Genomic DNA, 57,093 nt, shown 5'->3' on the forward strand with positions numbered 1-57,093 from the left:
GACCGGGACGAACACCTGGGTGCTCGGCGGGTCGGTCGTCGTGGACCCGGGGCCGCCGGACGACGAGCACCTCGCACAGCTCACGTCCGCCGAGCTGATCATCGTCACCCACGGTCACCACGACCACGTCGAGGGCGCGCCCCGCCTGGCCGAGCTGACCGGGGCCCCGGTGCTGGCCGCCGACCGGGAGCACGGCCAGCCGCTGCCCGAGCTGATCGAGGCCGCCGGGCTGAGCATCCGCGTGCTGCGTACCCCTGGGCACACCTCCGACTCGGTCAGCCTCGTGGTGAACGACGAGGCGGTGCTGACCGGCGACACCATCCTCGGCCAGGGCAGCACGATCGTGGCCCACCCCGACGGCAACCTCGCCGCGTACCTGGGCAGCCTCGACCGGCTCGCGGCCCTCGGCGACATCCCGGCCCTGCCCGGCCACGGCCCGGCGCTCGCGAGCGTCCGGCAGGCCGCCAGCCACTACCGCGAGCACCGGCTCGCCCGGCTGGAGCAGGTCAGGTCGGCTGTGCTGGAGGGTGCTGCCAGCGCCGCCGACGTCGTCAAGGTGGTGTACCGGGACACCGATCCGGCGCTCTGGTGGGCTGCCGAACTGACGGTCCAGGCCCAGCTCGACTACCTGAACAGCGAGCGCTCGTGACCTGCCCGGTGTGCGGGACGATCACCGTCCCCGGGGCGCGGTTCTGCCACAACTGCGGTACGCGGCTGCCGTCGGCGGAGATCCTGCCGGCCACGGAGCGGCGGACCGTGACCGTCCTCTTCGGAGACCTCTCGGACTTCACCGCCTGGTCGGAGGACCTGGACCCGGAGCGGGTCGGCGCGGTCACCGACCGGGTGCTCGCCGCGCTGGCCGGCGCGGTGAAGACCTTCGGCGGGCATGTCGACAAGCTGACCGGTGACGGCATCATGGCTGTCTTCGGCGCGCCGGTCGCGCACGAGGACGACACCGAGCGGGCCGTGCGGGCCGCGCTGGCCATGCAGCGGGCCGTCCGGCGGGTGCTCGACGACGAGCAGGGCGGCGGCGTGCCGATGGGCCTGCGGCTCGGGCTGAACACCGGCGAGGTGGTGGCCGGGGTGCAGGCTGGCGTCGAGTACACAGTGATCGGTGACACGGTGAACACGGCAGCGCGACTGGCCGACGCCGCGGCGATCGGCACGGCCTATGCCGGCGAGCGGACCGCGACGGACAGCAGGCGCATCGCGGCGTGGCGGCAGCTGCGCCCGCTCAAGCTCAAGGGCAAGCGTGAACCGGTCGAGGCGTACGAGCTGCTCGGCCAGCTCGACACCCCGATGGAGCGCGACCGGCTCGGTTTCGGCGACGAGGCGCCGTTCCTCGGCCGGGAGACCGACCTGGGCCGCGTGACGAACCGTCTCGCCGAGGTCATCGACCGGGCCGAGCCCCGGTTCCTGGTGGTCACGGCCGAGGCCGGGCTGGGCAAGAGCCGGTTCGCGGCCGAGGCGGCCCGTAAGGCGGAGAAGCGCGGCGCCCGGACGCTGTCTGTGCGCTGCGTGGCCTACGGCGAACGGCGCAGGCTCGCCCCGCTCGCTGACCTGGTCCGCGTGGCGCTCGGCCTCAGCCCCGACGACGGCGCCGCGCACACCGCCGTCACCCGCGGCGTGATCGAGGAACGCCTGCGCAGGCTCTCGGACCGCCTGAGCCGGATCGGCCAGCCGAAGGTCCAGACGGACCTGCTGCTCGCGCTGCTCGGCTTCGGCGAGCTGCCCCACCCGCACGCCGAGCGGCTCGCGACGCAGACCGCCGAGGAGGAAGCCGTACCGGCGGCCGTCGCGGCCCTGCTGTCCGGCCTGGCCGCCGAGACGCCGCTGATGGTCGAGGTGGACGACGCGCAAGACGCGACGCCGCAGAGCCTTGACGCGCTGGGCGCGATGCTGTCCCGGCTGACCGGCCCGGTCCTCGTGCTGCTGCTCGGCAGGCCGGAGCTGGTCCGCACGGCCGGTGTGCTCAACCGGATCTCCGACGCAGAGGTGCACGCGCTGTCCCCGCTGCGCGGCTCTGACGCCTCCCGGCTGCTCTCCGCGTACCTGGGTGGCGGGCGGATCGGCCAGGCCGACGAGGACAAGCTGCTGATGACGGCCCAGGGCAACGCCTTCTACCTCGCGGAGCTGATCACGCTGCTCAAGGAGCGTGGCCTGCTCACCGACGGCGGCGGTGGCGGGCAGTGGAGCCTGAAGCCGGGCTCGCTGGCCGGCGGCCTGCTGAGCCGCGACCTCGCAGCCGTCCTCGCCGCGCGTATCGACGCGCTGCCGCCGGAGGCGCGGTCGGTGCTGCGGGACGCGGCGGTGGTCGGCGACTCCGTGCCGCTCGGCGCCCTGGAGATGCTCCAGGGCGGGCAGATCGACCAGTACGGCGAGGAGCTGCTGACGCGGCGGATGCTGCGCAGGCAGCGCTTCGGGTACCACTTCGCGACGCCGCTGATGCGCCAGGCCGCGTACTCGGGCGTCGGGCTCGCCGACCGGGCGGAGAAGCACGGCAAGCTGGCCCGCTGGGCGCTGAGCATGACGCCGGGCACCGACGCCGACCTGTTCGTGGCCGAGCACGCCGAGCAGGCCGTCCACTACGGCGAGGCGATGGCCCTGCGCGAGGACGACGACCAGATCAGCGTGATCGGGCTGGGCGTGGCCGCGCTGGGCCGCCTCGCCAGGCGCGCCGTGTCCGGTGGCGACCCGACGCAGGCCGCCAAGTACGCGGAGCGGGCAGCCCAGCTCGCCGGCGGAGAACTGTCCACTTCGGACCAGGTGACCTACGCCCGGGCACTGTTGCAGCTCGCCCGGCCGCACGACGCGCTCGCGCACGTCACCCCGGTACTGGCCGACCCCGACCCGCTGGTCAGGGTGCAGGCGCAGCTGCTGGCGGGGCGGGCGCACCGCGTACTCGGCGATCCCGACCAGGCCACGGCACTGTGGACGGCTGCGCTGGCCGGAGCGGAGGAAGCCGCGATCCCGACCCAGCGCGCCGAGGCGCTGCTCCGGCTGGGCATGGCCGACTACCTGGCCGGCCGGCTCACCGAGGCCGCCGGCCGGTTCGAGGCGGCGCACCGGGTCTCCGTGGACGCTGGCGACCGGCGTAACCAGGCGTGGGCGTTGCAGCACCTGGGCTGGGTCACGACGACGCGCGGCGACTTCGAGGCAGCTGACACCGTGCTGAACAAGGCCGCCCGGCTCTTCGCCGAGCTGGACGATCCGATCGGGCGGGCGTGGATTCGCGGTACGACGGCCTTCGCGCGGCTGCTGGAAGGCAAGCTGGCCGAGGCGCGGCGGCTCGCCACGGCGTTCCTGCCGTTCGGTGAGCGGGTCGGCGAGCACTGGGCCGTCGGCACGCTGCGCAGCGTCGAGGCCTTCGCGGCCGCCGAGCTGGGCGAGCTGGCGGAGGCCGACCGGGAGGCCCGCCGGGCGTACCGGGACTTCGCCACGACGGACGACGACTGGGGCCGGGCGCTCGCGCTGATCGTGCGGGGCGTGGTGGCCAGGGGGTTCGCCGAGCAGGCGCACGCCATCGACCTGCTGAACGACGCCGAGGGCTACGCCACCCGGGCCGGGCACCCGCTGCTGATCGGCATGGCCAGGACCATCCGGGGCTACGTCCGGCTGGAGCAGGGCGACGCGGGCAGCGCCGAGAAGGAAGCGATCGGGACGCTGGAGATCGTGTCCAGCTACGAGGCGCAGGACGCGGCCCGGGTCGGGCCGCTCGTGCTGCTCGCCGAAGCGCGGCGGGCCCAGGGCGACAGCGCACGCGCGCTGGAGCTGCTCGAAGAGGTGACGGCCTGCCCGGCCTGCCCGTCGCTGCTGCTGCCGAGGACACAGGCCGTCGCCTACTACTCGCAGGCCCTCCTGGAGTCCGGCCAGGCCGAGGAGGCGGTGTACCAGGCCAGGCTGGCCGTCGAGGCCCCGGCGGAGGAGCTGCGGACCCGGATCGTCGCGCACCGGGCACTGGCCAGCGCCCTGGCCGCGACCGGTGACCTGGCCGGAGCCCGCGAGGCTGCGGCAGCCGCCGTCGGCCTCGCGTACTCCACGCAGCAGCTCGCCGAGCGGGCAGCCTGCGACGAGCTGATGGCCCGGCTCGCCGGGTAGCGGAGACTACTTGCTGTTCGGGGCGAGGCACATGACGTCGCCCTTGTCGCCGGAGGTCTTGCGCCAGCCGAACGTCTCGGTCGCCGGGAAGGCCTGGCACACCTTGCCCTCGGTGGCGCCGGGCTTCTCGATGTCCTTGACGATGCCGGCCACCTTCCACTGGGCCTTGGCGTCGTCGCAGGCCACGACGGTGAGCGCGGTGCCCTTGCCTTCGGCGATGCAGTCACCGACGGTGGCGTCGTCGCCGCCACTGCTGCGCAGGTACATCTTGACGGCCACGGCCACGACGATGAACACGACGATGCCCGCGATGCTGCGCAGCTTCTTCGACATGCCCTTCCTGGCGGGAGCAGGAGCGGGCGTGGCTGCTGGAACCGGTGCGGCCGGCGGCGGGAACTCCGGCTGAGTGGCGGAGGCGGGGGCCGGCTGCTGGGCAGGGTTCGGCGCGGCGTGGGGATCGGACACGGAGGACTCCCGGCTGTGAGGGGTGAGCCGGATGACTCTAGCCCCTCACGGAGCCGGCCGCCTGCGGGGACTGGCGGCCGGCTCGGCGAGGGACACGCCGGGTACCGGACAGGTGCCGGAGGGCTACTTCTTGGCCAGGGTGAGGCAGTAGACGTCGCCCGTGCCGCTGGAGTCCGAGGTCCTGCTCCACTCCGTGCTCTCGATATCGGGGAAGGCCTCGCAGATGTCGGCCTGGTAGGCGGCGACGCGTGGCTTGTCCTTGACGATGCCGGCCACCCTCCACACCGCCGTGGCGTCGGCGCACGCCACGAGGGGGATCTGCCGGTAGCTCCGGTCCCCGGGCAGGCAGTCGCCGACGACGGGCGCCCTGCCGTCATCGCCCTGGAACATCCTGACCGCCACGACGGCGAGGACGACCACGATGCCGATCGCGAGAGCGCGCGTCTTCCACGTCTGGCTCTGCGGCTCGGGAGTCTTCGCTGGTGTGCTCGGTGCGGCCGGCGGCACGGTGGGCTCGGGCTGTCTGGTGAGGACCGCTACGGCCCCCGCGGCCGTAGCGATCGTCGTCGGGGAGGGCGGTGGTACCGGCTGCTGGGCTGCCCCAGGGGCGGACGGGCTGGGATCGGACATCGGGTGAGTCTCCTGGCTGAGTGGTTGAAGCCGGATGACTCTAGCCGGTGAGCCGGATGTTTGCTTGCCTCAGCCGATTGTCCAGTATGTCGCTCGTCCGGACGGGGGAGCGCCAGCCAGGAGGTGTGGTGGCCCGGCGGCTAGTAACAGGAAAAGGGGTTGGGCATGGCACAGGGGCCCGCCGGATCGGCAGGCCCCTGTGGTGAAACTGTGCGGTGATCAGACCCGGGCGCGGCGGGCCAGGCGCTCGGGGTCGAGGATGATCACGCTCTTGCCGTCGAGCCGGAGCCAGCCACGGGACGCGAAGTCCGCGAGGGCCTTGTTGACCGTCTCGCGGGAGGCGCCGACCAGCTGGGCCAGCTCCTCCTGCGTCAGGTCGTGGGTGACCCGCAGGACGCCGCCGTCGCGGGTGCCGAACCGGCTGGCCATCTGCAGCAGGTTCTTGGCGACCCGGCCGGGCACGTCCGTGAAGATCAGGTCGGCGAGCGCGTCGTTGGTCCGGCGCAGGCGGCGGGCCAGGACCCGCAGCAGCTGCTCGGCGATCTCCGGCCGGTTGTGCAGCCACGGCCGCAGGGCCTGCTTGCGCAGCCGGGCCATCCGGGTGTCCGTGACGGCCGTCGCGGTGGCCGTGCGCGGGCCGGGGTCGAACAGCGACAGCTCACCCATCATGTCGCTCGGGCCCATGATGGCGATCAGGTTCTGCCTGCCGTCCACCGCGCGCCGGCCGAGCTTCACCTTGCCGGACAGCACGATGTACAGGCTGTCCCCGGGCTCACCTTCGCTGAAGACGACGTCACCCTTGCGGACGTCGATGTAGTCCAGCTCTTTCGCGAGTGCCTCGGCGGCTTCCGGATCAACCCCCTGGAAGATCCCGCTGCGACCCAGTACCTCATCCATCGTCTGCAACCTCCACCCGCGCGTCTGCCCGCGCGAGTCGAGTCTAGGCGCATGGCTGCCGGAAACGAGCCAGCACCCACGATCAAGGTCGTTCGTGCCGTGCCGGACGATGGCGGACATGCAAGCACAGCTCGCCACGGGCCAAGAAATGCCCATTTTGTACTGGAATTTCCGGCGCCCTCTGCTCGGCATCTCCTCCGGCACCCTCGGCGGCGGCCTCGGCGAGCGGCACTGGGCCCTCAACGCGAGCGTCCCGATGTCCTACGACCGCGACGACCCCGGCACCCACCTCGCCGAACTGGGCGCGGCACTGGGGCTGGCCGGCCCCGGTACCGGGCTGATGACCGGCGTCGACGTCCGCGACGCGGTGACAGCCGAGGACGGCGGCGTCAGCGTGTCGGCGACGGTCGGCCTGGGAAGCCCGGCCTGGGCCGCAGCCCCGGACGGTCACCTCAGGCGGCTACGGCCGCGTACGGGCGAGGACGTGCAGCCGGGTGTTCCGGTGCTGGGGAACAACGTGGGGGACCCGGGCGGGGCGTACCGGCCCGGCACGGTCAACCTGGTCGGCTTCCTGCCCGTCCGGCTCGGCGATGCCGCACTCGTGAACGCCGTCGCGACCGTCGCCGAGGCCAAGGCACAGGCGATGTGGGAGCTGGGCATCGAGGCGACCGGTACGGCGAGCGACGCTGTGGCGCTGTTCTGCCCGCTCGACGGCCCGGCCGAGCCGTACGGCGGCCCGAGGTCGGCCTGGGGAGCCCGGCTGGCCCGCGCCGTGCACGCCGCGATCATGGCAGCCGGAAAGGACTGGCTGGCGAATCCGCGCGCCTGGCAACCGTGATCGTGGGACCCCTCAAGTCGCTATAGCGACTTGAGGGGTCCCACGATCTCTACCGCGTGACCGTCTCCACCGTCCCGTGTAGCCGGGCGTGCTCGGCGGCGAAGACGGCCAGGTGGGAGTTCAGGGACTCCTCGCCACCGCTGCGGATGACGGACGGGTCGCCCGTGCGGATCGCCTCCGTGAACGCGGCCATGATGCCGTCGTCCCCGCCGCCGTGGCCGCCGCCCGCGTGCGCGTCGCCGATCGCCCGCGAGTCGTACTCCTGCCACTCGCCGGTGAGGAAGTCGAAGACGCGGACGACGTGGCCGTCGCCTTCGAGCTCGCCCCGGGTACCGAAGATGCGGGTCTTGCGGTGCGCAGCCTCCGTGAAGGCCGTCATCGTGAACGTGCCCGAGATGCCGCCCTCGAACTCCAGCGTGACGACCTGGTGGTCGACCACGTCGTTGTCGCACGCGTAGACGCAGCGCCCGTACGGTCCCTCCGCCAGCGCCTCGTCGATCGTGGCCGGGGTCGGTGACGGCGTGAGGATGGTCAGCGGCCAGCCGCGCTTACCGGCCTCGTAGAAGCCGTGGTAGATCTTCCGCGCGTCGTAGGCGCAGTCGGTCAGCGCGCAGTCCGTGCACCGGTCTGCGGCCCCGGCCGGCTGGTGCTCACGCCGGAAGTGGGCGAGCCCGCCGAAGCTGGAGACACGGGTGATGGGCCGGCCGGCCACGTACTGCAGCCAGTCGATGTCGTGGCAGGACTTGGCCAGCAGCATGAACGCCGACTCGGCGGTGTTGCGCCAGTTGCCGCGCACGAACGAGTGGGCCTGGTGCCAGAAGCCGACCGGTTCGAGGTGCTGGATGCTGACGATGTCGCCGATCCGCCGCACGGCCTCCTTCACCAGCGTCGTGTACGGCGTGTACCTCAGCACGTGGCACACGGCCAGCATCACGCCAGCCTTCTCCGTGGCGTCGACGATCCGGCGGCACTCGTCGGCGGTCGGTGCGATCGGCTTCTCCAGCAGGATGTGGTACCCGGCGGCGGCGAAGGCCAGCGCGGGCTCCAGGTGGTCGGCGTCCTGGGTACAGATGGCCACGGCATCGGCGATCTTCTTGCCGGACGCGAGCCCGGACTCCAGCATCTCCCGCCAGCCGGAGTACCCGGCAGCCCCGTGGGCGGCGACGATCGGCTCCCGGTACGCGGCGCGCGGCTCGGCCACCGCGACCACCCTGGCCTGGTCCGGATGCCGGAGCACCCAGTCGGCGTAGGAACCTCCACGGCTGCCAGCTCCGGCGATGGCGATCGTTATCTGCGACACCCGGCGAGTATTGCTGAACTTTTGCGGAAAGGCCAGGGGCTAGGCTGCTGCCATTCTCGGTGATCGATGGAAGGGGCAGATCATGGCAAAGCGCCCGGCACGCCAGAAATGGCTGCTGGCCGGCCTGGTCCTCGTCATGGTGGCCGGCGTCGGCGCGGTCACCTGGGGCCTGCTGCGCACCTCCGGCAGCGAGGCGAGCCCCGTCCCGGTCGCCGCCGACCAGAAGGGCGAGAGCCCAGCCCCCGGCCGGTCACCCGAGAAGGCCAGCGCTGACCAGGGGCAGGCCATCACGATCACCGGCACCGGCGACGTGATCATGGGTACCCTGCCGGGCTCGCTGCCAGCCAACGGCGGCAAGGACTTCTTCAAGCGCGTCGAGCTGACCGGCGACCTGATCATGGGGAACCTGGAGACGCCGTTCGCGGAGGACACCGGGTACAAGAAGTGCGGGCCGGGCGGTGGCTGCGGCCAGTTCTGGTTACCCCCGAGCTACGCCGGGCACCTCAAGGCGGCCGGCTTCCAGCTCATGAACGTCGCCAACAACCACACCCTCGACCAGGGCCCCTCCGGCCTGGCCAGCACCCGCAAGGCCCTCGACGCGCAGGGGATCAAGGCGACCGGCGGGATCGGCGAGATCACCGTCATGGAAGCCAAGGGCGTCAAGGTCGCCGTGCTGGGCTTCGCGCCCTACCCGCAGCACAACTCGCTGCTCGACATCCCGAAGGCAGCCCAGCTCGTCGCCAAGGCCAAGCAGCAGGCCCAGCTCGTCGTGGTCCAGATGCAGATCGGGGCAGAGGGGCCGCAGTACACGCACGTCAAGCCGGGAACCGAGATGTTCCTCGGCGAGAACCGCGGCGACCCGGTCGCCTTCGCCCGCGCGATGGTCGACGCCGGAGCCGACCTGATCATCGGGCACGGCCCGCACGTGCTGCGCGGGATGGAGTTCTACAAGGGCAGGCTCATCGCGTACTCGATGGGCAACTTCGCCGGCTACAAGGTCCTCGCGTCCTCCGGCCCGAACGGCGTCGGCGGGATCGTCTCCGCGACCCTGCGCCCCGACGGCAGCTGGGTCAGCGGGAAGCTCGTCCCGACCGTGATGGTCGACGGCGGATACCCGGCGGCCGACCCGAAGAAGCAGGCGATCAAGATGGTCCGCGACCTCTCGCAGGCCGACCTCAAGGCGAGCGCGCCGAAGATCGCTGAGGACGGGTCACTGAGCCCCCAGTAGTAGGCTTCCTTACCGTGGCATCTCGCGGACAACAGCAGCCTGAGTCGCCGCTCGCCCTCAAGCGGCGGGCGCGGAGGATCTCCCGGGAGCTGGCCGAGCTGCACCCGGACGCGCACTGCGAACTCGACTACACCAATCCGCTGGAGCTGACCGTCGCGGTGGTGCTGTCCGCGCAGTGCACGGATGTCCGGGTCAACCTGACCACTCCGGCCCTGTTCGCCAGGTACAGGACGGCCGCTGACTACGCGGCGGCCGACCGGTCGGAGCTGGAGGAACTGATCCGGCCGACCGGCTTCTTCCGGAACAAGGCCAACTCGCTGATCGGGCTCGGCCAGACGCTGACCGACCGGTTCGGCGGAGAGCTGCCCGGCACGATGGAAGAGCTGATCACCCTGCCGGGCGTCGGCCGCAAGACCGCCAACGTGGTGCTGGGCAATGCTTTCGGCGTACCGGGGCTCACGATCGACACCCACTTCCAGCGGCTGGCGAGCCGGTGGAAGTGGACTACGGCGACCGACCCAGTGAAGATCGAGTTCGAGGTCGGGAAGCTGATCGAGCGGCGGGAGTGGACGATGCTGTCCCACCGGATCATCTTCCACGGCCGCCGGGTCTGCCAGGCCCGCAAGCCGGCCTGCGGAGCGTGCTCCCTCGCGAGCATGTGCCCCTCGTACGGCACGGGCCCCACCGACCCGGCCATCGCCGTCAAGCTCCTCAAAGGCGACCGGGCCGCCGAACTCGCGGCGCGGGCCGGAGTCGAGCTGCCCGGAGCCGAGCTGTGAGGCCCGGCTTACAGCGGGCACTCGCTGTCCTCGCCGCGCTCGCCCTCGCCGGCTGCACCGGCACCTCAACGGACAAGGGAAAGCCCGCCGCGAACGAGGAAACCTGGTTCAAGACGTGTGACCCGAAGAGCGGATCGGGCACCGAGTTGCCCTGCTTCACCGGCGGGGCACAGTCGACCATCCAGGGCCCGGCCGTCGTGAACCTGTGGGCGTCCTGGTGCGCCCCGTGCCGTCAGGAACTCCCCGCGTTCCAGCGCCTCGCCGACCAGGGCAAGGTGAAGGTCATCGGAGTGGTCACACTGGACGATCGTTCCCGGGCGCTCAGCACGGCCAAGGACCTCGGCGTGACCTTCCCGGCGCTGTACGACCCGGAGGGCAAGGTCCATAAGAGCACCGGCAAGTCCTTCCTGCCGATCACGCTGTTCGTCGACAGGGACGGTAAGACCGTGCACACCTACACCGGCGCGGCGCTCGACGACGCGACGCTGGCCAAGCTGGTCGAGGAGAAGCTGTGACAGCGAGCGCGGGTACGCCGGTGGAGGGGCTGCCGGAGTGGCTGAGCCCCCTGGTCGAACGCGTGCAGAGCGCGAAGGCCTCGGACTTCGTCCGCTACGCCCGCCCCGAGCAGGGCGGCAGGCGCAGCGCCGTGCTGATCCTGCTCGCCGAGGGCCCGGAAGTCCTGCTCCTCGAACGAGCCGCGACCCTGCGCAGGCACGCGGGCCAGCCGGCCTTCCCGGGTGGCGTCGCGGACGAGGGCGAACACGACCCGGTCGTCACGGCGCTGCGCGAGGCCGAGGAGGAGGTCGGCCTGCACCGGGACAGCGTGCGGGTCACCTCCCAGCTCCCGCCGATCTGGATTCCCGTCACGGACTACGTGGTCACCCCGGTGCTCGCCTGGTGGCACAGCCCCCACCCGGTCGGCCCGGTGGACCCGGCGGAGGTCGCCAGGGTCGCCCGGGTACCGATCGCGGAACTCGCCGACCCGGCCAACCGCTTCCGGGTCAGGCACGCGAGCGGCTGGATGGGACCGGCGTTCGGCGTGGAGGGGATGGTGGTCTGGGGGTTCACGGCCACCGTGCTGTCCACGTTGCTCGACTTCGCCGGCTGGGCCCTGCCCTGGGACAAGGGCCAGATCCGGGATCTCTAACGGGGTTACCTCACCGTCGCGAGCCACTCGTCGAACGTCGTCGGCGCGATCTGCGCGCCCTCTCCGGGCAGCAGTACGTTGCCGGCCATCTCGACGCCGAAGATCCCGCCGTCCCAGGTGGGGACGAGCCGGACCGTCCGGCCCTGGGCCTGAAGCGTGCGGCGGGCCATGTCGACCATGTCCTGCCGCTCCGGCCCGGCCAGGTCGGCACGCCGGCCGGCGGGCTCACCGGTCACGACCCGGGCGAGGACCGCCGCCACATCGGCGGGTGCGACCGGCTGGAGCAGCAGCGGCGGCACCGTCGCGACCCCGTCCTGCTCGGTCCAGCCGGCGACCATGCCAGCGAAGTCGTGGAACTGGGTGGCCGGGAGAATCGTCCACGGCACCGCCCCGGCCTCGACCAGCCGCTCCTGCTCGCGCTTGCCGGCGTAGTGCGCGTTGCCCTCGATCCGGTCCATACCGGCGATCGACAGTAGGACGTGGTGCCGGACACCGGCCCGCTCGCCGGCGTCAAGGAGGTTGCCGGTCGCCGCGCCGAAATACGCGATCGTGCCGTCCCGGTCGGCGGGCGGGGCGTTGGTGACGTCGATGACCGCGTCGGCGCTGGCGAGTGCCTTGTCGAGCCCCGCGCCCGTCACGAGGTCGACGCCCGCCGACCGGCTGATCCGGACGACGTCATGGCCATCGTCTTCCAGGACGGCGGCGGTGAGCTTGCCGATGTTCCCCGTTGCCCCGGCGACTGCGATCCGCATGGCGTTCCCCCCAGATTGATCATCGATGCGACCAACCCTATCTCGGACTAAAAAGGTCCGCAATATCTGCGATAGAGTGTGAGCTGTGAAACTGCCCGTGAGTACCGAGTGGATGCTGCACTGCGCCACCACGCTCGCCCAGCTGGAGCCGGGCGCCACCGCCTCGGCAGCCCAGCTCGCCGAGTACTACGACCTGCCGCCCGCCTATCTCGCCAAGCAGCTCCAGGCCCTCGTCCGGGCAGGCCTGCTCATGGCGACGACCGGCCCGCGCGGCGGCTTCCGGCTGGCCAGGTCCCCGGCGGACATCACGCTGCTCGCGATCGTCGAGGCCGTCGACGGCACCTCGGCCCCGTACGAGTGCCGGGAGATCCGCCAGCGGGGCACGGGCGCGCTGCCCGCCGCCGACTGCCAGCAGACCTGCGTACTCGCCGTCAGGATGGCCGAGGCGCACGAGGCCTGGCGGGCCAGCCTCGCGGCCGTCACACTGGCCGGCGTCCTCGGTGACATCCCGGCCACGGCCCCAGCCCGTACCAGGTCACTGCTGGGGAGAGCGGGAGAGTAGGAAACCCGACAGGGTGTGGCGCCCGTGCGGGAGGAACAGCCTGGTCAGGCATGATCGCCACGGCTGCCGGGCTGCCGGGTCGTTGCGCCGCCGAGATAGCCTGGCAAGATGCCCGGCCTAGTGGACATCATCCTGGTCTTGCTCGCCCTGTTGTTCGCGATCAACGGGTACAGGCAAGGCTTCGTCATCGGCGTGTTGTCCTTCGTCGGGTTCTTCGGCGGCGCGATCCTCGGCCTCCAGGTCGCCCCGGCCCTCGCCGAGTACTTCGAGAGCCCGAGCCTGCGCGTCCTGACCTCGCTGGCCGTCATCTTCGTCATCGCCCTGCTCGGCCAGGCGCTGTTCGCCTGGATCGGCACGAAGCTCCGCTCCGGCATCCGCAGCGCCGGAGCCCAGGCTCTCGACGACATCGGCGGCGCGATGGTGTCCATTGTGGCCGTGCTGCTCGTCGCGTGGATGGTGACCGCGCCGCTGGCCTCGTCGTCCGTTCCGTGGCTGTCGCGCGCGATCCGGCACAGCGCGATCGTCGGCACGGTCGACGACGCGATGCCGTCGCCGGTCCGCGGTGTGTACGACAAGCTGCGCGCGACCGTGAACACCAACGGCTTCCCTGACGTGTTCGGTGACCTCGCGCCGACCCAGGTCCGCGACGTCCGCGCGCCGGACAGCGGGCTGGCGAAGTCCGAGGTGGTCCAGCGGGTGCAGCGCTCGGTCGTCAAGGTGCTGGGCGACGCCCCGAGCTGCTCCCGCCGCATCGAGGGCTCCGGCTTCGTCTACGCGCCGGAGCACGTGATGACGAACGCGCACGTCGTCGCGGGTACGAAGAAGATTTCCGTGGAGTCGCTGGGCAAGCGGCAGACCGGGACAGTCGTCGCGTACGACCCGGCCAAGGACCTCGCGGTGATCCACGTCCCGGGCCTGACGGCCCCGGCCCTGCCCTGGGCGGCGCAGCCGGGCCAGAACGACCAGGACGCGATCGTCCTCGGCTACCCCCTCGACGGGCCGTACACCGCCAAGGCGGCCAGGGTCCGCGACGTCCGCCAGATCAAGGGCCCGGACATCTACGGTGCCGGCCCGGTGGTCCGCGAGGTGTACACGATCCGGTCCGAGGTCCGCAGCGGCAACTCGGGCGGCCCGCTGATCTCCCCGAACGGCACCGTGTTCGGCGTGATCTTCGCGGCGGCCGCCGACGACGAGACCACCGGCTTCGCCGTCACAGCAGCCGAAGCCAACGACGTCGCCAACGCCGGCAAGGCCAAGACCACCCCGACCTCCACGGGCAGCTGCGCCTAGCCGTAGTCACCGAAAAGTAGTCGCCCGGCATGGTCCCGGCTGGCAGGATCGCCGCCGATGACCACGGATGCCTCTGACAAATGGCCGTTCACCTGGTCGGATCACGATCCGGCGCGATATCCGTTCGATCGAGGAAGTGTTCTGGAGGCGGTGCGCTCGGTCGCGCTGCCGGTCCCAGCAGCCTCCCCGCACCCCTCGGGAAGCTGCTGGCAGGCCGATCCGCAGGAGAGCCGGGAATGGTCCAGAGCCGTCAGCCGTGGCCTCGCGGAACGGTACGGCCGCTGGGCGGCGGGCTGGTCCTGGGGAATCGGCTCCGGTGACTACGGCGGCGAATCGTCGATGCTCTGGGGCACCGACATGTACTCGATCACCACGCCCGGCGAGACCATCGCCCGGGTCGCCAACTGCCTGATCAGGTGGCGGAACTGGCTGGAGGACGTGGCCTGGCACTTCGACCAGCTGCTGCCGATGCCGGGCCCCGAGGCGGCCCCTGCCGTGGCCTTCGCGGCCTGGGAGGCCGCCGGTGTCCGGCTCGCCCACGCGGCCGGGTCGAGCACGGACATCGACAACTGGGGCGGCTGGGTCTGGCGTGTCTACTTCTGGTTCGCCGAAGCCGCCGAGGCCGCGGGCTGTGCCGGCGAAGGCCCGCACGATGTCACGCAACCGGCTGCGTTCGTGAAGCACTTCTGGTTCGGTTCGGCGACGCTGGACATCGCCGAGGCCGCTCAGTGGTATGCCCGGAGGATGACCGGGCACCAGGACGCCCGCGACTGGCCCGACATCTGGCCGCACGACTGGCCGTCACGCCGGCAGAGGTAGCCGGCTGAGGTAGCCGGGTTGCGCGGGGTCGGTATACATCGGCAATGTTCTCTGTGGACACCGCGAACCTGCGCCAGGCCGCCGGGCAGCTCACGGCGGTCAGCGAGAAGATCAAGATCGATGTTGTACGGGCGGCGCCGCCCCCGGGCCCCGGCGGCTGGGCCAGTTCCACCGCGGCTTCGGCGCTCGCCGAGGCGTGGGCGGCCCGGGTCACGGAGCTGGCCGGCCAGGCGGCGGAGGCGGCAGGCAAGCTGCAGACGACCGCAGGCGCGTACGACGACGCGGACCGCCGCTCGACCGGCGTCTTCCGCCGATGGTGACGTTCGCGCAACTACGTGAGGTGGACCCGGCTGCCTTCTCGGGTACGGCGTGGCGGGCGCTGGCTGGCCGGCTCGCGTCCCGGGCCGAGGATCTGGCTGAGGTGCCCCGTCCGCTGCACGCGTGGCAGGGCAAGGCGGCGACGGCAGCCAGGGGGCATCTCGGCGGGCTGCCCAGGGCCGCCGAGTCGGCGTCCGGCCCGCTGCGCAAGGCTGCCGAGCTCCTCGACGCGCACCGCGAGCAGGTACTGAAGGCTCAGGCCCTGCTGCGCGACACGGTCGCCGAGGTGCGCGCGAAGGCTGGCACGGTGAGCGCGGATGGCGTGATCAGTGGCTTGCCGGAGGGTGAGGCCGACGGGTTCGCCGCCGAGTTCGACCGGGCGCTGCGGATGGCTCGCGAGTCGGATACCCGGACGGCGGCTGGGCTGGCGGCGCTGATGCCGGTCGCGGCTCCGGTGACGCAGAAGCGGCAGGCGATCCCGGGGCCGGGTACGGATCCCGTGCAGGTGCGCGCCTGGTGGGCCGGACTGTCCGAAGAGGAGCGAGGGCGGCTGATCCGCGAGGAGCCGGGCCGGATCGGCTGGCTCGACGGCGTACCGGCCGCAGCCCGCGACCAGGCCAACCGGCTCACGCTCACCGAGCCGTGGGCCGCGAAGTTCCGGGCCCGCCCCGACCTGCTCGTTCTCGGGTTCGACCCGGCCGGCGACGGGAAGGTGATCGTGGCGACCAGCGACCCGGACCAGGCGGCGAACGTGCTGACCTACGTGCCGGGTACCGGATCAGAACTGTCCAAGATGAACGGAGATCTCGCGCGAGCCGAAGTGATGGCCCGTGACGCCAACGCCCTCGACAACAGCAAGCGGACAGCGGCGGTCCTGTGGCTGGGGTATGACGCGCCGGACAAGCTCACCGACGCCGTCCACGGTTCGTACGCCTCGGGGGCTTCCGGTGACCTGGCCCGGTTCCAGCAGGGGCTGCGCGCGACGCACGAGGGCGCGCCCTCGCACAACACTGTCCTCGGGCACAGCTACGGCTCGACCACGGTCGGCTTCGCGGCCAGGGATCGTGGCCTGCCAGCCGACGAGCTGGTCTTCGTCGGCAGCCCGGGCGTCGGCGTGGACCGGGCGAGTGACCTGCGCATCGACCCGGAGCACGTGTGGTCGACGACGGCGAAGAACGACCCGATCCAGTACGCGATCAGCCCCAAGCTCGACATCGGCGACCCCTCGCCGGACCTGGTCTTCGGCCAGAACCCGAGCATGCCGGACTTCGGCGGCCAGACCTTCGCCAGCGACCCGGGCAATCCGCTGGTCAGGACCCGGCCGGTGGACCTGTTCGGCGTGCACGTCGACATCCCGGTCGGCGTCGACGGCTCGGCCCATTCCCAGTACTGGGACGAGAACACGCAGTCGCGCAAGCACATCGCCAAGATCGTGACGGGGTACGCACATGGATGAGAGCCGCTCGCACAACGAGAAGCTGGCCGTGGACCGGATCCAGCTCCACGTGGACGCCGTCGTCGCGTTCCTCGGCCCGGGCACGCGCGCCGACCAGGTGCTCGCGGCCCGGCTCCCGTGCGAGGGCATGGTCCGCAGCACCGGTGCCGTCAAACTGGAGCACTCGTACGACCTGCGCGCGGAACAGGCCGCCGAGTATGTCCTCGACATCCTGCACTCCTACTGGGCCGGCCTCGGGTACCTGATCGTCCGCGACGACCGCGACGACATCGCCCCCGACCTCGTGTTCCAGGCCCCGGACGGTTTCGTGCTCACGGCCGGGGCCGGCATCCACGGCAACCTTCACCTGTCGGCGGCATCACCGTGCTTCCCGGTACCGGAAGGCTGAGCGGCGCCGCCGGACGGCCAGCCACACGCCGGCGGCAAGTGTCACCACCACAACCCCGGCACCAAGCGCCCAGGGCCAAACCTGTTCCTGGCGTACCGGGACAGCCGGGCCAGATGAGGCGGCCGCCGGCGAAGTCGTGCCCGCCGGCGGTACCCAATTGAGCGCACCCAGCAGGTCCAGCACCCCGTGCCCGTACTGGTCGTCCACACCGGACGGACCCTTGTCTGTCGCGGTGGCCGTCAGGCGCTTCACGATCTCCGGGCCGGTGAGGTCCGGGTACCTGGCCCGGAGCACGGCGACCGCTCCGGCTGCGATGCCCGTGGCCAGGCTGGTGCCGGAGGTCTTCCGGTACCCGCCGCGTGCGCTGGCCACGTTCAGCTCCGCGCCCGGTACGGCGAGGACGACGCCCTGGCCGGTCACCGAGACCGGGTGGATCAGGCCGTCGGGGCCGGTGGCGGTGACAGCGAGGACGCCCGGGTACCTGGCTGGCCACTCGACCCCGCCGAGCCCCGGCTCCGTCGTGTTCCCGGTGCCGGCCACGACCACGACGCCGGCGGCCTGGGCGCGCTGGATGGCTCGTTCGAGAGCCGTGGACGCGACCCCGCCCATCGCGAGCGTGATGACCTTCGCCCCGCCCTGGATGGCCTGGTCGATCGCCGCCGGTACCTGCTCGCTGGCCATGCCACGGTCCAGAGTGGACGTGCTCCGGCCGATCGCGAGCACCTTCGCTTCCGGCGCGATGCCGAGCACGCCGTCCCCGGAACCCGGCCCGTGGCCGTGCCCGGCGACCAGCGAGGCCACGCCCGTGCCGTGGTCGCCGCCGTCCGGCCCGGCCCCGGGCAGCACGTTGCCCGCCAGGTCGGGATGGCTGGCGTGCACGCCAGAGTCGATGACAGCGACCGTGACCCCGGCGCCACGACTGATCTTGTGCACGTCGGCCAGCCGCAGCGCGCCTGTGTACCACTGTCCATCCCGGACGGTATCGGCCTGCGCTGGTACTGGCAGAGCCAGCAGAAGTACCCCAGCGGCCAGCCCGGCGAGGGCTCGCCTCACGAACGCCCGCCCTCGGTACCCGGAGCAGGCTCACCCGGGCCGGTGATCACAGCCGGGGCGGAGACGGGCCTGCCCCAGAACTCGTCCTCGTACACCTCGCTGTACCGGACGCCCGGTTCTTCCGCCTCCCCGCCGATCACGCCCGACCGGCCGGGCCGGGGACTCGGCCCCGTGGCCGGCTGCCGCGCGGGTGGCGGCGGGGTGACCTTCGGGGTCTCGCCGAGCACGGCGGGCACGACCCCGGCTGGCCGGCTGACCGCAGGCCGGGCACCCTGAATCGCGCCGGACCCGGACCCAGGCCCAGCGGTACCGCCCAACATCGCGGGAACCGTACGCCGGGCAGGCAGGTTGTCGAGCAGCCCGGTCTTACGCGGCCCCGCTGCCCGCTCCGTTCCCTGGCTGGTCAGCGGCACCGGACCAGTGATCGGCAACGCAGGCCCGGCCTGCGGTCCCGGCCCGGGGGCAGGCGCCACAGGAGCTGGCGCTGGTGGAGCGGGCGCGGGCGGCGGCTGAATCGGGGCTCCACTCTGGACAACAGGCCCGGTACTGGCCACAGGCCCGGCCCCAACAGGCGTACCAACAGGCCCAACAGGCGGGCTGTAAGCAGCAGCGACCGGAGCAGGCGCCGGCACCGCCGGAGGTACCGGGCTCGGGTTCACCACCGGGCTCAGCGGCTGCCAGCCACCCCCGCCGCCACCCCCGTCGAACGGCAGCGCGGCGTTGTCGGGGTCGCGGGGCCGGAGCCGGGGCGGCACGTACTCGTCCGGCACCTGCATCCGCACGTACGTGTCGAGGCTGGCCCGGTTGAACGCGTCCATGATCTGCCGGGCCCGCTCGTCGTCGGCCGGTACCCGGTTCTCGTGGAACGGGTTGAGCTTCGCCGTCAGGTCCTCGTTGTCGGCCGCGTGCCCGGCGCGGTCGGCGGCGACCCGCCCGAGCTGCTTCTGTGTACCGGAGATCTCGTCGGCGATCGCGAGCAGCGCCCCGCCGTTCACGGTCGCGTCGGCGGCGACGGCATCGAGCGCGCGAATGAGTTCGTACAGTTTGGACAGATATGCGGCCGCGGCGACGTTGTGCTCCGGCGGCCACCGCTCGGCGAGCTGGGCCGCGTGCCGCCGCAGGCTGTCGCGGTGCAGGTCGAGCAGCTCGCTGTACCAGCGCCAGGCCATGCCCTGGGCGATGTTCGGCGCGGCGTGCTCCCTGGCCATGATCGCGGCGAGCTGCGGGGCCGTCTTCCCCTCGAACGGGCCCACGTCAGGCTCGGCCGGGGGCAGGTCGCGGCGGCAGTACGAGATCGAGATCTGCTTTGATCTGGTCCTGGAGCCCGGCGGCGAACACGTCAGCGGCCTCGTACCTGGCGGCGATCAGCTCGGCGGCCTCGGCGAGGGCCAGCGTTCCGCTGTGGAAATTGGCTGCTGCCTGGGCCGCGCGCTGGATGCACTGCTGGTCGTGCTCGCGGAGCAGGCTCAGGTTCGGGATCTCCTGCGTGTTGCCCATGCGCGGCCCGCGCTCGAACTCCGGCCGCACGTGCGCGTCCCAGGCCCGCCGGAAGTTCTCCTCCAGCTCACGGCGCAGCGCGGTCGCGAAGTCGGTCAGCGAGGTGATCTCGACCTGGATGGTCTGGTACGCGGCGGAGCCGCCGTCGGGAGCACCAGGAGAACTGGAATTCACCGCGAACCCCCTCCCAGACCGCAGACGTTGCCCTTCGAGACTAGTGGATGCGTCAAGCATCGCCCCACCCTCAGTACAGGGGAATCACACCCAGCGTGGCAGGACGATCGCCTGCGCGTGCCGGAAGCCCAGCATGCCCAGCCGGCCGCCGAGGAAGTCCGACTCCGGCACCCGGAGGACCTCGCCCGACGGGTTGTAGAAGATCAGATCCGGCCGGTCGTGCCCGATGAGCAGCACGTAGTGCCGGGGGTACGCGTCGCCGATCAACACGGGCACGACCTCGCCCGCGTACAGCGCGCGGAGGCAGGCCAGCAGCGCGGAACTCACCGACAGCGGATCCGTGTCATCGACGATCTTCCACCGGCACGCGTAGCCGAGGGCCTTGCTGAGCCCCCACGGCGTGGTCCCGAGCGCCTGCGGCCACAGCGAGTTCGTCGCGCGGTGGATGCGGCGCTGCTCCAGGGCCAGCCGGGTCGCGAAGCCCACCTCGCCGGTCAGCCGCAGCGCGTACACCGGATCGTTGATCGTCCTGGTCAGCAGGACCACCATCGAGCCGCAGGTCGTGCCGTCACACTGCTGCACCGGAACGTCCTCGAACCGCACAGGCCCCGTGACCAGCGGATTCACCAGGCGCAGATGCCTGTCCAGCCAGGACTCCGGTTTGCCCCGGACGAGATCCGCGAAGGCTTCGACGGCGGCGATCGGATGGTCGCAGGCCAGGGCCTTTATCAGGTACGAGCGTTCCACCGGCCCAGAAGCGGCTGCGAGCATCTCCCCCGTCCGCAACGCTCCGGCCGCCCGCCACTGGCGCACGTTGACCCGGCCGGCGTAGAGGCGGGCGTCCTCCGGCGGGCAGCCTGCCTCGGTGAGCGCCTGCACCCGCGCCCGGCCCTGGTACTCGGCGAGCCGCCCCAGCAGCTCGTCCTGCGCCAGCCGCACAGCCCTGTACCTGGCCAGCGGCCCCCGGGCCCCCGCAGCCAGCTCCAGTGCCGCCGCGAAAGCGCTGATCGCCGTGCCCAGCCCGGACAGCTCCGGTGTGCCCTCGTAGATCCCGGCCAGCGCGCGCAGCCCGTCCGGGTCGCCGCGCGGGCTGCGCAGCGCCCTGGTCAGCGGCGGCGGGACGAACGCCCTGGCGAGCGTGCTGACCTGGATCACGGCAGCTCCCCGGGGCGCAGGTCGCCGGGGCTGTCCTGCCTCAGGGCCAGCTCGCGCAGCCAGGCCTCGGAAGCCCGCTCGTGGGCCGCAGCCAGCTCCGGATCGCCGAACACGTCGCCGAACCGATCCGTGACCGCCCTGACCGCCACCCTCAGCTCATCGAGCATCCTCAAATTCTAGGGGCCGGCGGGGTGCGCGTGGGTCAACTGAACGAGCTGACTCCCGTCCTTCCGGGTGACCAGCCAGCCCCGGCCGGGTGGCTGGGGTCCTGGCCGGACGGTGCCGAGCAGCGCGCCCTCCTCCCTGTTCCCCGAGAGCACGACGCCGGGGCTGCTCAGCTCGCGCAGCCGCTGGACGACCGGCTCGTACAGGCCCCGGCCAGCCCCGCCGGTACTCCGCGCGAGGATCAGGTGCAGGCCGGTGTCGCGGGCCTGTGGCAGGTAGTCCAGGAGCGGAGCCAGCGGGTTCGGCCCGGCTGTCACCAGGTCGTAGTCGTCGACCAGGACGAAGCACTCCGGGCCGGCCCACCAGCTGCGGTCGCGGTGCTGCTCGGGAGTCAGGTCGTGCGGCGGGAGCCGGTCCTTCATCCCGGCGGCCACCGACTGGATCAGGTGCAGCGTGCTCGCCGCGTTCGTCCCGTACCCGATCAGGTGTTCAGCCTCCACCGCGCCGAGCAGCGAGCGCCGGTAGTCGACCAGGATGATCCGGGCCTCCTGCGGCGAGTACCGGCTGGTGATCGCCTCGGCCATCGCCCGGAGAAACGTGGACTTGCCAGAACCGGAGTCCCCGAATAGCAGGAAGTGCGGCTCGGCGGCGAAGTCGGTGTACACCGGCTGGAGGTCCGACTCGCCCACCCCGAGCGGGATGCGCAGCCCGTCGGCCCGGCCGGTGATCGGCGGCACCGAATCCGGCAGCAGCCGGACGGCAGGCGCGTGCTGGCCGTGCCACGCCGACCTGGCCAGCTCCACGAGCTGCGCGCAGCCCTGGGCCAGGTCCTCGGTACCCTGCTTGCCGTCGATCCGGGGCAGCGCGGCCAGGAAGTGCAGCCCGCCCGGCAGGATGCCCCGGCCCGGGGCCTTGGCCGGTACCGCCGCTGCGGCCCGCCGGTCGACCAGCGAGTCGCCAGGCTCGCCGAGGCGCAGCTCGTAGCGGGCACCGAACAGGTCACGGCTGGCCGGCCGGAAGTCGGCCCAGCGGGCGGCGGTGGCGATCACGTGCACGCCGTACGACAGGCCACGGGCGGCGATGGCGGTGACCGTCGCCTCCAGCTCCTCGTACTCCGAGCGCAGCGCGCCCCACCCGTCGACGACCAGGAACACGTCGGCCCCGCCCTCGGCCCGGAACGCCGTCAGGTCGAGTCCCCGGTCGGCGAAGAGCCGCTCCCGCTCCTGGACCATGCCCAGCACCTCGGCGACCGTGCGGCGGACCGGCTCGGCGTCCCGCCGCCCGGCCACCCCGCCGACATGCGGCAGCCCGCGCACCGAGGCCAGCGAGCCACCACCGAGGTCGAGGCAGTAGAACTGGGCCCGCGCTGGAGTGCTGGTCAACGCCGTCGCGGCGATGAGCGCCCGCACCATAGTGGACTTACCAGACAGCGGGCCGCCGACGATCGCCACGTGCCCGGTCAGGTCAGCGCGGAGCAGGTCGCGGCGCTGCTCGCCCGGCTTGTCGATGATGCCGGCCGGTACGTGCAGCGAGTCGCGCAGCTCGGGGTTGGTGACGGTCAGGCCGCGTTCGCGCTCGGTCACCAGCGGTGCGAGCAGCTGGTCGAGGGTCGGCGGGTCCTCCAGCGGCGGCAGCCACACCTGGTGCGCCAGCGTGCCCCGGCCCTCCATTCTGGACACCAGGACGTCCAGCAGGCTCTCCGACCCGGTCTCCTCCTGCTCTGGCGCGGCCACCGGGGCCACGTACCGGCTGCCGTAGTCCAGTACCTGCGACGCGGCCCGCACAGCCCCCAGGCCGGCGTCGCGCCGGTGCGCCCCCGACACGTACGCCGCCTTGAACTGGGTCAGCGGTTCCGTGCCGTTCCGCAGGTACCCGTGGCCGGGGCTCCGGGGCAGCTCGAAGGCGTCCGGCACGCCGAGGACGATGCGGGACTCGACGGCGGAGAAGGTGCGCAGGCCGATCCGGTACGACAGATGGGTGTCGAGCCCGCGCAGCTTGCCTTCCTCCAGCCGTTGCGAGGCCAGCAGCAGGTGCACGCCGAGCGACCGCCCGACCCGTCCGATCTGGACGAACACGTCGATGAACGTGGGCCGCGCCGTCAGCAGCTCCGAGAACTCGTCACACACGATCAGCAGGCTCGGCAACGGTGCCAGCGGCGCGCCGCCAGCCCGGGCCTTCTCGTACTCCCGCGCGGACGCGAAGTTGCCGGCCGCGCGCAGCAACTCCTGCCTGCGTACCAGCTCGCCCTGCAACGCCTCCGTCATCCGGTCGACCAGGTGCAGCTCGTCGGCGAGGTTCGTGATGACGGCACTGGTGTGCGGGAGCTTGTCCATGCTCGCGAAGGTCGCGCCGCCCTTGAAATCCACGAGGACGAAGTTCAGCGTCTCCGGCGAGTGCCCGGCGGCCAGCCCCAGCACCAGCGTCCGCAGCAACTCCGACTTACCGGAACCCGTCGCGCCGATCAGCAGCCCGTGCGGTCCCATGCCGTCCTGCGCTGGTTCCTTCAGGTCCAGCTCGATCGGCTCCCCGTCGGGGCCCTCGCCGATCGGCACGCGCAGCCGGTCGCGCTCGCCGCGCACGGCCCACCCCGGCACCGGGTCGAACGCGTACGGGTCGCCCAGCTCCATCAGCTCAGCCAGCCCCAGCGCGGACTTCTGCCCGGACGTGGCTGCGGCGAGGCGCAACGGGGAGAGCTGACGGCACAGCGCCTCGTGCTCGGCGAGCCCCAGCGCGTCGGGCTGCCCGATCCACGAGCTGTCCGCCTGCGTCGTGCTGACCAGCTTCTCCGCCGTCACGTCGAACACGATCGTCGTCCGGTCAGGCGTTCGCGGCGGCCGGCTCGACAGGTCCACAATGGTCACCCCGGCGACTCCGCCGTCCGTCATCAGGTGCTGCGAACCGGCCAGGTCGCCGCCGTCCACGATCACGACGAGGTGGGGGCCGGTCGCAGTGCCCTGCCCGAAGCGCGGCCGGTTCGCCAGCACGTCGCCGAGCAGCGACTCCACGCCGGTCGCCGACGGGGCGATCAGCCGGACAGCCCCGAGCGCGTCGGCCCGGGACGGGTGCAGCGCGTGCGGAAGCCACTTCATGTGCTCCCACTCCTGCCGCCGGTTGTTCGCCGCGCAGACGGCGAAACGGACATCCTCCGGGGCCTGCAAAGTGGACAGCTGCGCGATCATCGCCCGGACCCAGTCGAGACTGGCGATCCGCTCGCCCCCCACGTACACCTTGGAAAAAGACCGCAGGGACAGCGCCACCGGAAGGTCGGGAATGACCTGGTACGTGGAGATGAACCGGCGCAGCGCGACCGCCGTCATCGGCTCCAGATCCTCGACAGCCTTGGTCTGCTCGGCGCGCAGCGGCGTGAGCAGTTCCTGCGGCCCGAGCCCCATCCGGACCGTCAGGTAGTCGGCGTCGCCCGGCCGCCGCTCCCACAGCCGGTGGCTGGCGGCCGTCGACCAGAGCGCGGCCGGATCGGGGTGCCGGTGGTGCATGGCGGCCCGCTGCGCGGCGATGCTCCGCCGGACCTTCTTCCGCATCTGCGCCAGGTACCGCATGTAGTCGCGGCGCTGGGCCATCAGTTCGGCCTTCTTCGGCTGCCCGCCCTGCACCGCGAGGCTGGTCGCGAGCATCCCGACCGAGGACAGCCCGAACAGGCCACCCATGATCCACTGGAGGGTGCTGCCGCTGCGGCCGACGAACATGAACGCCATCGCCCCGCTCCCGGCGAGCATCGGCAGCATCATGAGCAGCTGCGTCCAGCCCCGGCCGGTGATCTGCGGCAGCTCCGGCGGCGCGTTGAGCACGATGTCACCGCTGGGCAGCTCGGGTCCGGGCCGGCGGGCCGGCCGCTTCACGACGACGGTACTCACCCGCGCCACGGTAGTGCTGAGCCGCCCGGCACCGGAAGTGGCGCCGGGCGGGACGGTCACCAGATCCGGACGCGGTCGGCCGGGGCGAGGTACAGGTCGTCTCCAGGCTGGACGTCGAACGCCTGGTAGAAGGCATCGATGTTGCGGACCACGCCGTTGCACCGGAACTCGGCCGGCGCGTGGGGGTCGGTGGCCAGCTTCACCAGGGCGTGCTCGTCGCGGTACTTCAGCCGCCACGCCTGCGCCCAGCTGAGGAAGACCCGCTGCAACCCCGTGAAACCGTCCAGTACCGGGCCCTGCGCGCCGCCGAGGGCGATCCGGTACGCCTCCAGGGCGATCGACAGCCCGCCCAGGTCGCCGATGTTCTCGCCGACCGTGAGCGCGCCGTTGACCAGCTGCCCGGGCAGCGCCCGCGGTGAGTACTGGTCGTACTGGGCGATCAGCGCCCCCGTCCGCACGCCGAACTCGGCCCGGTCAGCGTCGGTCCACCAGTCGACCAGGTTGCCCGCGCTGTCGTACTTGGCGCCCTGGTCGTCGAAGGCGTGCCCGATCTCGTGCCCGATGACCGCCCCGATCGCCCCGTAGTTGGCGGCGTCGTCGGCCTCCGGGTCGAAGAACGGTGGCCGCAGGATCGCTGCCGGGAAGGTGATGTCGTTCATGGTGAAGCGGTGGAACGCGTTCACGGTCTGCGGTGTCGTCACCCACTCGTCCCGGTCGACCGGCCGCCCGAGCTTGTTCAGTATCCGGTCGTGTTCGAAGGCCCGCCCGCGCCGGACGTTGCCGATCAGGTCGGCCGGATCCACGGCCAGCGCCGTGTAGTCCCGCCACGTCTGCGGGTACCCGATCTTCAGCGCGATGCTGTCCAGCTTGGCCAGGGCTGCGGTCTTGGTCGCGGCGCCCATCCAGTCCAGCCCGGTGATGCTGCGCCGGTACGCCTCCCTGAGGTTCTCCACCAGGACGGCCATCCGGGCCTTCGACTCCGGCGGGAAGTGCCTGGCCACGAAGAGCTGGCCGGCGGCCTCACCGAGCAGGCTCTCCACGAGGGCGACGCCGCGCTTCCAGCGCCCGGGCAGCTCGGTGGCGCCGCTGAGCCGGTTGCCGTAGAAGGCGAAGTCCTCGTCGACCAGCTCGGCCGTCAGGTACTGCGCCCGGGAACGCACCAAGCGCCAGGTGGCCCACGCCTGCCAGTCCGCCAGCGGCCGGGCAGCCCACAGCTCCGTGAAGGCCGCCACGTAGCCGGGCTGGCGGACGACCAGCTCGGCGAGCCGATCGGCCGCTGGTCCCTGTGTCCCCGCTGCGAACTCGGCGGCCCAGGCCGCCCAGTCGAAACCTGGGTGCTCGGCGACGAGCCGGTCGAAGGTGTACAGGTTGTAGCCGAGTTCGGCGTTCCGGCAGGTGACCACGTCCCAGTGCCCGGCGGCCAGCTCGCGCTCAAGCTCGAACACCCGGGCAGGCGCGGTGGCGTCGAAACCCACACCGGCCAGGGTGAACATCCGTCCGATGTGCTCGACGTACGCCGCCCGGAGGTCAGCGTGCCTGTCCTCGCGGTAGTAGGACTCGTCCGGCAGCCCCAGGCCCGACTGGAAGACGCTGAGCAGGTACCGCTGTGAGTTCTTCGCGTCGGGGAGCACGTAGCAGGTGAGCGCGCCGTCGACCCCGGTCCGGTGGAGCTGGCCGAGCACGGCGGCCAGGGCGCGGCGGTCTGCGGCGTCGCGGATCGCGGCCAGTTCCCCGGCGAGCGGCTCCAGGCCGCTGGCCTCGACCGCCGCTGTGTCCATGAAACTCGCGTACAGGTCGCCGATCTTGCGCTCCGGCGAACCAGGTTCCGCCGCCGAGCCGGCCGCAGCCTCGACCAGCTCACGGACGTCCAGCTCCGCCTGGTCGGCCAGCGCGCGGAACGTGCCGTCGACGGCCCGGTCGGCGGGGATCTCGTGCTCGTCGAGCCAGCGCCCGTTCACGTGGGCGAACAGGTCGTCCTGTGCCCGGACCCCGGGACGCATGTGCCGCAGTTCAATGCCGGATTTCGCAGTCATATGGGAACTCACAAGTCTCACGGTGCTTTGTCTGGGCAAGGAAGCTCATCAAAGCAGGCGCCCTCACCGCCAGGCCAGCCCAGTATGGTGACCGCGTGAGCATGACGGGCCTGGCCAGAGTGACGATCGCGAGCCCGCGACGGCGGATCGACGTGGCGCTGCCCGAGGGATCCCCGGTCGCCGAGCTGCTGCCCCGCATCCTCGCCCACGCTGGTGAGGGCCTGGCCGACGAGGGGGAGACCCACGGCGGCTGGATGCTCCGCCGGGCCGACGGCACACCCCTCACCCCCGGCCGTACCCTCACCGCCCACAACATCCACGACGGCGAAATTCTCTATCTCGTACCCCGCAGGGCACAGTGGCCCGAACTCGACTACGACGACGTGGTCGACGCCATCGCCACCGGAGCGAAGGCCCACGGGCCGGCGTGGAGCGGCCCGGCCACCCGCCGGACAGCCCTCACCATCGCCGGCGTGGCCCTGGCGCTCGGCTGGCTGGCGTTGCTGTTCCCCGTCCCGGGCAGCGGGCGGCTGATCCCTGGCCTCTTCGCCCTCGGTACCGGCCTGGTCCTCGTCGTCACCGGCATCGTCCTCGCCCGGGCGCTCGCCGACGGCCTGGCCGGCGCGACCGTCGCCCTGTACGGCCTCCCGTACGGCTTCCTCGGCGGCCTCACCGTCCTCGCGGACCCGGCATTCACCCCGGCGAACCTGCTCCTGGGCTCGGCGGCCCTGCTGGTCCTCGCCGTCACCGGGTACGCGGGCGTGGCCGACACCCCGCGCTTCTTCGCAGCGGCGATCACCACGGCCCTGTACGGGCTCCTCGGCGGCCTCCTGGCGCTGTGGCTCGGCCCGGCCGGCGCGGCTGCCCTGGTCGCGACAGCCCTCCTGGGCCTGACCGCCGCGTACCCGCTGCTGTCCATGCGCCTCGGCAAGCTCCCCGTACCCGCCGTCACGATCCCCGACGACGGCCTCGCCCCGCTGCCCGACCGCGCCAGGGTCTTCTCCGCCGTAGCCCGCGCCGACGAACTCCTGACCGGCATGCTCCAGGCCACCCTCGTCACCTGGGCGGCCACGGCAGCCATTCTGACCCTCCACGCTGGAGTGCCGGCCGGCATCCTGGTCCTGGTCGTCTCGGCGGCGCTGATCCTCCGGGCCCGGCTCTTCCCGGCCGTCCGGCACCGCCTGCCGCTCCTGGTCTCCGGCGTACTCGGCCTGACAGCCCTGACCCTCACGCTCCTGGCCGCGGCGTCACCCGCCGTCCGCCTCGTGGCGGGCTTCGGCACGCTGCTCGTGCTCGCCGGAGCCGTCCTCACCGCCGGGCTCGTCTACTCCCGCCGGACCCCGTCCCCGTACCTCGGCCGGGCAGCCGACATCCTCGACGTCGTCCTCGTCATCTCGGTCGTCCCGGTCGCCTGCTCCGTCCTCGGGCTGTACTCCCTGCTCCGGGGCCTGGGCGGCTAACCTGCGGACAGGCCCTAGAAGCGGTTCGGGGCGCCGATCAGCTGGCGTTCCACAGCTGTCGTCCCCAGTAGTGCCCAGCGGACCGAGCCCTGGCTGACGACCGTCACCATGTCGGCGCGGATCCGGTGCAGCCAGTCCTGCACGTCGGACAGGCCGAGGGCCGAGGAGGCCAGGGCCGACTCGATCTCGGTGAGCGGCTGGAGCACGACGAGGTGCGCGCGGACCAGCATGTCGATGTCCCAGGCCGTCAGGTCCTCGCGGATGACCAGGGTCGTCCGCCAGTTCGCCGCAGAGGTGTCCGGGAGGTCGCCGACCTGGGGGCCGACGTCGACGATCAGGAGCTGCGGCCGGTTGGCGGTCGGGGCGGGCAGCGCCGAGCCCGGAGTCGCGTACACCAGCAGGTCCGGTGCCCCGGCCCCGTGCGTGAACGGCTGCCACGCCGCCGGGCGGGCCGACATGATGACGACCTGGGCGCCGAGCGCCAGCGCCCGGAAGGCGAGCAGCTGCGCGCACCGCAGCCCGCCGACCAGGACGGCCTTCGTCGGCTCCGGCCGGAAGATCCGGGCGACGACCGGCTGCTTCTGCCGGTTGGTGCCGATCAGGAGCCCGGCCCCGCCCGCGTGGATCTCCAGCGCCCCGAGAGCGGCCGGGCTGGCGAGCTGGGGGTCGAGGGTGCCGAACAGGGTCACGAGAAGAATCCGCTCACTTGAGGAACCCGCCGAAGGGGAGGGTCGCGGCCAGCCCGGCTGCCTGCGAGCCGCCGAGCCGGTCGACGCCGGCCCCGCTCGCCTTCAGGCTGCTGGTCAGGGCGCTGACCGCCCCGCCGAGCAGCGCCGGGGTGGGCGCGGCCAGCCGGATGCCCATCTCGACGGCGACCAGCTCTGGCTCGGCGTCGCCACCCGGCAGGTCGGCCGGGCGGACGTCGACGCGCCGGGCGGCCAGTGACACGGTCGTCGCCATGCCCGGTGCGGCCAGGGCGGTGGTGAGGACGTGCTTGCCGGCCTCGGTACGCGGGTCGGGCCACTTGTGCAGGCTGAGCGTGGTCTGCGCGGTCTCACCGCTCCACCACGCGCCCCACGTCTCGTACCCGATCGGCCCGGGGCTCGCCGCGCTCACGCTGGCCACGCCGACGGAGCCGACGGCTGCGGACCCGCGTACCGGATGGCTCCCCGGCGGCAGGTGGGCGAGCAGGCCGACGGCCGCGAGGACCTCTTCCCTGTCCAGGGTCCTGGCGAGCACCTGGTCCTGGTGGAGCCGGCGGCCGAGGCGGCGGGCGGCGCTGCCGAGCGCCTGGCGCAGGTCGGCGTCGGAGTGCGTGGTGCCTTCGCGGCCGAGGCGGATCGCGATCCACGCCCGGCGGGAGGCCGGGATGAGCCCCTCGGTGAGCTGCCGGTACGAGGTGGCGGCCGCCCCGCCCCCGACGGTCAGCGCCGGTGCTGGCGAGGCCTGGATCAGGAGCTGGAGGGTGAGCGGCGGCGAGTTCGGGTCGGCGGGCGGGAGCAGCGTCGCCGGGTTCGGCAGGCGGGTCGTGGCCTCCGAGACGAGGCCGGCGTCCATCGGGCCGAGTTCGAGCAGTGCCGTCACGCCTGCCGCGTGCTCGACGACGCCGACGCCCTGCCCGTCGACCTCCACGCTCGTCACCAGCGTCGCCGGGGCGAGGAAGTCGAGAAGCGCCGAACGCGGGTCGACGTACGGCGCGGGCTGCGCGATCTTGTTCCGCATCGTGTAGCTGATCCGGGCCGCGAGGTACTGGTAGAGCCACTTGCGCTGGAGCCGCACCGCCGTGAGCAGGAAGACGATCAGCGCGAGCAGCCCTGCGACGGCCAGCGGGACGATGCCCTGGCCCATCGCTGCGAGCACCCCGGCGATCGCGAGCTGCCAGGCCAGCAGGTGCACGGCGGGAATGCCGAACAGCACACCCGGCTTCCGTGGCGGCCTGGGCGGCATCGCCGCGGGACCGGCACCCGGTCGCGGCCCGCCGTACGCGGCAGCTGACCCGTACACCGTGGCGGAACTCGTCGGACCGACCGCCCCTGCGGCACCGTACACACCACCGGGCCGGGCAGGAGGCGAGGACACGGACGCCTGACCATGCACGCTCGTCACGCTGCAACCCCCCTTCTCTCGGCCGGCCCCATGCTATTCGAGCCGTGCCAGGGGTGTCGATCTGCCGAGGTAAGTCATAGCCTGAGCGGATGTCGGAGCGGCGCGACCAGTTGCAGTCGTACCAGTTCGTGATGCAGCGGGTCGTGTCGGCGCTGGTCATGCGGGAGACCGATCCGGTCCGCTCGCCGTTTCGCCGTGCGGCTGGCGCGATGCTGGCCAGCGTGATGGTGGCGATCATCGCCCTCGCCGGGGTCGCGCTGTTCGGTGTGATCTCGCCCGGCGGTAACACGTCCTGGAAGAACGAGGGCGCGATTGTTATCGAAAAGGAGACAGGTGCCCGCTATGTCTATCTCGGCGGGAAGCTGCACCCGGTAGCCAACTACGCCTCCGCGCTCCTGCTCGCCAAGTCGGCCAGCGCCAAGCCGGTGTCCGTCGCCCGCGCCTCGATCAGCGGCGTGACCCGGGGCAGGCCGCTCGGCATCCCCGGCGCACCCGACTCGCTGCCTTCCGCCAGGAACGTCAGCACGTCTGCCTGGTCACTGTGCTCACGCCAGCTCCAGGACACTGCCGGTGCCACGAAAACAGAATCCATTGTGTACGTGGGCCGCGAAGCCACCCAGGCCAAGCCGCTGGCGGACAACGCGCTGATCGCGAAGAGCGCCTCCGGCGTCACGTACCTCGTCTGGCACGGCCACCGGTACGCCATCCGGGACGCCCAGCTCATCCTCCCGGCCCTCGGCTTCAGTGAAGCCCCCGCCGGCCTGGCCCCGGCCTGGCTCAACGCGCTGCCGTCCGGTGCCGACCTCGCCCGCATCGCCGTACCGGCACGCGGCACGCCCAGCAAGCTCCCGAACGTCAGGACCGGCCAGGTCGTGCTGATCGAGACCCAGGGCGGCGAGCGCCAGTACCACGTGGCGCTGGCCGACGGGCTGGCCGCGATCACCCAGGTGCAGGCCGACATCCTGCTCGGCGACCCGGAAACCCCGGCGGCCCAGCAGGGCGCGCTGCGGATGAGCCCGGCCGAGTACGCGACCTCGCCGCGTGCCGGCTCCCTCATCCCCGAGGCCGGCCCGGCCGCCCCGCCAGCCACGACACCGAAGTCCACCCGGCCGGCGCGCGCCGACGCGGCCATCTGTGCCACGTACCGCGACGCTTCCGGCTCCCCGGAGATCACCCTCGACGCGACAGCCCAGGTACCCGACGCCACCCCCGCCACCGGCGGCTCCACCAGGGACGGCGCGCTCCTCGCGGACCGGATCATCGTCGAACCAGGCTCCGGAGCCCTGGTCAGCGCCCTGCCCTCGCCGACAGCCCCGGCCGGCAGCCTCGCGATCGTCACCGACCTCGGCGTCCGCTACCCGATCCCGGCCCCGGACGTCCAGAAGATGCTCGGCTACGCCACCACGACCCCGCTCCGCCTCCCGGCAGCCCTCGTCGCCCTGATCCCGGCCGGCCCACCCCTCGACCCGGCAACCGCCCTGACCCCAGTGCTACTTAACTAGCATTACGCCGATCCAGTGATACCAAACCAGGGGTTAGGTATCATAGGACTACTGTGCTGTGATACTTAGGGGCAGTTAAGTATCATAACTTCCGGCCAATGGAAGGTAAGTAGCATTGCGAGTCGAGGATTTCACCCCTGATAGGCGGAAACACGTAGTTCTCGCGGAGCGCGGCTACCGGGCGTTCGTCCCACCGCCACTGACGCCCGAGATCCAGATCGACTACGAGCTGATGGTCAGGCTGTCCTCTGCCGACCGGGCACTGGGGGAGCTGGCGGGCCTCGGCCGAGGGCTGCCGAACCCGCATCTGCTGTCTCGCGCCCTGGCCCGCCGCGAGGCCGTGCTGTCCAGCCGGATCGAAGGAACGCAGGCCTCGCTGTCAGAGCTGGCGATGTTCGAAGTGGATCGCCCGCCGGGACATGACTACGACGACGTACGCGAGGTGTACAACTACCTCGACGCGATGGATCACGTACTCGATCCGGGCCGCCGGTTGCCGTTGAGCCTTTCCCTGCTGAGGGAGGCACACAGCATCCTGTTGACCGGCGTTCGGGGCGGCTACGCGACGCCTGGGGAGTTCCGGCGGTCCCAGAACTGGATCGGGCCTGCCGGGGCGGTCATCGACACCGCGCCATACGTGCCGCCTCCACCGGAACAGATGTGGGAATGCCTCGACGCCTTCGAGAAGCACATGCATGCCGAGCATCGCCTCCCTCCGCTGCTCACGATCGCGGCACTGCACTATCAGTTCGAAGCGATTCACCCCTTCGTCGACGGCAACGGGAGAGTCGGGCGTCTTCTGGTCGTGCTGCTCCTGATCGAGTGGGGCCTGCTCCCCGGTCCGCTGCTGGACCTCTCCGCATACATCGAACCCCGGCGAGACCGCTACTACGACGGCCTGCTCCGAGTGTCCACGGAAGGGGACTGGACGGGCTGGTTCGCGTTCTTCCTCGAGGTCATCGAGCAGCAGGCGCGGGACGCGGGCGCCCGGGCAAGGCGTCTCCACCTCCTGCGGGACGAGCTGCGCGGGCAAGTCGCCACCGCGAAATCCAGTGGCCTGCTGGCGATCCTGGTGGACTCGCTGTTCGAGGTGCCGGCTGTGACGATCAACCGGGCCAAAGACGTGCTGGGTGTGTCCCACCGTGCCGCGTCCATGAACATCGCCAAGCTCACCGAGGCCGGCATCCTCCGCGAACTGCCCAGCCGGGGCCGGACGCGGCTGTTCGTCGCGCCAGCCATCATCGCCACGGTCGAGGGCAGCGAATAAATTCTGGGATCGCGTACAACCCGGGGGTATAGCCGTGAGCACCTGGTCCTCACACCGCGCAAGTCCTAGGGGCGGTTCCGCAAGCGCCCGGGTCGCCACGACCGGCGGCGGCCCCGGGGAAGTACGGCGGCGGCTGCGGCGATGAGGGCGGCCAGGGCCACGCCTGCCGCAGCCAGGATCAGGCCGAGGCGTTGCGTGCGGGCGGCGGCCTCGGAGACCGGTACCCGGGAGACTTCCGGGACCGGGGCGGCCACAGCTGGCCCGCCGGAAGCGAGTTCCTCCGTCAGTGCCCGGTACGGGGAGACGATGCCGTGGCCGTAAGCGTCGCTGCGCCGCCCGCCCGGGGCCGGGTCGGCGGTGGCGAGCAGCCGGGCGGTGACCTCAGAAGCACGCAGCCCCGGGCGGTACTGGCGGATGAGGGCGGCACTCGCGCTCACGAACGCCGTCGCGAAACTCGTACCGCTGACCGTCGTGTGCCCGCTCTGCCTGGCGAGGGTGAGCACCCCGGCCCCGGGAGCGACCAGGTCCACATATGACCCGGTCTGCGACTCCGCGTACCGCAGGCCGGCCGCGTCGATCGCGCCGACGCCGATCACCCCGTCGTACGCCGCCGGATAGGGGACCTTCTTCCCGGTCGTCTCGTTGTTCCCGGCTGCCGCGACAACCACGGCGTCCCTGTCCTGCGCGTACTGGATCGCGGCCCGCAGCGCCGGGCTGTCGGCGTCCACCAGGGACAGGTTGATGACCTTCGCCCCGCTGTCCGCCGCGTACCGGATGGCTTCCACCAGCCCGGTCGCGCTCGCCCGGCCCGGGTCCGTGACGCGGAGCGGGAGGATGCGCACGCCGGGGGCCAGGCCGCGGAACCCGACGCCGGTGACGGCCCGCGCGGCGATGAGGCCGGCCACGCCGGTGCCGTGGCCCGTGCAGTCCTGTGCGCCGTCCCCGCCGGTACCGGCAAAGTCTTTTCCTGGCTCGACACGGCCCGCCAGCTGGGGCACCGCGCCGTCCACCCCCGAGTCGACCACAGCGACCAGGATCCCGGAGCCGGTGGCCAGCGGCGCGATCCGGTCCGCGCCGAGATACTGCTGAGCCCACGGCTTCGCGGCCGTGACCTGCCCTGGTGGCGCGCAGTCCGCAGCGCGTGCCGGGGCTGGGACGAGCAGCGACCCGGCAGCCAGAGCCCCGACCAGTACCCGCCGCATAGCCGACAGGGTAACGCCATCCGCCCGGAGGCGAGAGCCGGCAAAATCGGCGACCCACGATGTGGCCTGTGGGTTGTAAGTTATGGGCGTGGTGACCCCGGCGAATGAACTGGAGGCCGCGCTGCTGCAGGCAGCCGGCGGAGCTGGCACGGACGGGTTCCTGTCCCAGCTGCTCCTGGCCAGGGTGCTGCTGCCAGCCCCGGCAGGCCTGCGTTTCGACGTCCGGCCGGGCGATCCCGACTTCCCCTGGGCTCCTGAGCTGGTCTCCGGAGTGCCCCACCAGGCCGTCTACACCTCGCAGGAGCGGCTCGGCGACCGGCCGTCGGCCCGGGTGAAGTTCGCCCGCCTGATCGGTTCCTGGCCGGACGCCGCCTGGTCGCTCAGCCTCAATCCTGGTACGCCGTTCAGCGCCACCCTCCCCGGCGAGCAGGTCGTCGCGCTGGCCGGCTGGGCCGCCGAGGTCGGCCTGACCGGCGAGGGCGAGACGGGCGTCATGCCGGTGCCGCCGGCCGCGCCACCGGGCCCGACGATGATGGCCAAGCCGCTGACCCGCCGCGAGCTGGAGTTCTATCTCGAACGCGGCTACGACCGGGTCGCTGGCTTCGTCTACCGGCGGGCCGACATCTCGCACCTCACCACAGCACAGGCCATCTCGGCCGCCGTGGGCCGCGAGTTCACCGACTGCGTGCTGACCTGGGCTGCCCACCGGGAGGATCTGTACCGGATTCCGTACGGCGGCCGGGACGAGCAGGCCATGATCGCGATCGAGGGCTGGGTGATCGAGCGTGCGCCGTTCCGTGGCAGCGGGTTCGCGCCGGGGGAGAGCGGTGACGTGATTCCGGAGTTCAAAGTGGACAGTGCCCGGCTGCCGCACGGCGCGACGATCGGCCGCCTCAGCGGCGAGCTGATCGCCACCTTCGACGCGGACACCGACGGATGGCGGAGGTGAGCCGGGACGGCTTCTACGCCCAGTACCAGGGCGTGGAGTACCGGGCGAGCCCCGACGGGCCCTCCGTGCGGCTGTACACGCCGGAGCTGCTGGTCGTGCCGGTGGCCGAGGTCGAGCTCTACTACATCCGGACGATCTGCACGTGGCGTGGCGCGCCGTTCATCGTGGTCGGCGAGCACGAGCAGTGGCTGCGCGTCGAGTACACCGGCGGCAAGGCCCCGATCGCGGAGAAGCTCGGGCTGGAGGAGTTCGACTTCGGCGTCTACCAGGGCTGGGTCCCGCGCAACCAGATCACTGGGCTCCAGGAACAGCGGATCTGAGCCGGCCGGGGAGACGTATCAGGGGCGGAGCGCCCGGCCCCCGTATTGCCTGGCGTTCCGCCCCTCTGCCAATACCTTGCTGCACGGGGCTTGCCAGAACCTTGCCGTTCGCTTGCCGAGCCTGAACACAGGCTTGTGGTCCGCGACTTGCCCGGCTTGGGCGTGAAATGTTCCTGGGAAGACGAGAGTTCTATTCGGATTTCGCCCAGCGAATGATCTCGCCAGTGATGATCTCAGGGAGTTCCTGGTGCGGGAAGTGCCCGGCCCCGTCCAGCTGCCGCCACTCGTAGGGCGCGATCACGTACCGGCCGGAACCCTGTGCCGTCCTCGGCAGCACGCACGTGTCGAACTCGCCGTGCAGCTGGAGGGTCGGCGTGACGATCGGCTGCTTGAGCAGGCTCACGAACCGGTACCCGGAGAGGCGGAGCACGCTGCGCATCGCCCACCGGTACGCCTCCAGGGCGCAGAACGCGGCCTGCGGGATCTGGATCGCCTCCCGGCACCGGGCAGCGTACTCGGCGAAGTCGGCGGTGCCAGCCCAGGCCGGCCCGGCCCAGCGGCGCAGGTAGCTGCCGGCCAGCGCGGCGTTGTCCCGGGTGATCACGTGCTCGTACCGTGGCCGCTGGAACCTGATCAGGTCGGTGCTCGCCGCCAGCTGCCCGCGCGGGTCGGCGACCAGCGCCGTGCGCATCCGCAGCGGATGGGCAGCCCCGACCACGACCAGCTTCCGCACGAGCTTCGGGTGGAACGTGGCGGCCGTCCACGCGATCAGGCCGCCCATGTCGTGGCCCACCACCGTGGCGTGCCGCTCGCCCAGGGCGCGGATCAGGCCGGCCACGTCACCGGCCAGCGTGTACCCGTCGTAGCCCCGGGGCGGCTTGTCGGTCGCGCCGTAGCCACGGACGTCCACGGCGACCGCCCGGTACCCGGCCTCGGCCAGGCCGACGAGCTGGTGCCGCCACGTGTACCAGAACTCGGGGAAGCCGTGCAGCATCAGCACGAGCGGGCCGCTGCCGGCCTCCACGGTATGGAACCGGATCCCGTTCGCGTTGACGAACCGGTGCACCCAGGGGCCGTCCAGGAGGACAGCGGAGTCGTCGACAGCTTGGGCCAGCATGAGTTCAGCGTAGGTGCAGGTCAGGCGGCCACGAGTGTCGGCTACGTAAATTAGGGGAAATCTCAGGGCGGTGTGGGACCCCTCATGTCGCTATAGCGACATGAGGGGTCCCACGATCATCTCAGGCCCGGAGGAAAATTCGCGTCCGGAGGCGCAGCAACCCGGCGGCCAGCAGCGCGGCGATGAGCGAGCCGAGCAGCACGGCCGTCTTCATCCGCTCGGCCTGCTCCAGGCCGGGGAAGGCCAGCTCGGCGATCAGCAGGCTCACCGTGAACCCGCAGCCGGCCAGCACGCTCACCGCGACCAGATCCCACCAGCTCAGCTCGTCGGGAAGCTTGCCGAGCCGCAGCAGGTGCGAAGCCGCCGCCCCGCCCAGCACGCCGATCGTCTTGCCCAGCACCAGGCCGGCCACGACGGCCCAGGCCACCCGGTCGGCGGTGAAGGCCTTCATCGTGGCGGCGTTGAGTGCGACGCCTGCGGCCATGAAGGCGAAGACCGGTACGCAGAATCCCGCACTGAACGGCTGGAGCTTGTGTTCGAGCGTCTCCGCCGGGGCGTGCTCCTCGTGCGAGTCGCGCTTCACCCGGGTGAGCAACCCGACGGCCACGCCGGCGATGGTGGCGTGCACGCCGCTGGAGTGCAGGAACGCCCACGCGGCGACACCGAGTCCGATGTAGAGCCACAGGCCGCGGACCCGTAGCTGCTGGAGCACGCCGTAGGCCACGAGGGCCGCCACGGCGGCCAGCAGCCACCACCACGACACCGAGGCGGTGTAGACGACCGCGATGAGCAGGATCGCGCCGAGGTCGTCGACGACGGCGAGCGAGAGGAGGAAGACGCGGAGGCTGCTCGGCAGGTTCGACCCGGTCAGGGCCAGCACGGCCAGCGCGAACGCGATGTCGGTCGCGACCGGGATCGCCCAGGCCTCCGTGCCGCCCGGCGCGCCCCACGCGATCGCCAGGCACAGCGCCGCAGGGACGACCATGCCGCCGAGCGCGCCGAACACCGGGAACAGCGCCCGCCGGACGTCGCGCAGCTCGCCGACGACCAGCTCCCGTTTGAGCTCGAGCCCTGCGACCACGAAGAACACGGTCAGCAGGCCGTCCTTGGCCCAGTTCTCCAGGCTCAGGTTCAGGTGGAGGGCGTCGAAGCCGAACCGGGTCGCCCGGAGATCCTCGTAGAAGCCCGACAGCGGCGAGTTCGCCAGGATGAGGGCCAGCACGGTCGCCGACACCAGCAGCAGGCCGCCGATCGTCTCGATCCGCAGGTATCTGACCACTGTGCCCGCCGCGCCGCTCGCCCGCTTGCGCAGCTTGCGCCGGGCTCGTTTCAGCTTGGCCTGCCGCCCGGCCTCGGGGCTGACCGCGGCGTGCTGGTGCCGCTGGGAACGCTTCTGTTCGGGACGGCGGGACATCGCATGATCGTATCGGCACAGCAAAAGGGGCGTTCCAGACTTCCTGGAACGCCCCTTCAGTACTGGTTGTTACTTGGTGCGGGTGACCTTGATGATCGCCGGCACGTACTGGCCGTTACCGTCCAGCAGGATCTCCACCTTCACGCCGGAACCGGCGACCTGCACCGAGTTCCACGGGTTGGAGGCGTCCCAGTAGCGGTTCGGGTCCGAGTCGTCGAACACGGCCACGCCCGGGCGGGCCGGGGCGGTGACCTCGGTGCCCTTGCCGTGGAACGTCACGGCCGAGATGCCCTTGCGGCCGAAGGCGCCGTCGAAGCCCTGGAGCCGGTTGCGCAGCTTGGTCTTGGCGGCGTCCGGCAGGGTGATCGGCGCGGGGCGCGCGTCGACCGGCAGAGCCATGCCGTGACCCGGGTGGGCCTTGGTGTTGTTGTCGCCGTACTTCGAGTCGACGTACCAGACGAGGGTGCCGGAGAAGAACGGGAACCGCTCGACCCAGTCAGCCTTCTCCGGGAAGCCGAAGTTGTACGGGCCGTTGCGCAGGGAGGCGTCGTACGAGGTGTACTGCCGGTTCTCGATCAGGTAGAAGTGCGGGTTCTGCTTGACCAGGGCACCGTCGACCAGGATCTGGAAGCCCTTGGCCGACCAGCCGGCGTCACCGGACTCGGCGCCGTCGGTCCACGCGACCGTGCCGTTCTTCACCACGGCGACGTTGTCGATCATGACGCCCTTGCCGTGGGTGTTGCCGTCGGTCACGTACTGGTAGCGGAACTGCACCTTCTTGCCGACGTAGGCCGACAGGTCGAACGAGATGTCGACCCAGCCGCCCGAGTTGCCGTCGTACCGGTTCGGCAGCCGCGTCCACGTCTTGCCGTCCGTGGACACCGCGCCGTACAGGTAGTCGTAGCCCGACTCGGTGTCGTACCAGACCTTGGCGTTGACCGAGGCCGTGGTGGCGCCGGTCAGGTCGACCTCACGGGCCAGCCGCGAGTTGAGGTCGTCGCCCTCACCGGAGAACCACTCGCCCTTGCCGGCGAACGGCTTCTCGTACTGCACGGTCTCCGGCCGGTTCGGCAGCTTGACCATCGTGGCCTGCTTGAACGGCCACGGGGTGGCGGCAGCGCCGAGCGCGTGCACCGAGTTCTTCTTGTCCAGCTCGACCACGTCGTAGTCCAGCCAGCCCAGCTGCAGCTTCTCCAGCGGGCCCATGAAGTTCGGCCGGTCGCCGATGTTGTCGTGAGCGGTGTTCAGCCAGGAACCGCCGGACATCACGGTCCAGAAGCCGGTGCCGTTGTCGCCGCCCCGGGTGTCGTAGTAGTCCGGGATGCCGATGTCGTGCGCGTACTCGTGCACGAACACGCCCAGCCCGCCGTTCTCCGGCGAGGTGGTGTAGCGGCCGACCCAGATCCCGGTGTCGCCGATCTGGTAACCACCCTGGGCGTTGTACGCCGGGCCGGTGTTCGGGTTCTCCGGGTCGATCGCGTAGGACGAGTGCGACCAGATCGCGTCGTCGCCCTGCGCGCCGCCGCCGGCCTCCTCGCCAGCACCCGAGTGGATGATCTGGACGTGGTCGAGGTAGCCGTCCGGCTCGTTGAAGTCGCCGTCCTCGTCGTAGTCGTTGCGGTCCCACACGTCATAGCGGGCGAGGAACTGCTTGATCTGCGCGTCGGTCTTGCCGGCCGCCTTCTGCACCGCGTACCACTTGGTCACGGTGTCGCCGACGAAGGTCGGGTAGCCGGTGTCCTCGTGCTCGTTGTTGCCGTACCGGGCCTCGTTGTAGTCGAGCTTGACCCAGTCGAGGACCTCACCCTCCACCGTGTACCGGCCGCCGGACTGGCGCAGGTAGAAGTCGGTGATCGAGTCGCCGGTACCGGCCTTCGCGTACATCTTCTGCTGGAAGTAGTCGCGCGAGGCGTCCTTCGTCCAGGCGGTGCTGTTGTCGTCGGTGGCGTTGCCGTCCCACACCCGGTCGGGCTCGGGGATCTGGTTGTGCAGCGGGCCGGGGGTGCCGCCGTGCATGGTCTGGTCGCCGAACTCGGCGAGGAAGGTCAGCAGCTGCGCCTTCTCCGGGGTGCCCCACTGGACCCACCTGCCGTTGGCGAGCTGGACGCCCTTCGACGTCCCGCGCTGCTGGACCGAGGCCTCACCTGCGAAGACCCGGTTGAGCGCCTCCTGCTTGTCCGCGCGCTCCTGGCGCATCTGCGGGGTCATCAGCTCGTCAGGCCGGTGGTTGCGGTGTGCGTCCTTGTCGGCGGCAGGCGGGGCCGCCGGGGCGTCCTTGCCTGGGCTGGCCTGCACCGCGCTGGTCAGGCCAGCCGCGAGCAGCCCGGTCGCGAGACCGGCGACGAGAACTCTCGTGCTCTTGCGCACGCGTACCTCCCCTTTCTCGTGGAGCCCGCGTCATCGCCCACAGTGGAAGCTCTTCGTGTGAGCCGCACCACGGTGACGACGCGAGTATTGCCGAGATTGGCAGAAGGTACCTTAAGGAAGTAGCGGCGTTGAATAACGTTTCCGTTACATGCGGGCGCCCCGGGAAACTTTTTCTCCCGGGGCGCCCTCTTATGGAGTTACGCGAAAGTGATTCGGTTCGCGGCCGGCGGAGCCAGCGGGTTCGACGGCGAGGAGTTCGCGCCGAGGTAGGCGGTGAAGGCGTCGATGTCGAGACCGCCGACGAGCTTGTTCGTGCCCTTCGCCAGCTCGGCGAAGCCGTCGCCGCCGTCAGCCAGGAAGTTGTTGATCGTCACCCGGTAGGTCGCTGCCGGGTCGATCGGCGTGCCGTGCAGCTTCAGGTCGGACACGGAGGTCCGGCCCGTCATCGTGTAGGTGAAGCCGGCCGAGACCTGGAGGATCTTGTTGCCGGTGCCGCTGTTCGGGCCGGTGACCTGCTGCTCCAGCACCGTCTTGAGCTGGGCGCCGGTCAGCGAGACCGTGACCACGTTGTTGTTGAACGGCTGGACGGTGAAGCACTCCCGGTAGGTCACCACGCCTTCGCCCTCGGCTCCGGACGGGAGGAAGGTCAGCGGGGCGCGGATGCCACCCGGGTTCATGAGGGCGATCTGCGCGCCACCCTTGTCCGGGGCTGCCGTCGCGGCGAGCTGCGCGTCGGCGACCACGTCACCGAGCGGGGTCTCCGGGGTCGGCGTGTTCGCGTAGGGAATGTCAGCCGAGATGTGGCCCATGACCCGGTTCGCGATCGGGCCGAGCGCGGTGTTGTAGTGCGTGATCAGGTCGAACGTCGGCTTGTCCTTCTCGACGTCGCGCGTGACGATTTTGTTCTGCGCGGAAACCTGGACGATGTCGTCCTTCCACAGGTCGAACTTCACGTTGATATCGGTGTACTCACGGCCGAAGGAGCTGGCGCTGGTCACCATGCGCGGCCGGCCCATCGGGTCCGGGACGCTGCACACGTACGACTGGTGCGTGTGGCCGGTGATCACCAGGTCGATCGACGGGCTGAGCTTGTTGGCGATCTCCACGATCGGGCCGCTCAGGCCGAGGCCGCCGCCGGAGTTGCAGTCGTAGTTGTAGATCGGGCTGGCGGGCATGCCACCCTCGTGCAGCAGCACGACGATCGCGTTGACGCCCTTCTTGCGCAGCTCGCTGGTGTAGTGGTTGGCGGTGACAACCTCGTCGCGGAACTCCAGGCCGGCGATGCCGGACTTGGTGACGATGTCCGGGGTGCCCTCCAGGGTCATCCCGATGAAGCCGATCTTCACGCCGCCGCCGAAGTCCTTGATCCAGTACGGCGGGAGGATCGTCTTGTTCTTCGCCTTGTCCACCACGTTGGCCGCCAGGTACTGGAACCCGGCGCCCTCGTAGCTCTCGGTGCCCTTGCAGCCGTCGACCGGGTGGCAGCCGCCGTTCTGCATGCGCAGCAGCTCGTCGCGGCCCTCGTCGAACTCGTGGTTGCCGACGGCGGTCGCGTCGAGGCCGAGCTGGCTGAGCGCGGTCACGGTCGGCTCGTCGTGGAACGCCGCCGACAGCAGCGGCGTGCCGCCGATCAGGTCGCCGGCGCCGACAGTGGCGGTGCGCTGCTTGCCCGCGCGGGCCTGCTTGAGGTGGGTGGCCAGGTACTCGGCGCCGCCGGCGTTCACCGTGACCGGCTTGCCCTGGGCGTCGATACCGGTCTGCACGCGGCCGGAGGAGCCGCTCGGCGGTTCGAGGTGGCCGTGGAAGTCGTTGATCGCGAGGATCTGCACGTCAGCGAGGGGGCGCTGCGCGCCTGCGCTGGCCGGCTGCTGCGTGGTGAGCGCGACAGCGGCGAGGGCTGAGGCGGCCACCGCTGAGACGAGGAGTCTTCTCATGCCCGGCAGCATAGGGCTCAGCCCCTACTGATGGGTAAACGGACTGCTGCCGCCATACGCCTGACCAGGGCTGATCTTGTACATGCCACCGGACATATGCTGAATGTCCATAGTCTCGCCAGCGCGATGCCAGCCTCTTTCGGCGCAGCCCGAATCAGCTCGACGGCCCCGGTGACCGCGGGGCACAGTGGGCTGGCGGGGCCGATCACGACCCCGCCAGCCGCCGTCACCTAGTAGGTGGTCGGGCTGGTGCCGTAGAAGTAGGGGGTGTGGATCTCCACCTGGTGCTGGTAGGAGTGGCCGGCCACCTTCGGCACCCGGTACGCGCCCCACTTGCGGCCGGTGGTGCAGGTGTACCCGAACCACGGGGTGTAGGTGCCGGTGTTCAGGTCCTTGACCCGGCTGTAGGCCTTGCAGGTGGAAGGCGTGCTCGGCTTGGCGTTGATGTAGAAGTCCGGGTAGACATAGACGCCGTCGTCGGCCTGGCAGGTGCCGATGCTCCAGCCGTTCTGGGACTTGTTGTTGCAGCCCCCGCCAGCGGCGGCTGCCGGGTTGGCGGCGGTGGCGACGAAGCCGCCGGCGAGCAGCGCCGCGAGGGCGACAGTGGCGAGCTTGCGCTTCAAGGCGTACCTCCTATGTGGATGGATCCGTCAGCGCAAAGCCTCCGGCACCCGCCTCATCGCGTTCTAACTCAGAACTACCGACGATCGACGACACGGGGGACGTGTGCATCTCGGAATGGGCGTGCAGATCAGGGTGCTGGGGCCGGTGGAGCTCTGGCGGGACGCGCAGCGGATCGTGCTGGCCGGTCACCGGATGCGAGGGCTGGTGGCGCTGCTCGGCGCGCACAGTGGCTACCTGACCAGGGACACGCTGGTCAGCTACCTGTGGGACGACCCGCCCCGCACGGCCGTCCAGCAGCTCTACAACTGTGTGAGCGCACTGCGCTCCCAGCTCGGCCGGCACGGCTGGCGGATCTGCCGGGAGGGCGGCGGGTACCGGATCGAGGCCGGCCCGGAAACCAGCGACCTGGCCTTCTTCCGCCGGCTGCTGGACCAGGCGCGCGCCAGCCAGGGCGCGGAGGCGATCGGCCAGTACGAGCGGGCGCTGGCTCTGTGGCGCGGCCCGGCCCTTGCTGACCTGGGCGGGGAGCGGTTCGCGCGGCTGGCGACGGGCCTCGACGAGCTGAGGCTGACCGCGACGGAGGAGTACGCGGAGCTGCTGGTCCGGGCGGGCGAGCCGTGCCGGATGGTGGCCGACCTGGCGATGCTGGTGCAGGAGCACCCGGTCCGTGAGCGGCTGGCCAGGTGTTACATGCTGGCCCTGCACGGCTCCGGCCGGACGGCCGACGCGCTGGACGCCTTCCGGCGGCTGAGGTCCCGCCTGGTCAGCGAGTACGGGATCGAGCCGGGTGCCGGGGTGACATCGGCGCACCTGGACATCCTGCGCGGCTGAGGCGGCCGGGCCGTGCCGGTACCGGGCGTGCTGGGCGCACCCGGTACCGGCATGCAGGCTCAGTCCTCTGCGGACGTACCCGACTTCAGGCCGGCGGTGATCAGGTTCATGATCGACTGGTCCTGGAGGGTGGTGACGTCGCCGAGGGTGCGGTTCTCCGCGACGTCACGGAGCAGCCGGCGCATGATCTTGCCGGACCGGGTCTTCGGCAGCTCCGGCACGATGAGGATCTGGCGCGGCTTGCAGATCGGGCCGAGGGTCTTCGCGACGTGGCCGCGCAGCGCCTCGGTGTCGCCATCGACGCCACCCCGCAGGATCACGAACGCGACGATGGCCTGGCCGGTCGTCGGGTCCGTCGCGCCGACCACGGCGGCCTCGGCCACGTCCGGGTGGCTGACCAGCGCGGACTCCACCTCGGTCGTGGAGATGTTGTGGCCGGAGACGAGCATGACGTCGTCGACGCGGCCGAGGAGCCAGATGTTGCCGTCCTCGTCGCGCTTGGCGCCGTCACCAGCGAAGTACATGGTGTCGAAGCGGGACCAGTACGTGTCGAGGAACCGCTGGTCGTCGCCCCAGATCGTCCGCAGCATCGACGGCCACGGCTCGCGGAGCACCAGGTAGCCGCCGCCGCCGTTCGGGACGGACTTGCCGGTGTCGTCGACGACGTCGGCGGAGATGCCGGGCAGTGGGCTCATCGCGGAGCCGGGCTTGGTGTGCGTGACGCCGGGCAACGGGGAGATCATGATGGCCCCGGTCTCGGTCTGCCACCACGTGTCGACGATCGGGCACTCGCCGCGGCCGATGTGTTCCCGGTACCAGATCCAGGCCTCCGGGTTGATCGGCTCGCCGACCGAGCCCAGCAGGCGCAGCGAGGACAGGTCGAACCCGGCCGGGATGTCGTCGCCCCACTTCATGAACGTGCGGATCGCCGTCGGGGCGGTGTAGAGGATCGTCACCTTGTACTTCTCGACGATCTCCCAGAACCGGCCGCGGTGCGGGGTGTCCGGCGTGCCCTCGTACATGACCTGCGTCGCGCCGTTGGACAGCGGGCCGTACACGATGTACGAGTGCCCGGTGACCCAGCCGATGTCAGCGGTGCACCAGTACACGTCGGTCTCCGGCTTGAGGTCGAAGACGGCGTGGTGGGTGTAGGACGCCTGCGTCAGGTACCCGCCGGTGGTGTGCAGGATGCCCTTCGGCTTCGCGGTGGTGCCCGACGTGTACAGGATGAACAGCGGGTTCTCGGCGTCGAAGGCCTGGGCCTCGTGCTCGTCACTGGCCGGCGTGACGGTCTCGTGCCACCACAGGTCCTTGCCCGTCCACGCGACGTCCTCGCCGGTACGCCGGACGACCAGCACCTTCTCCACGCTCGGGCACAGCTTCACCGCCTCGTCGACGGTCGGCTTGAGTGCGCTCGGCGCACCCCGCCGGTACCCGCCGTCGGCGGTGATGACCAGCTTGGCGTCCGCGTCAGCGATCCGGCCGGACAGCGCGTCGACGGAGAACCCGCCGAACACGACGCTGTGCGTGGCGCCGATCCGCGCCGTGGCCAGCATCGCGACGGCGGCCTCGGGGATCATCGGCATGTAGATCGCGACCCGGTCGCCCTGGCCGACGCCGAGGCCGGTGAGCGCGTTGGCCGCCCGCTTGACCTCGGTCAGCAGCTCCGCGTACGTGATCGTGCGGGTGTCGCCCGGCTCGCCCTCCCAGTGGATCGCGACCCGGTCGCCGAGCCCGGCGGCCACGTGCCGGTCGAGGCAGTTGTACGCGACGTTGAGCTGCCCGCCGACGAACCACTTCGCGAACGGCGGGTTGCTCCAGTCCAGGGTGGTGTCCCACTCCCTGGCCCAGGTCAGCCGCCTGGCCTGGGTCTCCCAGAACGCGAGCCGGTCGGCCGGCTGCGCGTCGCTGGTCACGTTGGCGTGCTCGGCGAGCCCGGCCGGCGGGGCGAACCGGCGGGTCTCGGACAGCAGGTTCTCCAGTGCGTCGCTCATAGTTCGGCGTTCCTCCGTGCCGTCGTTCCCTGTGCACACAGGCGTGTGATCCAGGCGTGTGATCTGGCGCTCAGCTCAAGATAGCGTGCTCAGGCTGCTCGATAAATGCTCGGTCCAGGCCTTTTCCGAAAGGATTCGAGCAGCAGTGCGCATCCAGGATCGGATACTCGGGTCAGTGCCGGCTCAACAGGACATCAACGAGCCGGGTGGCGGGGCCGGGCGGCGGTGACCGGCGGGTAACGTCACGCGTCATGACGAACGGAGCACAGCTCACCCCGCTGCTGGACCTCGCGGACATCTCCGAAGCGTTCACCGAGGCCAGGGCACGGGTCGACGCGGCCTTCCGGCACAGGGCGATGCGCCGGCAGGGCCCGCAGATCGCCGTCGAGGCCGGGCTGCGCGACGCCTGCGCCAGCGCCGCGCTCGACGGCCAGGCGTACGAGCTGGACGACGTCCGGGCCGGCACCGCGCTGAACCCGGTCGTGCAGAGCGCCCTGCGCGTCACCCAGGCCCTCGACGAGCTGTCGGTGACCTGGCAGAAGGCCCCGCGTCAGGCGCTCGCCCGGCTGCACGTCCTCGCCGGCCGCGGCATCGTCGCCGACGAGGAGCTGGGCCGCCCGGAGCCGGGAGCCCAGCCACGTCTCGACCTGCTCGCGGACCTGGTGACCAGCAAGCGGGAGGACACGCTGCTGCTCGCGGCCGTCGTGCACGGCGACCTGCTGGCCGCCAAGCCCTTCGGCGCGGTGAACGGGCTGGTCGCGCGGGCCGCCGCCCGGCTGGTCCTGATCTCCGGCGGCCTCGACCCGCGTGGCCTGCTGCCGGTCGACGTCGGCCACCGGGACCGCGAGCCGGAGTACCGGGGTGCCTCCGCGACCTTCGTGACCGGTACACCCGATGGTCTGCGGTCCTGGTTGAAGCACTACGCGGCGGCGGTCATCCGGGCGGCGGAGGAAACGGAAGCGATCAGCGACTCGCTCATGTCCCAGGGAGAGTCGTCCTAGGGAAGAAGCCTGGTCGCGACGTCGGCGGCGGGAATCCCGCTGTCGATGGACTCCGGGTCGCCCTGCGCGAGGTCACCCTTGGCGACCTCGGACCAGGTCTCCGCGATGGCGGTGAAGAGCGCTGGCGACAGGCCAGCCTCGGCCTGCGTGGTGGCGATCTCGTGCATCTCGCCGACATAGCGGTGCGCCTTGGTCGCGGCCTTCGCCACATCTCGCGGTTCGATCCTGGTCAGATCATTCAGAACCGCATCCAGTACTCCGTGACGCTGCGCCGTCACCATCGCGTGCACGTAGAGAGCGGCCGTTCCCTTGTAGACGCTCGCCGTGCACATCTTGACCGCGCTGGCCGTGCCGAGCTCGGGGCCGAGCAGGGTCGGCACGACGCCCGTCCACGGCAGGCCGGTCACCTCGGCGGCGCGCGGCCCGGAGAAGTAGAGGATCGTCCCGTCGGCGACGGAGGGCGGCGGCCCCGAGATCGAACCGTCGACCAGATCCAGGCCGTTCAGGGCCTCGGCGACGGCGTTCACCGTGGACGGCGAGATCGCGTTCATGTCCACGACCAGCGGCCGCGCGCCGGTACGGGCCGCAGCTTCGGCGATCTCGGTCGCGGCGCGGACGGCCTCGGCCGGCGGGATGACGACGAGGATGACGCCGGCGGCCTCGACGACCGCGTCGAGGCTGGGCAGCAGGTCCATGCCCTCGGCGAGGCGTGCCGTCCGGGCGGAGCGCCCGGCGACGGTCGCGACGACGCGCGCGCCACCACGGTGCAGGGCCAGAGCGAGACCGGATCCCATGTACCCGGGGCTGACGATGCCGATCACGGAGTTGGCAGACATGAAAGGGACGGTACCTCTACAGTCCGAAGCACCGTCCCACCATCTGCACGTCCGGCCGGGTGATCATGCGTGCACCTTGATCGTCGAACCAGGACCACTGCTGGTGTCCTGGGCGACGCGCCTTCCCGCGGCTGGTCGCGCGTGGGTGCCCGGTGGCCGTGCTACGGAACTCAAATCTTGCGGTGAACGGGTTCATCAAATGAGATCCGCTACAACCTTTGTACGCCGCTTTACCCGCTGCCGCCAGACAATCCCGGCAAGCTGTGACGGCTGGGGTTGATGAGACGCCCTGGCCAGCGGGGCTTACTTAGGGTAGGAACTTGCGTATGTCTTTCGTGGTGACGCCAGCGGGCTTTGAGCTGCACGGGAAGCCCTTCCGGGTGCTGTCGGGCGCGATGCACTACTTCCGCAGCCTGCCCGCGCAGTGGCCGCAGCGGCTCCGCATGCTCCGCGCGATGGGCCTGAACACCGTCGAGACGTACGTGGCGTGGAACCACCACGAGCCCGTCGAGGGGCGGATCGAGCGGCTGGACGAGGTCGCCAGGTTCCTCGACGACGCGGCCGGGGCGGGGCTGCACGCGATCGTCCGGCCCGGGCCGTACATCTGCGCCGAGTGGGACAATGGGGGCTTTCCGGCCTGGCTGACCGGTTCCGGCGTGCCGCTGCGCTGCCACGACCAGCGGTACCTGGCCCCGGTCGAGCGGTTCTTCGCCGCGCTGATGCCGATCGTCGCCGAACGGCAGGTCACCCGGGGCGGCAACGTGCTGATGGTGCAGGTCGAGAACGAGTACGGCTCGTACGGCTCCGACCAGCGGTACCTGCGGCATCTCGCGGACGTGCTGCGGGAGTACGTGGACGTGCCGCTGTTCACTTCGGACGGACCCGAGGACCACATGCTGACCGGCGGCTCTGTCCCCGGCATCCTGGCGACCGTCAACTTCGGCTCGGACGCGAAAGCCGCCTTCGCCAAGCTCAGGCAGCACCGGCCAGACGACCCTCCGATGTGCATGGAGTTCTGGAACGGCTGGTTCGACCACTGGGGCGACGAGCACATCACCCGGCCGGCGGACGACGCGGCGGCCAGCCTCGCGGAGATCCTGGAACTGGGTGGGAGCGTCAACCTCTACATGGCGCACGGCGGGACGAACTTCGGGACCTACGCGGGGGCCAACCGGGGCGGGCGCTTCCACGACGGCGAGTTCCAGCCGACGGTCACGTCCTACGACTACGACGCGCCGATCGACGAGCGTGGCGGGCCGACGGCCAAGTTCTGGGCCTTCCGGGAGGTGCTCGAAAGGTACAATATTGGTACTTCTGGTCTTCCTGAGGCTCTTCCTGACGTGGAGCCGCTGCCTCCGGTGCTCGAACCGCGGGCGGTGACCCTGGGGGAGGCTGTCTCCTGGCGGGCGGCGCTCGGGCCGGCAGTGAGCAGTCCCGTGCCGCTGTCCTTTGAGGACCTGGGTGTCGTGCACGGCCTGGTCTGCTACCGGGCGGAGCTTCCGGGCCCGAGGCAGGGCTATCCGCTGACTGTGGACGGTCTCGCCGACCGCGCGCACGTGTTTGTCAACGAAAAGTACGAAGTTACATTCGAGCGTGACGGGCTTAACAGCATCGACGACGTTCCCGGGCCGGCCGTCGTGGAGCTGCTGGTCGAGTCGCTGGGCCGCGTCAACTACGGGCCGCGGACGGGCGAGACGAAGGGTTTCCGTGGCCTGCTGCACGAGCGGCAGTACGTGCACGGCTGGTCGGCATCCCTGCTGACCTGGGACGATGTGCCGTGGGGCGCCGGTGTCACGTGCGATGGCCCAGTGTTCACGCGCGGCTCGCTCGACGTGAACGAGCCCCGTGACGGGTATTTGTCTGTCCGCAGTGGACAACGCGGGTATGTATGGGTTAATGGCTTCCTGCTGGGCCGCTACAACGCCAGCGGCCCGCAGCATACTCTGTACCTACCGGCACCGATCCTGCGAACCGGGGCGAATGAGGTCGTTGTGCTGGAGCTGGATGGTGTGGCACAGTCCGCTGTGAATATCGAAGGGGAGGCGGGTTAGCCCTGCTCGCTGACCGAGGGAGTGGCTGGTGAAGGCGAGCCCGCGGGGACTTGACTGGTTCCAGGACGCCCGTTTTGGAATGTTTGTTCACTGGGGACTGTACGCCCTGGTCGGGCGCGGCGAGTGGCACATGTTCTCCGACCGCGTGCCCCCCGCGCGGTACCGGCAGCTGGCCGATCACTTCTACGGCGGCGAATGGGACGCGGCCCGGCTGGCCGACCTGGCGCTGGAAGCCGGGCAGCGGTACATCACCATCACCGCCCGGCACCACGACGGGTTCGCGCTGTTCGACACGGCGCTGTCGGACTTCAAGGTGACCAAGTCGCCGTTCGGGCGCGACGTGCTGGCCGAGCTGGCCGACGCCTGCCGGGAACGGGGCCTCGGGCTCGGTGTCTATCTGTCCCTCGTGGACTGGTCGCATCCCGGGTACCGCGACTGGCGCGACAACGACGCGTGGAACTCCTACCGCGAGTACCTGTTCGGGCAGGTCAGGGAGGTCTGCACCCAGTACGGGCCGCTCGTGCAGCTCTGGCTCGACGGCGACTGGCCACACGCGACCTTCTCCCGCGAGCACCCCGGCTTCTTCGCCGGCCGCGCGGACTTCCACTACCCGCAGCTGTACGCGGCAGTGCACGCCGCCCAGCCCGACGCCGTGATCGTCAACAACCGCCACTCGACGCTGCTGCCCGGCGAGGACATCCAGTGCTTCGAGGGCGACGTGAACCCGGCGCAGGCCAGCGGCGAGATCCCGGCCGAGACGTGCATGGCGATGGACGCGAGCTGGGGATACGTGCCCCACGACCAGGTACGCCGCACGGCCGGGCAGCTGGTGGCCGGCCTGGCACGCGTGGCCGGCTACGGCTCGAACCTGCTGCTGAACGTCGGTCCCACCCAGTCGGGCAGCGTGCCGGCCTCCCAGTCGGCCCGGCTGCGCGGCATGGGCGGCTGGCTCCTCGAACACGGCGAGGCCATCTACGGGACCCGGATGGGCTACGGCTCCGGCCAGGGCTGGACGTCGACCCGCAGGGAGGGTACCGACTACATCCTGCTCACCACGGCCGCGCCGGAGATCACGGTGCCGTTGCCGGACCCGGACCGCTTCCCGTGGGTGCAGGCGATCGGGGACCGGGTGCAGTCGACGACCGTCCGGGATGGACAGCTGCACGTGGTGCTGGCTCCCGGGGACTATCCGGGCGTCGTCAAGCTGACGTGACGCCTGGTCCTGGCTGCTGTTGCACGCGCTACGCGGCTGTGGTGAGGCGGGCCGCGCGGCGGCGCCGGCCGTACCAGTAGGCGGCGGCAGCCCCGCCGATCGCCACGGCTCCGATCGCGACGGCGGCCATCGGCACGGCTGGCTTCTCGCCGAGCATCCGGCGGCGCAGGGGAACCGGATGGCGGAAGATCAGCACCGGCCAGTCATGCTCCGCGGCCGCTTTGCGCAGTCCCCTATCCGGGTTGACCGCTGTCGGATGTCCGACACATGACAGGAGTGCGGCATCGCTGATCGAGTCGGAGTAGGCATAACACTCCGTGAGGTCGTACCCCCGCTCGGCGGCCAGCCCCGTCACCGCGATCGCCTTGTTCTGCCCGGCGGCGTAGAACTCCACCTCGCCGGTGTAGTGACCGTCAGCGACGACCATCCGGGTCGCGATCACATCCGTGACCCCGAGCAGCTCGCCGATCGGCCGCACCATCTCCTCACCGGACGCCGACACCAGCACGATGTCCCGGCCCGCCGCGCGGTGCTCGGAGATCAGCGCGGCGGCCTCCGCGTAGATGTACGGATGAATGAGCTGGTCAAGCGTCTCGGCCACGATCTGCCGCACCTGGTCGACCCGCCAGCCCCGGCACAGCTGCGCCAGGTAGTCGCGCATCCGGTCCATCTGCTGGTCGTCGGCGCCGGTGCGCTGGTAGACGAGCTGCGCGTACGCCCCGCGAAGGACATCACTGCGGGTAATCAGGCCATCCCGATAGAACGGCCGTCCAAAAGCCAAGGCGCTCGACTTGGCGATGACGGTCTTGTCGAGGTCGAAGAACGCAGCGCTGCGGCCCACGGCCGGAGTCTAGAGCCTCGGGGCCAATGACGTCGTAGCAGGGGCCAGATCCGAAATGACTATGGCCCCTCGACTATGTAGGCCAAGTCAGGCATGCTGGTCATAGTCATAGCCCCCAGTAAGACCCCTCGGTGGTCACACCCCCCGTGACCGCTGAGCCGGTTCGGCTCAACCCCCCCGGAGCCGAACCGCACGACGACCCCCGCCACCCCCCGGCGGGGGTCGTCCTTATGTGATGCACAGATGTCTGGCTGTCCATCCTGGTCAGAGCCTTGATCACTTCCCTGTTGCCGCTTGGTGACTGGCGGTTGATCTTCGGAAGCCAGCGAAAGCCGGCAAGCCCGTCCAGAGTCCGCGTATCCGGTCGTGGCCGGGACGCGGGCAGTGTCCGGGTGGCTGGGAATGGCCGGTGTCCGGTCGCGTCTCAGGAATCGCCGGACAGGATTCACTCGGAGTTCGCCGGTCACAAGCCAAGTCGCATCCCCGTGTCTCAGGTCGTGGGACCGGGCTTTTTTCTGCGTGGAGTATTTCCGGTTATTCAGAGAGGTCCGGAGGTCCGGATCGCTGCGCAGCAATTCACGGGGATACCGGTGGTTCATGTGCGGGCGAAAGATTTTCCTGTACTGGTGAGCGAGGGCTGAGGGCCGGGCTGCGGTTGCCGGCCGGTTCCGTGCTCCGGCTCCGGAGTTGGTGCAGGCGCGGGGTCGCGTGCTGGGTTGTATGCGGCTTCGTGCTCGGTTCCCGGGTGGTCCGAGCGTGGGTTCGTGGGCGCTTCGTTCACGGTTCGTGGGCTGTTTCGCACGTGGGTTCGCACGTGGGTTCGCACGTGGGTTCGTGCGCGGGTTCGTGTGCGGGTTCGTGCACGGCGAGGCTTCGACCTGCGTTAATGCCCACAGAGTTATCCACAGGCCCCGCAGTTGTCCACAGGCCGCCCTTTCCCGGTACCCGGCGACGGCAGGCTGACCCGGTCAGTTCCCGCCGAGGCCGGGAGAGGGCCGTCCCCCTCGCCCTCTCCCGGCCACTATCCGTACCGCCGACCAGGGAGGCCAGGTGGAAGAACACCGGTCGTTGATCGTCACGGCCGACCCGCACCTGCTCGACGAGCTGCTCCGGCTCACAGCCGCGGCCGGCATCCTGCCGATGGTGGCACCGGACGTCGTCGCGGCCCGGGCACTGTGGTCGGCCGCGCCGCTCGTGATCGTCGGCGGCGACCAGGCGCAGGCGTGGGCCAGGGCACGGCTGCCCCGGCGGCCCCGGACGGTGCTGGTGCTGACGGGCGAGCCCGACGGGCAGCTCTGGCAGGTCGCCGAGTGGCTGGGCGTGGAGCACGTCGCCGCGCTGCCCGCCGCCGAGCACTGGCTGATGCAGAAGTTCGAGGCACTGGCCGCCGGCCGTCCGGTACCTGTGATCGGAGTTGTCGGGGGCCGGGGCGGAGCCGGGGCCTCGGTCCTGGCCGCCGGGCTCGCGGTGACAGCGGCCCGGCAGGGCGCGCGAGCACTGCTGGTCGACGCCGACCCGCTCGGTGGCGGCGCTGATCTGGTACTGGGCTGGGAGAACCTCGACGGCCTGCGCTGGCCGGAGCTGTCCCGCGCCGAACTGGGCAAGCTACCGGCTGGCGGGCGGCTCACCGTGCTCGCCCAGGGCCGCGACGAACCGGTCGACCTGACCGGTGACCTGGTGGACGCTGCGGTACGGACCGGCCAGCAGGGCTGCGACCTGATGGTGGTCGACCTGCCCCGGACCTTCGACGAGGCGGCGCGCCGGGCACTGGAACACGCCGACCGCCTGCTGCTCGTCGTACCAGCGGAGCTGCGTGCCTGCGCGGCGGCGGCTCAGGTCGTCCTGCGAGCCGGCCCGCAGCGTGCCCCGATGGAGGTGGTGGTCCGGCTGCCCTCGCCGGGGCGGCTGCGCCCCAAGGAGGTCGCGCGGGCGCTCGGGCTGCCGCTGGCTGGCGCGCTCCGGTCGGAGCCCGGGCTGGCAGCGGCTCTGGAGCAGGGCACAGCGCCGGCGTCGGAGGGACGCGGGCCGCTCGCCGAGCTGTGCGAGCACCTGCTGAGCGGAGCGGGGAAGCCGATATGGCAGTCGTGACGACAGGGTGCGCGGTGTCGCCGGGGAGCGTGGGATGAGTGATCTGACTGGGCCGCTGGGCGTCCTGCTCGCGGACGAGCGGGTGACCGACATCCTGATCAACGGTCCGGGAGAGGTGTGGGTCGACCGGGGATCCGGGCTGGTACGCGGCCCACGGCTCCGGCTGGGCGGTGCCGCCGAACTGCGGGCCTACGCGCAGCAGCTGGCCGCCTCGTGCGGGCGCCGGCTCGACGACGCGAGTCCGTGCGTCGATGCCCGGCTGCCGGATGGGAGCAGGCTGCACGCGGTGCTGCCGCCGATCGCGCGGCGCGGGCCCTACCTGTCGCTGCGGCTCTACCGGAGGCAGTCGTTCGGCCTGGCCGACCTCGTCGAGCCGGGAATCGCCGAGCTGCTGTCGGCCATGGTCAGAGCCCGGCTGGCGTTCCTGGTGACGGGCGCGACCGGTTCCGGGAAGACGACACTGCTGAACGCGCTCCTGGGCGAGGTACCGCCGACAGAGCGGATCGTGCTCGTCGAGGACTTCGCGGAGCTCCGGCCACAGCATCCGCACGTGGTGGGGCTGGAAACCAGGACGTCCAACGTGGAGGGTGCCGGATCGGTCGGGCTGGCTCAGCTCGTACGGGAGGCGCTGCGGATGCGGCCCGACCGGATCGTCGTCGGCGAGGCCCGTGGCGCGGAACTCGTTGACCTGCTGGCCGCGCTGAACACCGGCCACGAGGGCGGAGCGGGGACTCTGCACGCCAATGCGCCGGCCGAGGTGCCGGCGCGGCTTGAGGCGCTAGGCCTGCACGGCGGGCTCGGGCGTGCGGCGCTGCACGCGCAGATCTCGGGGGCGTTGCAGGTGGTGGTGCATGTCAGCCGGGTACCGGAAGGGCGGGCTGTCACGGAGATCGGCCTGTTCCGGGCCGGGGATGACGCCCTGGTGGTCGTGCATCCGGTGTGGGCACGTGGCTGGGGCCCCAGCACCGCCGCGCCGGACCTGGCCCGCCTGCTCGCCGCACGCGGAGTCGAACGAACGCCGGCGTTGCTGACAGGTGACGCGCGATGAGACGACGGATTGCCGGATGGGCCCAGCGGTACCGGGAGCGGTTCGTTGCCGTGACGCTGGGCGGGCGGCGATGGCTGGTGGTGGTGCTCGGTGCCGTGGTGGCAGGCGGGGCGGGGCTGGCGGTCAGGGGGCCTGTGGCTGGGCTGCTCGCGGCCGGGTACGCGGCGCTCGCCGTCCGCGCCGTGCTGAACCGGCGGCTGACCAGGGCGCACCGGCGAGTACAGGAATCGGCGTTCGACACCGTGACAGGGCTGGCAGCCGACCTCCGGGCGGGGCTGCCTCCGCTGGGGGCTTTGGCTGCCGCGCTTGATGAGCTGGGTGGACACAAAGGACTGAGCGTGCCTGAGGCTGGTGTGCCCGAGATGTTCGCTGTGTTGCGGGCCGATCGGGTGGTCGGGCGGATCGCCGGACGGGTACACGTGGCGTGGCGGCTCGCGGAACGTACCGGAGCACCACTCGCCACGACTCTCGACCTCGTGGTCGCCGATCAGCGGGCTGAACGGCAGGCGCAGGACCAGCTCACCGCTCAACTCGCCGGGACACGGGCGACAGCGGCCATCCTCACCGTCCTGCCAGTCTTCGGGCTGCTGCTCGGGAAGGTACTGGGCGGAGATCCCGTCCGGGTACTGCTCGACACCGTGCCGGGGGCCGTGTGCGCGATCCTGGCGCTGGGACTGCAGGTAGCCGGGCTGCTCTGGACGGACAGGCTGGTCCGTCATGCGGGGTAGCGAGGGCGGCACCGGTCGCGCGCGGCGAGTCCGGGGGAGGCGCGTCCGGACCCGGCTTCACCAGCTTCGGCTGCCGGGCGGGCCGGTCCACCGGCGTCCGGTCGCGCCAGCGGTACTGGTCTCCGTGACGGCTGGCCTCGCGGTCGCCTCGTACACCGAAGGCTGGCCCGGGCGCATCGGTGCGGTGCTGACCGGCCTCGGTACCTGGGCGGGAATCAGGAAGCTGGAACCAGCCGGAGCGCGCCGGGAACGGCTGCGGATCGAGGCTGACGCGGCGTTCGCGGCTGATCTGCTCGCCGGAGTACTCCGAGCCGGGGCGCCGCCGGCCGCTGCCGCGCAAGCCGTGGGCGCGACCCTCGGCGGGCCACTGGGCGAGCGGCTGACGTCCGTGTCCGTCGGGCTCCGGATGGGACGGCCGCCTGCTGAGGCCTGGGCTGCCGTCGCCGGTACCCGCTCCGGCAGCAGGCTGGCCGCCGCCGCGATCCGGAGCAGCGAGAGCGGGTCCGGGCTCGCCGTGAGCCTCGACCGGCTGGCCGGCGAGATCCGCGCCGAACGGCTCGCGTCGGTCACCGGCCGGGCGCATCGGGCTGCGGTGCTGGTCGTCCTGCCACTCGGGCTGTGTTTCCTGCCCGCGTTCATGCTCGGCGGGTTCGTACCCGTCCTGATCACGATCCTCCACCAGGTGCTGCCGTGAGCAGTGCCGGCGAACAGAAAGGACGCTGATGTCTCAGCTGACACTCCGACTGATCAAGATCCGTTCCAGGCTGCGCGGGGACGCCGGGATGTCCACCGCCGAGTACGCCATCGGCGTGCTAGCAGCCGCCGCGTTCGGGGCGGTGCTGTACAAGGTGGTCACCTCGTCCACGGTTCAGACCGCGTTGACTGCCCTGATCGAGCGGGCGCTGAAATGAGAGCCAGGTACGGGAAGCGGGCCGGCGACAGCGGCTCGGCAACCGTGGAACTCGCGATAGGCCTGCTGTCGGTGTCAGTCTTCCTCGTCGCGGGACTGGCCGGTATCAGCGCCATCACCGCCCAGCTCCGATGCGTGGACGCGGCCCGGGAAGCCGCCCGTGCCGAAGCGCGGGGCGAACCAGGTGTCGCGGCCGGTCAACGGTCGGCCCCAGCCGGGGCGACGATCACCATCGGAGGCAACGGAAACACGGTCTCCGCCAGGGTCGCCGTGGTGGTGTACCCGCTGGGCGGGCTGCTGCCCTCGATACCGGTCAGCGCTGAGGCGGTGGCGGCCCGGGAGCCCGGGGAGGAGACGCCATGACCCGAGCTTGC

Annotated in this window: 52 protein-coding genes (2 of these 52 only partly in view); 29 read left to right on the plus strand and 23 right to left on the minus strand. The window is 71.2% G+C overall.

The genetic code is table 11. From position 1 onward, the window contains the following. Window positions 1-649, plus strand: partial view of an MBL fold metallo-hydrolase gene (locus A3G1_RS0124915; RefSeq protein ID WP_018352220.1) — the 3' portion only. The gene continues 86 nt to the left of window position 1, outside the view; 649 of the gene's 735 nt are visible here — the last part of the coding sequence; its start codon lies beyond the left edge, outside the window; the stop codon is at window positions 647-649. Next, window positions 646-4,098, plus strand: coding sequence for an AAA family ATPase (locus A3G1_RS0124920; RefSeq protein WP_018352221.1), 3,453 nt, complete (start codon window positions 646-648; stop codon window positions 4,096-4,098). Before A3G1_RS0124915 ends, A3G1_RS0124920 begins: the two co-directional genes overlap by 4 nt. Before the next feature lie 6 nt (window positions 4,099-4,104). Here A3G1_RS0124920 and A3G1_RS0124925 read toward each other — a convergent pair whose 3' ends face one another. From A3G1_RS0124925 to A3G1_RS0124935, 3 genes are all read right to left on the minus strand, one after another. After that, a complete protein-coding gene (locus A3G1_RS0124925; protein ID WP_157641377.1) occupies window positions 4,105-4,563 on the minus strand; it encodes an LppU/SCO3897 family protein in 459 nt (152 codons plus the stop codon). 123 nt (window positions 4,564-4,686) lie between these two features. Further along, complete coding sequence (locus A3G1_RS0124930) at window positions 4,687-5,193, minus strand: LppU/SCO3897 family protein (protein WP_018352223.1); 507 nt, start codon at window positions 5,191-5,193, stop codon at window positions 4,687-4,689. 219 nt (window positions 5,194-5,412) lie between these two features. Further along, on the minus strand, window positions 5,413-6,090 hold the full coding sequence (locus A3G1_RS0124935; RefSeq protein WP_018352224.1) for a Crp/Fnr family transcriptional regulator: 678 nt from the start codon (window positions 6,088-6,090) through the stop codon (window positions 5,413-5,415). Window positions 6,091-6,208: 118 nt separating this feature from the next. Here A3G1_RS0124935 and A3G1_RS0124940 point away from each other — a divergent pair, with 118 nt between their 5' ends. Beyond that, the gene (locus tag A3G1_RS0124940; RefSeq protein WP_026212486.1) at window positions 6,209-6,928 is read left to right on the plus strand and encodes an adenosylcobinamide amidohydrolase; all 720 of its coding nucleotides are present in this window, start codon (window positions 6,209-6,211) and stop codon (window positions 6,926-6,928) included. A gap of 49 nt (window positions 6,929-6,977) precedes the next feature. Here A3G1_RS0124940 and A3G1_RS0124945 read toward each other — a convergent pair whose 3' ends face one another. Further along, on the minus strand, window positions 6,978-8,228 hold the full coding sequence (locus A3G1_RS0124945) for a Gfo/Idh/MocA family protein (RefSeq protein WP_018352226.1): 1,251 nt from the start codon (window positions 8,226-8,228) through the stop codon (window positions 6,978-6,980). Window positions 8,229-8,310: 82 nt separating this feature from the next. Here A3G1_RS0124945 and A3G1_RS0124950 point away from each other — a divergent pair, with 82 nt between their 5' ends. Genes A3G1_RS0124950 through A3G1_RS36745 form a run of 4 tightly spaced genes read left to right on the plus strand, consistent with a single transcriptional unit; the run spans window position 8,311 to window position 11,382 of the window. Next, window positions 8,311-9,456 carry a CapA family protein gene (locus A3G1_RS0124950; RefSeq protein WP_018352227.1) on the plus strand — a complete coding sequence of 382 codons (1,146 nt, stop codon included), beginning with the start codon at window positions 8,311-8,313 and terminating at the stop codon, window positions 9,454-9,456. 14 nt (window positions 9,457-9,470) lie between these two features. Beyond that, the gene (gene nth, locus A3G1_RS0124955; protein WP_018352228.1) at window positions 9,471-10,235 is read left to right on the plus strand and encodes an endonuclease III; all 765 of its coding nucleotides are present in this window, start codon (window positions 9,471-9,473) and stop codon (window positions 10,233-10,235) included. Beyond that, window positions 10,232-10,750, plus strand: a complete 519-nt coding sequence (locus A3G1_RS0124960; protein ID WP_018352229.1) for a TlpA disulfide reductase family protein — start codon at window positions 10,232-10,234, stop codon at window positions 10,748-10,750. The genes nth and A3G1_RS0124960 overlap by 4 nt, the downstream gene beginning before the upstream one ends. After that, on the plus strand, window positions 10,747-11,382 hold the full coding sequence (locus A3G1_RS36745) for an NUDIX hydrolase (protein ID WP_018352230.1): 636 nt from the start codon (window positions 10,747-10,749) through the stop codon (window positions 11,380-11,382). Before A3G1_RS0124960 ends, A3G1_RS36745 begins: the two co-directional genes overlap by 4 nt. 5 nt (window positions 11,383-11,387) lie before the next feature. On the opposite strand, the gene A3G1_RS0124970 is transcribed toward A3G1_RS36745, so the two are convergent. Further along, window positions 11,388-12,134 (minus strand): SDR family oxidoreductase, encoded by a 747-nt coding sequence (locus A3G1_RS0124970; RefSeq protein ID WP_018352231.1) that lies wholly within the window; start codon window positions 12,132-12,134, stop codon window positions 11,388-11,390. 85 nt (window positions 12,135-12,219) lie between these two features. On the opposite strand from A3G1_RS0124970, the gene A3G1_RS0124975 reads away from it, so the two are divergent. From A3G1_RS0124975 to A3G1_RS0125000, 6 genes are all read left to right on the plus strand, one after another. Next, window positions 12,220-12,696, plus strand: coding sequence for an RrF2 family transcriptional regulator (locus tag A3G1_RS0124975; RefSeq protein ID WP_026212487.1), 477 nt, complete (start codon window positions 12,220-12,222; stop codon window positions 12,694-12,696). A gap of 108 nt (window positions 12,697-12,804) precedes the next feature. Further along, window positions 12,805-13,986, plus strand: a complete 1,182-nt coding sequence (locus A3G1_RS0124980) for a MarP family serine protease (protein ID WP_040479513.1) — start codon at window positions 12,805-12,807, stop codon at window positions 13,984-13,986. A gap of 150 nt (window positions 13,987-14,136) precedes the next feature. After that, window positions 14,137-14,805, plus strand: a complete 669-nt coding sequence (locus A3G1_RS0124985; RefSeq protein WP_018352234.1) for a hypothetical protein — start codon at window positions 14,137-14,139, stop codon at window positions 14,803-14,805. A gap of 44 nt (window positions 14,806-14,849) precedes the next feature. After that, window positions 14,850-15,125, plus strand: coding sequence for a type VII secretion target (locus tag A3G1_RS0124990; protein ID WP_018352235.1), 276 nt, complete (start codon window positions 14,850-14,852; stop codon window positions 15,123-15,125). Then, entirely contained in the window at window positions 15,119-16,579 is a 1,461-nt protein-coding gene (locus A3G1_RS36750; protein WP_157641378.1) for an alpha/beta hydrolase, read from the plus strand. The genes A3G1_RS0124990 and A3G1_RS36750 overlap by 7 nt, the downstream gene beginning before the upstream one ends. Beyond that, window positions 16,572-16,967 carry a hypothetical protein gene (locus A3G1_RS0125000; RefSeq protein ID WP_018352237.1) on the plus strand — a complete coding sequence of 132 codons (396 nt, stop codon included), beginning with the start codon at window positions 16,572-16,574 and terminating at the stop codon, window positions 16,965-16,967. The genes A3G1_RS36750 and A3G1_RS0125000 overlap by 8 nt, the downstream gene beginning before the upstream one ends. Here the strand turns inward: A3G1_RS0125000 and A3G1_RS0125005 are convergent. The 7 genes from A3G1_RS0125005 to A3G1_RS0125035 all read right to left on the minus strand — a co-directional run bounded on the left by A3G1_RS0125005 (window position 16,938) and on the right by A3G1_RS0125035 (window position 26,883). Beyond that, a complete protein-coding gene (locus A3G1_RS0125005; protein WP_018352238.1) occupies window positions 16,938-18,020 on the minus strand; it encodes a S8 family serine peptidase in 1,083 nt (360 codons plus the stop codon). The two genes, A3G1_RS0125000 and A3G1_RS0125005, sit on opposite strands and share 30 nt — an antisense overlap. Then, window positions 18,017-19,273, minus strand: coding sequence for a hypothetical protein (locus tag A3G1_RS0125010; RefSeq protein ID WP_026212488.1), 1,257 nt, complete (start codon window positions 19,271-19,273; stop codon window positions 18,017-18,019). The genes A3G1_RS0125005 and A3G1_RS0125010 overlap by 4 nt, the downstream gene beginning before the upstream one ends. Window position 19,274: 1 nt before the next feature. Beyond that, window positions 19,275-19,691, minus strand: coding sequence for a hypothetical protein (locus A3G1_RS0125015; RefSeq protein ID WP_018352239.1), 417 nt, complete (start codon window positions 19,689-19,691; stop codon window positions 19,275-19,277). Between the two features lie 84 nt (window positions 19,692-19,775). Then, window positions 19,776-20,846: a hypothetical protein gene (locus tag A3G1_RS0125020; RefSeq protein WP_018352240.1), complete on the minus strand. Its 1,071-nt coding sequence runs from the start codon at window positions 20,844-20,846 to the stop codon at window positions 19,776-19,778. After that, entirely contained in the window at window positions 20,843-21,013 is a 171-nt protein-coding gene (locus A3G1_RS40835; RefSeq protein WP_018352241.1) for a hypothetical protein, read from the minus strand. Before A3G1_RS40835 ends, A3G1_RS0125020 begins: the two co-directional genes overlap by 4 nt. A gap of 9 nt (window positions 21,014-21,022) precedes the next feature. Next, a complete protein-coding gene (locus tag A3G1_RS0125030) occupies window positions 21,023-24,883 on the minus strand; it encodes a type VII secretion protein EccC (RefSeq protein WP_026212489.1) in 3,861 nt (1,286 codons plus the stop codon). 56 nt (window positions 24,884-24,939) lie between these two features. Further along, the gene (locus A3G1_RS0125035; protein WP_018352243.1) at window positions 24,940-26,883 is read right to left on the minus strand and encodes a M13 family metallopeptidase; all 1,944 of its coding nucleotides are present in this window, start codon (window positions 26,881-26,883) and stop codon (window positions 24,940-24,942) included. Between the two features lie 134 nt (window positions 26,884-27,017). On the opposite strand from A3G1_RS0125035, the gene eccD reads away from it, so the two are divergent. Then, on the plus strand, window positions 27,018-28,376 hold the full coding sequence (gene eccD / locus A3G1_RS0125040) for a type VII secretion integral membrane protein EccD (protein ID WP_026212491.1): 1,359 nt from the start codon (window positions 27,018-27,020) through the stop codon (window positions 28,374-28,376). A 14-nt stretch (window positions 28,377-28,390) separates the two neighbouring features. Here eccD and A3G1_RS0125045 read toward each other — a convergent pair whose 3' ends face one another. Both A3G1_RS0125045 and eccE read right to left on the minus strand, forming a co-directional pair. Continuing rightward, a complete protein-coding gene (locus A3G1_RS0125045; protein ID WP_026212492.1) occupies window positions 28,391-29,065 on the minus strand; it encodes a hypothetical protein in 675 nt (224 codons plus the stop codon). A 13-nt stretch (window positions 29,066-29,078) separates the two neighbouring features. Then, window positions 29,079-30,482 (minus strand): type VII secretion protein EccE, encoded by a 1,404-nt coding sequence (eccE, locus tag A3G1_RS0125050; RefSeq protein WP_157641379.1) that lies wholly within the window; start codon window positions 30,480-30,482, stop codon window positions 29,079-29,081. 89 nt (window positions 30,483-30,571) lie between these two features. Here eccE and eccB point away from each other — a divergent pair, with 89 nt between their 5' ends. Next, complete coding sequence (gene eccB / locus A3G1_RS0125055; RefSeq protein ID WP_018352245.1) at window positions 30,572-31,984, plus strand: type VII secretion protein EccB; 1,413 nt, start codon at window positions 30,572-30,574, stop codon at window positions 31,982-31,984. A 115-nt stretch (window positions 31,985-32,099) separates the two neighbouring features. Continuing rightward, window positions 32,100-33,251 (plus strand): Fic family protein, encoded by a 1,152-nt coding sequence (locus tag A3G1_RS0125060; RefSeq protein ID WP_018352246.1) that lies wholly within the window; start codon window positions 32,100-32,102, stop codon window positions 33,249-33,251. A 65-nt stretch (window positions 33,252-33,316) separates the two neighbouring features. Here A3G1_RS0125060 and mycP read toward each other — a convergent pair whose 3' ends face one another. Further along, window positions 33,317-34,453: a type VII secretion-associated serine protease mycosin gene (gene mycP, locus A3G1_RS0125065; protein ID WP_018352247.1), complete on the minus strand. Its 1,137-nt coding sequence runs from the start codon at window positions 34,451-34,453 to the stop codon at window positions 33,317-33,319. 88 nt (window positions 34,454-34,541) lie between these two features. Here mycP and A3G1_RS0125070 point away from each other — a divergent pair, with 88 nt between their 5' ends. Beyond that, window positions 34,542-35,402, plus strand: a complete 861-nt coding sequence (locus tag A3G1_RS0125070; protein WP_157641380.1) for an SseB family protein — start codon at window positions 34,542-34,544, stop codon at window positions 35,400-35,402. After that, window positions 35,399-35,722, plus strand: coding sequence for a hypothetical protein (locus A3G1_RS0125075; RefSeq protein WP_026212496.1), 324 nt, complete (start codon window positions 35,399-35,401; stop codon window positions 35,720-35,722). The genes A3G1_RS0125070 and A3G1_RS0125075 overlap by 4 nt, the downstream gene beginning before the upstream one ends. 190 nt (window positions 35,723-35,912) lie before the next feature. Here A3G1_RS0125075 and A3G1_RS0125080 read toward each other — a convergent pair whose 3' ends face one another. From A3G1_RS0125080 to A3G1_RS0125100, 5 genes are all read right to left on the minus strand, one after another. Then, the gene (locus A3G1_RS0125080) at window positions 35,913-36,839 is read right to left on the minus strand and encodes an alpha/beta fold hydrolase (protein WP_018352250.1); all 927 of its coding nucleotides are present in this window, start codon (window positions 36,837-36,839) and stop codon (window positions 35,913-35,915) included. A gap of 121 nt (window positions 36,840-36,960) precedes the next feature. After that, the gene (gene nhaA, locus A3G1_RS0125085; RefSeq protein ID WP_018352251.1) at window positions 36,961-38,253 is read right to left on the minus strand and encodes a Na+/H+ antiporter NhaA; all 1,293 of its coding nucleotides are present in this window, start codon (window positions 38,251-38,253) and stop codon (window positions 36,961-36,963) included. A gap of 69 nt (window positions 38,254-38,322) precedes the next feature. Beyond that, the gene (locus tag A3G1_RS0125090) at window positions 38,323-40,620 is read right to left on the minus strand and encodes an immune inhibitor A domain-containing protein (protein WP_018352252.1); all 2,298 of its coding nucleotides are present in this window, start codon (window positions 40,618-40,620) and stop codon (window positions 38,323-38,325) included. Between the two features lie 197 nt (window positions 40,621-40,817). Further along, window positions 40,818-42,554: a bifunctional metallophosphatase/5'-nucleotidase gene (locus A3G1_RS0125095; protein ID WP_211216386.1), complete on the minus strand. Its 1,737-nt coding sequence runs from the start codon at window positions 42,552-42,554 to the stop codon at window positions 40,818-40,820. A 230-nt stretch (window positions 42,555-42,784) separates the two neighbouring features. Continuing rightward, window positions 42,785-43,177: a hypothetical protein gene (locus A3G1_RS0125100; protein ID WP_018352254.1), complete on the minus strand. Its 393-nt coding sequence runs from the start codon at window positions 43,175-43,177 to the stop codon at window positions 42,785-42,787. Window positions 43,178-43,280: 103 nt separating this feature from the next. Between A3G1_RS0125100 and A3G1_RS36755 the strand changes: the two genes are divergently transcribed. After that, window positions 43,281-44,009 carry an AfsR/SARP family transcriptional regulator gene (locus A3G1_RS36755; protein WP_157641381.1) on the plus strand — a complete coding sequence of 243 codons (729 nt, stop codon included), beginning with the start codon at window positions 43,281-43,283 and terminating at the stop codon, window positions 44,007-44,009. Window positions 44,010-44,068: 59 nt separating this feature from the next. On the opposite strand, the gene acs is transcribed toward A3G1_RS36755, so the two are convergent. Next, window positions 44,069-46,003 (minus strand): acetate--CoA ligase, encoded by a 1,935-nt coding sequence (acs, locus tag A3G1_RS0125110; protein WP_018352256.1) that lies wholly within the window; start codon window positions 46,001-46,003, stop codon window positions 44,069-44,071. A 251-nt stretch (window positions 46,004-46,254) separates the two neighbouring features. Between acs and A3G1_RS0125115 the strand changes: the two genes are divergently transcribed. After that, on the plus strand, window positions 46,255-47,004 hold the full coding sequence (locus A3G1_RS0125115; protein ID WP_018352257.1) for a Fic family protein: 750 nt from the start codon (window positions 46,255-46,257) through the stop codon (window positions 47,002-47,004). On the opposite strand, the gene A3G1_RS0125120 is transcribed toward A3G1_RS0125115, so the two are convergent. Beyond that, the gene (locus A3G1_RS0125120; RefSeq protein ID WP_018352258.1) at window positions 47,001-47,840 is read right to left on the minus strand and encodes an NAD(P)-dependent oxidoreductase; all 840 of its coding nucleotides are present in this window, start codon (window positions 47,838-47,840) and stop codon (window positions 47,001-47,003) included. The genes A3G1_RS0125115 and A3G1_RS0125120 overlap by 4 nt on opposite strands. A 326-nt stretch (window positions 47,841-48,166) precedes the next feature. On the opposite strand from A3G1_RS0125120, the gene A3G1_RS0125125 reads away from it, so the two are divergent. Both A3G1_RS0125125 and A3G1_RS36760 read left to right on the plus strand, forming a co-directional pair. Beyond that, window positions 48,167-49,891: a glycoside hydrolase family 35 protein gene (locus A3G1_RS0125125; protein ID WP_018352259.1), complete on the plus strand. Its 1,725-nt coding sequence runs from the start codon at window positions 48,167-48,169 to the stop codon at window positions 49,889-49,891. 28 nt (window positions 49,892-49,919) lie between these two features. Next, on the plus strand, window positions 49,920-51,104 hold the full coding sequence (locus A3G1_RS36760; protein ID WP_281167855.1) for an alpha-L-fucosidase: 1,185 nt from the start codon (window positions 49,920-49,922) through the stop codon (window positions 51,102-51,104). Window positions 51,105-51,132: 28 nt separating this feature from the next. Here the strand turns inward: A3G1_RS36760 and A3G1_RS0125135 are convergent, their stop codons facing one another. Beyond that, complete coding sequence (locus A3G1_RS0125135) at window positions 51,133-51,945, minus strand: HAD family hydrolase (protein ID WP_018352261.1); 813 nt, start codon at window positions 51,943-51,945, stop codon at window positions 51,133-51,135. Window positions 51,946-52,995: 1,050 nt separating this feature from the next. Here A3G1_RS0125135 and ssd point away from each other — a divergent pair. The 7 genes in view from ssd to A3G1_RS0125170 are tightly spaced (at most 34 nt apart) and all read left to right on the plus strand, a layout consistent with a single transcriptional unit that may run on beyond the window. Next, window positions 52,996-54,033, plus strand: coding sequence for a septum site-determining protein Ssd (gene ssd / locus A3G1_RS0125140; RefSeq protein WP_018352262.1), 1,038 nt, complete (start codon window positions 52,996-52,998; stop codon window positions 54,031-54,033). Window positions 54,034-54,067: 34 nt separating this feature from the next. Continuing rightward, window positions 54,068-55,081, plus strand: coding sequence for a TadA family conjugal transfer-associated ATPase (locus tag A3G1_RS36765; protein WP_018352263.1), 1,014 nt, complete (start codon window positions 54,068-54,070; stop codon window positions 55,079-55,081). Next, window positions 55,078-55,809, plus strand: a complete 732-nt coding sequence (locus tag A3G1_RS36770) for a type II secretion system F family protein (protein WP_245563588.1) — start codon at window positions 55,078-55,080, stop codon at window positions 55,807-55,809. Before A3G1_RS36765 ends, A3G1_RS36770 begins: the two co-directional genes overlap by 4 nt. Next, window positions 55,799-56,503 carry a type II secretion system F family protein gene (locus A3G1_RS36775; protein ID WP_083937092.1) on the plus strand — a complete coding sequence of 235 codons (705 nt, stop codon included), beginning with the start codon at window positions 55,799-55,801 and terminating at the stop codon, window positions 56,501-56,503. Before A3G1_RS36770 ends, A3G1_RS36775 begins: the two co-directional genes overlap by 11 nt. Window positions 56,504-56,531: 28 nt before the next feature. Next, window positions 56,532-56,720, plus strand: coding sequence for a DUF4244 domain-containing protein (locus A3G1_RS36780; protein WP_018352266.1), 189 nt, complete (start codon window positions 56,532-56,534; stop codon window positions 56,718-56,720). Next, entirely contained in the window at window positions 56,717-57,082 is a 366-nt protein-coding gene (locus A3G1_RS0125165) for a TadE family type IV pilus minor pilin (protein WP_018352267.1), read from the plus strand. The genes A3G1_RS36780 and A3G1_RS0125165 overlap by 4 nt, the downstream gene beginning before the upstream one ends. Next, a protein-coding gene (locus A3G1_RS0125170; protein WP_018352268.1) for an Rv3654c family TadE-like protein crosses the window boundary here: on the plus strand, window positions 57,079-57,093 show its 5' end (the start). It continues 378 nt past the right edge of the window; only the first 15 of its 393 coding nucleotides appear in the window; it begins with the start codon at window positions 57,079-57,081; its stop codon lies beyond the right edge, outside the window. The genes A3G1_RS0125165 and A3G1_RS0125170 overlap by 4 nt, the downstream gene beginning before the upstream one ends.

Source organism: Longispora albida DSM 44784 (assembly GCF_000379825.1).
Lineage (GTDB): Bacteria > Actinomycetota > Actinomycetes > Mycobacteriales > Micromonosporaceae > Longispora > Longispora albida.

Excerpts from the sequence above, each read along its gene's own strand:
- A3G1_RS0124950 (WP_018352227.1), top strand. The coding sequence starts at position 8,311 with ATGGCAAAGCGCCCGGCACGCCAGAAATGGCTGCTGGCCGGCCTGGTC.
- A3G1_RS0125035 (WP_018352243.1), bottom strand. The coding sequence starts at position 26,883 with ATGCGTCCCGGGGTCCGGGCACAGGACGACCTGTTCGCCCACGTGAAC.
- A3G1_RS0125080 (WP_018352250.1), bottom strand. The coding sequence starts at position 36,839 with ATGCTGGCCCAAGCTGTCGACGACTCCGCTGTCCTCCTGGACGGCCCC.
- A3G1_RS0124935 (WP_018352224.1), bottom strand. The coding sequence starts at position 6,090 with ATGGATGAGGTACTGGGTCGCAGCGGGATCTTCCAGGGGGTTGATCCG.
- eccD (WP_026212491.1), top strand. The coding sequence starts at position 27,018 with ATGACGGGCCTGGCCAGAGTGACGATCGCGAGCCCGCGACGGCGGATC.
- A3G1_RS0125120 (WP_018352258.1), bottom strand. The coding sequence starts at position 47,840 with ATGTCTGCCAACTCCGTGATCGGCATCGTCAGCCCCGGGTACATGGGA.
- eccB (WP_018352245.1), top strand. The coding sequence starts at position 30,572 with ATGTCGGAGCGGCGCGACCAGTTGCAGTCGTACCAGTTCGTGATGCAG.
- A3G1_RS0125095 (WP_211216386.1), bottom strand. The coding sequence starts at position 42,554 with ATGAGAAGACTCCTCGTCTCAGCGGTGGCCGCCTCAGCCCTCGCCGCT.
- nhaA (WP_018352251.1), bottom strand. The coding sequence starts at position 38,253 with ATGTCCCGCCGTCCCGAACAGAAGCGTTCCCAGCGGCACCAGCACGCC.
- A3G1_RS36765 (WP_018352263.1), top strand. The coding sequence starts at position 54,068 with ATGAGTGATCTGACTGGGCCGCTGGGCGTCCTGCTCGCGGACGAGCGG.
- A3G1_RS36750 (WP_157641378.1), top strand. The coding sequence starts at position 15,119 with ATGGTGACGTTCGCGCAACTACGTGAGGTGGACCCGGCTGCCTTCTCG.
- A3G1_RS36775 (WP_083937092.1), top strand. The coding sequence starts at position 55,799 with ATGCGGGGTAGCGAGGGCGGCACCGGTCGCGCGCGGCGAGTCCGGGGG.
- A3G1_RS0125165 (WP_018352267.1), top strand. The coding sequence starts at position 56,717 with ATGAGAGCCAGGTACGGGAAGCGGGCCGGCGACAGCGGCTCGGCAACC.
- A3G1_RS0124940 (WP_026212486.1), top strand. The coding sequence starts at position 6,209 with ATGCAAGCACAGCTCGCCACGGGCCAAGAAATGCCCATTTTGTACTGG.
- A3G1_RS40835 (WP_018352241.1), bottom strand. The coding sequence starts at position 21,013 with ATGCTCGATGAGCTGAGGGTGGCGGTCAGGGCGGTCACGGATCGGTTC.
- A3G1_RS36780 (WP_018352266.1), top strand. The coding sequence starts at position 56,532 with ATGTCTCAGCTGACACTCCGACTGATCAAGATCCGTTCCAGGCTGCGC.
- A3G1_RS36770 (WP_245563588.1), top strand. The coding sequence starts at position 55,078 with ATGAGACGACGGATTGCCGGATGGGCCCAGCGGTACCGGGAGCGGTTC.
- A3G1_RS0124970 (WP_018352231.1), bottom strand. The coding sequence starts at position 12,134 with ATGCGGATCGCAGTCGCCGGGGCAACGGGGAACATCGGCAAGCTCACC.
- acs (WP_018352256.1), bottom strand. The coding sequence starts at position 46,003 with ATGAGCGACGCACTGGAGAACCTGCTGTCCGAGACCCGCCGGTTCGCC.
- A3G1_RS0124990 (WP_018352235.1), top strand. The coding sequence starts at position 14,850 with ATGTTCTCTGTGGACACCGCGAACCTGCGCCAGGCCGCCGGGCAGCTC.
- A3G1_RS0125000 (WP_018352237.1), top strand. The coding sequence starts at position 16,572 with ATGGATGAGAGCCGCTCGCACAACGAGAAGCTGGCCGTGGACCGGATC.
- A3G1_RS0124930 (WP_018352223.1), bottom strand. The coding sequence starts at position 5,193 with ATGTCCGATCCCAGCCCGTCCGCCCCTGGGGCAGCCCAGCAGCCGGTA.
- A3G1_RS0125115 (WP_018352257.1), top strand. The coding sequence starts at position 46,255 with ATGACGAACGGAGCACAGCTCACCCCGCTGCTGGACCTCGCGGACATC.
- A3G1_RS0124980 (WP_040479513.1), top strand. The coding sequence starts at position 12,805 with ATGCCCGGCCTAGTGGACATCATCCTGGTCTTGCTCGCCCTGTTGTTC.
- A3G1_RS0125125 (WP_018352259.1), top strand. The coding sequence starts at position 48,167 with ATGTCTTTCGTGGTGACGCCAGCGGGCTTTGAGCTGCACGGGAAGCCC.
- mycP (WP_018352247.1), bottom strand. The coding sequence starts at position 34,453 with ATGCGGCGGGTACTGGTCGGGGCTCTGGCTGCCGGGTCGCTGCTCGTC.